Raw genomic sequence first — 57671 nt, 5'->3', positions numbered from 1 at the left:
CCCTTCACTTTTCCTGTCTACTGCAAAAATGCTAATTCCCTTATTTCCTAATTCTGGATTTGTTTTTGCCGCTACAATCATATAATCGGCATACACACCATTTGTAATAAAAGTTTTGGAGCCATTTAAAATGTAATGGTCTCCCTGTTTTATCGCCGTAGTTCTCATAGCCGCCACATCACTACCCCCAAATGGCTCAGAAATACACAGACAACCAATTTTATCACCATCAACACTTGGTCTTAAGTATTTCTCTTTTACAAAAGAACCTGCTTCCTTATTTAAGTGCGTCATAGCTAAATATGCATGCGCCCATATAGCAGCTGCAAATCCACCTGAATTTATCTTTTGTAATTCTTCCAATAATATAATGGTATAAAAAAGATCAAGACCAAGACCACCATCTGCTTCGGGTGTTGCCAGACCAAAATAGCCCATATCACCAAACTTTTTCCAAATAAACCTTTCAATGGTTCCTGTTTCTTCCCATTTATCTATATGTGGAACAACTTCTTTTTGTAAAAAATCTTTTAGGCTGTTCCTAAATAGTTGATGTTCTTCTGTGAAGTACATACTTTGCATAGCGTTATTTTTATAATGACAAATATAAAGCAATTCTATTAATACGCTCTTCCGGAAATTCTTCTATTTTTAATAATTCGTTCAAAGAATTGATACTTCCGTTGAGATTACGATAATTTACTATGCTCTCAGCGACATCTTTTTGAAGATATATCAATTTAGACAATTCTTTTGCAGTAGCGATATTTACATTTATTTTCACAATTTCAGGCTTATTTATAACTTTAAACCTAGTTAACGTTCTTTCTACAACATCTGGATCAAGACCATAAACATCAAGCAATTGATCTTCTATTAAGAACCCTCCCAAACGATCTCTAAATTTTATTATTCTTGCTGACAGCTTCTCCCCTATTCCGCTAATCATTTTTAAATCTTCTGCTGTTGCCGTGTTCAAATCTTTCCACGCCACTTTGTCCACTTTATTATCTAACGTAAATGTATTTGATTTATATGCAGATTTCCTTTTTCTGTTTTGAGTCCACTCAGGAAATTTAAAATATGGAGAAATATTATCTAGTAAAGAATCTGAAACTTTTGTTACGTTTTGAAATTCTTTCACAGAATTTACAAATTTAGCCTTCTTTCTAAAGTTGTGTAACCTATCTATTTCAGCAACCGACATACCAAGCGTGTACCCTTTAAAGTCTGTAATAAAATTTGGGTTGAACGGATATATACGAACCGTATCCTTTTGTGACGCTATAATCTTCAAAGAATCAATATTAGCCTGAACAATACTATTTAACTGTAACGGAGCAGACTTATTTAAGCCATTTGATCGATATACATAATAACCCAATTGCACACTAATTAGAAAAAGCAGTAAAAAGAAAATCCCACTTCGTTCTTGCTTATTGAACTTGAAATGGGATTTAAACGAACTCATAGTAAATACTTAATCTTCTATAGCGTCATACTTTAATTTGATCGCATCTAAATATCTATTCAATTGCTTTTTTACCACAGGAAATAAAAAGTATAAACCTACCATATTAGGGAAGACCATTGCAAATATCATTGCATCAGAAAAATCCCAAATAGATTTCATACTAGCAGCAGCACCTATGACAATAAAGGTACAGAACAATAATTTGTATACCATATCTGCCGTCTTACCTCTACCAAATAAAAACTTCCAAGACTGTAGGCCATAATAAGACCATGAAATCATTGTTGATACCGCAAACAATACTACAGCAATAGTTAAAAACACATTGGAATAAGGGATATACTCAGCAAAAGCCACAGCTGTAATACCTGCACCTTCATAAGGAATGCCATCAATCAACACCGCTCCGGTACCATCGCCACCATAGGTGAAAGCACCTCCAAAATTAAAGATAATTATAACGATTGCGGTCATTGAGCAAATAACGACCGTATCAATAAATGGTTCTAATAATGCTACCAGACCTTCAGATGCAGAATATTTTGTTCTTACTGCCGAATGGGCTATGGACGCAGAACCTGCACCAGCTTCATTTGAAAATGCCGCTCTTTTAAAACCTACAAGCAAAACACCTATTAAACTACCTACCCCTACAGCGGTTGGCTCAAAAGCCTCTGTTACAATTAACGAAATAGCATCATCTACCAGCGTATAATTACTAAAAATAATATACAAACAAGCAATAACATACATAACCGCCATAAACGGAACTACTTTCTCTGTTACTTGTGCTATACGCTTAATACCTCCAATAATTATAACACCGACCAAAATAGCGAGTACAAGACCCACAATAGCACCTGCAGCCGTACTTTGCCAGTTAAATAATTCCTTAATAACAATTGTTGCCTGATTGGACTGAGCGGCGTTACCACCACCAAAAGATCCTCCTATGCAGAAAATTGCAAAAATTACCGCTGCAACTTTACCTACCGTTTTAAAACCTCTTTCTTTAAGTCCTTTACTTATATAGAACATAGGACCTCCATAAACAGTTCCATCAGCACCAACATCTCTATACTGTACACCTAAAGTACATTCCACAAATTTTGTTGACATCCCCAGTAACCCGCAAATTATCATCCAAAAAGTTGCTCCAGGCCCACCAAGGGCTATAGCCAATGCCACACCTGCAATATTACCATTACCTACGGTACCGGATACCGCGGTTGCCAATGCTTGAAAGTGACTTACCTCTCCATCTGAGCTTTCATCTCTAATAGTATCTATAATATCACCATCAATAGCTAAATCATTTTCAATATTAACCAGATGGTCCTCTATATCTATATTTGTTAAATCTTGTCCTTGCGCAATACCATCTTCGCCATATAATTCTTTTGCACCATGCTTTTCTATATCTTCATACTTACCCCGAACGGTATTAATGGCTTTTCCAAAATACTTAATATTAGGAAAACCAAAATACAATGTAAAAAACAAAGCACTACCTACTAGTAACACCAGTACAAACGGTATGTCTGGATCATGCCACACATTGAAGAAAATTACTGCTGAAAAAAAATCTGAAATCGGCTTAAAGGCTTGATCAATTTGCTGATCCAATCCTTGTTCTTGAGAAAAAATTAAAACGGGAAATAAAAAGGTAAACAGGTTTAGAAGTTTATACTTCATAGGTTTAAAGTTTATTTTGAGTTAGTTTATCTAGCAATATCATAAAAATAATGGATGCAATCAAATATATATGATATAAAGATGATTATTCTATATGGAACATTTTGTTCAATTTCTTAATTTGCTCAGGTCTACCTAATACTATTACCTTACTTTTTGGCTGCAGTTTCATATCTGCCTCTGGGTTAATAATGTATTCTCCATTTGGCGAGATATATCCTATTATCGTACATCCAGTTTTTCTTCGCAAATCTAAATCTCTCAACGAATTACAATCTATCTGATTAGAAAAATCTTCAATTGCCACTTCTTCCAGGTTAGTTGTATTCTCCCCTTCCAAAGATAGCTTATCCATGAAAGTAATAAGATCCGGCATGACTACTAACGATGCCATGTGATCGCCACCAATCTTATCTGGCATGATCACTTTATTAGCGCCTGCTAAAAACAATTTTTTTTGAGAATTGACCAAAGACGCCCTACTGATGATAAAAAGATTTTTTTTCATTTGCCTAGCGGACAGCACCACAAAAAGATTGGCAGCATCATCTGGCAGCGTAGCTATTAAATACTGAGCGCGCTCAATACCGGCTTCTAACAATACATCATCGTCGTTTGCATCCCCTTCTATAAACAATACATCTTCTTCAAACCGCTCTATGACCTCTTTATCCCTTTCTATAACCACAAATGGTCTTTTATATGCTTTTAGTCTTTCAGCAGCCTGCATACCATTTCTACCATAACCACAGACAATTATATGATGTTTTAAATTCGCGATAGCATTCTTCATTTTTTTCTTTTTAAGCAGTTCTAATGAATTTCTGGAGAGCAAATACTCCGTAACTATTGATATGGCAAAACCTACAATAAAAACACTTGTAACAATAAGTATAATAGTAAATATCTTACCTTCAGGTCCCATTGGCCTGACCTCTGAAAAACCAACAGTGGTCACTGTAATAATGGTCATGTATAGTGCGTCTACCCAAGAGTAATCTGCCACAAAACGATATCCCAAAACACCAAAAGCCAAAACCAATAGCATCAAGGTCAAAGCCAAGTATATTTTAGACCTAAATAATTGCATCATATCCTAAAGATCAAAAACTGAATTTCGTTTCGTATAAATCAAGTCTTTTATTCTAAGCCAAAAAGCTAAGAACAAATAGAGCGCAAATCCAAAACCAACCGTTACAAATGTGAGGTAAATAAACGATGTTCTAACCACCCTTGCCCTTATGCCTAACCGCTCAGCTATTCGACCACAAACCTCAAATCCCCTTTGTTGAAAATAGTGCAGTAATTTATAAAATACGTTCATGGCTTATAAAATTAGACTTTTATATTCATTAGCGAAGCACCCACGGCACAATCTAAACATTTGTCATTTACACAATAATTATTATACAACTGCAAATATGCTTGAGAGTCTTTTGCATTATCCATAGTTATGCCCAGCTTACCAAAGTTAACTATAATACTGTTTTCCTCCCTTTTAATTTTTGACATCATTCTTAAAAAAACATCATTTTCTAAACCGCCTTTATAGCGGTTATACGCAAACTTTAAAGGAATTATAGTATTTATCAATACTAAATTTATAAATGAAGTCGATAATCTCTTTTTACTTTTTTTTGCAACCTTACCGAAAGTAAAATGATTTTCCCAATACTCACTTGTACCTAATTTTAATGACTTTAAAAAATCAAGTTCCTCATGCTCTATTAACAAATGAAATAAATTATTATTTTCTGAATAAATTGTACTCAACTGAGCAAGTCTAATAGTTGGAAAATTCAAGGGTCTCAACCTAAAAAACTCTGGAGACTTAGAAATGGGACTTAAATTAAACTTATGTTTTAAGAATTGGTATTCTTTTTTTAAATCATTGAAATAAACATCACCTTCAATTGTACTTTCTAATAAATTTGCTTGCCCCAAAAACAGACTTTCTAGTTGAAGTGGTTTTTTATGCAATTTTCTAATCATTGAAAAATCTATTGATTTACCAATTTCCACAAATGAATCTCTATTTATTTTAGAACCAAAAGTTTTCAAAAGCATTAAAAACAATACTTGCTCCCAATCGTTATTTGTTTCTTTTAATAATTGATTAATATAAATTGATTTTTGCTCCAATCGCTCCACGAACAAACGTTCTAACCAATTATTCTTTAAAAATTCATCTATTTCATTAAACTCATTTTCACAATTAATGAACCTGTAATTCCTACTATCAAAGAGGTTTTGATAGGTTTGTAAAACTTTTAAGGGAATATATTCCTTTAAAGATAAAGTAGGTATTTCACTTCCGTCTTTTCTAAAAACAGCTACATCATCTTCCCATACTACATGTAGAATTACGTTATTGTAGTTATCATCTTCTTGATGATTGTGCGCGTACCAATCTGATGATTTAACATGAATCTCTACATTCCCTGCCCATAGTTGACCATTTAGTTCTACTTGAGCATTAAAGAAATCCGGACCGCTTAAATGATTGTGCATACCGGTTGAAACCACATGTATTGCCTCATTAGATGTAGATACGAGTCCGTTAACGGGATACTTTTTATACTTCCAAATAAAATGAAGTAAGTCTTCCTTCATTCTATAAAAATAAAAAACCCGCCGTTAAGCGGGTCTATTTTCTAAAAATAAATTAAATTAGGAAGTTTCCCCTTCCCAATTCATAAAACCTCCTTGAAGGTTAAATGCCTTATCAAAACCAAGGTTATTCATTATTGCACAAGCTTGCCCACTTCTATTACCAGACCTGCAATACACATAATAATTTTTTGTTTTATCAAATTTCTCCAGCTCTGCTACAAACTCTTGTCCTTTATAAATGTCAATATTTATAGCATTAGGTATAATACCTTCTTCTATTTCTTCTTCTGTACGTACATCGAGAATTACCGCATTAGAATCTTTCTCTAATTGTTCCTCCCAATCTTGTTGTGATAAATCTGCCATAGTATTTATTATATACAACAAAAATAATCGATTTTTCTTTATTGGGATACCTCTCACGAATTTAACAAATATTTAATCCATAATTAAATTCAAATACTCAAAAATAATTATACATTTGTATATACAATTATTGTATCAACATGAATGTAGAAGAAATTATTAAAACCAACCAGCAGATGCCGTTAGCAAAACGGACGCTAATTCACATAGCATTGGTTGCCAATAAAATTGATGAAGAAATAGCAGCAGTACTAAAACCCTTTGATGTCTCTATTCAACAATTTAATGTTTTAAGGATTCTAAGGGGACAGAATAACAAACCTGCTAATCTTTCTACCATAAATGAAAGAATGGTAACCAAAATGAGCAACACTACTCGTTTGGTCGATAAATTAATTTTAAAAGGTTATGTAAATAGAAATGTTTGCTTAAAAAATAGACGCAAGGTTGAAATTGTAATTACGGAAGACGGCTTAAATGTTTTAAAAAAAATTGACGGAATACTTTTTGAAGCAGAGAAAAGAATACTTAAAAATTTTATGGAGAAAGAACTACATGAATTTAATAAACTATTGAATAAATTTTAAGGAAGATAATGAAGGCGTTATTAAATAAACTCAACTGGCGTTATGCCACTAAAAAATTCGATCACTCTAAAAAAGTGAGCAGCGAGAATTTAAAAATATTGTTAGAAGCAGCTAGGTTAACAGCTTCTTCATACGGTCTTCAACCATACCATTTTTATGTTATTGAAGAGGCAAACATTAGAACTAAATTAAAAAAAGCTTCTTTTGATCAACCACAAATAACAGATGCATCTCACCTTCTAGTTTTAGCAAATAAACCTACGTTTGATGCTACCATGATAGACGATTATATTGCAAATATTATGGCAGTTAGAGGATTATCTAAAGATGACCTTTTAGGATTTTCACAAACAATGAAATCAACTTTATTAGACCAGGCAGATACTTTCAAAGGCTCCTGGACTTCTAATCAAGCTTATATCGTTTTAGGAAATTTAATGACGGTTGCAGCTGAAATGAAAATAGACACTTGCCCCATGGAAGGTTTTGACAAAGCGCAATACAATGAAATTCTTGGTCTTACGGATAAAGGATTGAATACTGCCGTGGTTTTAGCAGTTGGCTATAGATCAGCAGATGACGCTACCCAAAATTATCCTAAGGTCAGGTATTCCAAAGAACAAATTATTACACATATTTAAATTAAACACAATCATTTTAAAATTAGAAACATGAAAAAATCATTATTAAGTTTAGTATTCGTTGCCGTATTCGGTCTTACAGCAACCGCATCTACCCCTATTGACGGAGAGAAAAAAGAAGTAAAGGTCAGCGAAAGCACCGTTACATGGAAAGGGTATAAAGTAACTGGATCCCATTATGGCAGTATTAACCTAAAGTCTGGTCATTTAGAAATGAACGGCAAAAATTTAACTGGCGGTGAATTTGTTGTTGATATGACTTCAATAACTGTTAACGACCTAGAAGCTGGTAAAGGAAAAGAAAAATTAGAAGGACACTTACAGTCTGCAGATTTCTTTGGGGTAGAAAACAACCCTACCTCTAAATTGGTATTTACCTCTGTAAAATCAATGAACAATAACTCATATACCGTAACCGGAAACTTAACTATTAAAGGTATTACAAAACCTGTAACACTTGTTGTTTCTATGTTTGAAAATAAAGCAACTGCCACTATCAAGATTGATAGAACTAAATTTGATATTAAATATGGTTCTGGAAGCTTCTTTGACGACCTAGGCGATAAAGCTATCTATGATGATTTTGATTTAGTGGTAGATCTAGCATTATAAAATTTCACTGTTGTTTATAGTACCACAATTTAAAATCCCTTTGAGATATATTCAAAGGGATTTTTATTTTTGACAAAGTAAAGTTTGATAGTTTAAATTTCCTTTTTATATTTGATGCTCAATGAAAAATTTAATCGCAAATTCTTGGTGGTGGAACAACTTACGAAAAACATCGTGAGCAAAGCATCATTGTAGTAAAACTATATAAAGGCTTGTCATCACGACAAGCCTTCTTTATTTTATAAAAGTATCTATGACCTATCAATTTAAGACATTTCATAAAAAAATTCTTGCCGACACAATGACGCCGGTTAGCGTTTATTTAAAAATAAGAGACCGTTTTCCTAATAGCATTTTATTAGAAAGTAGTGACTATCACGCTAATAATAATAGTTTTTCATACATATGTTGCAATCCTATTGCTTCTATTAAAGTGGAAAATGAAATTATTGTTAAACAATTTCCTGATGGGGTTATTGAAGAAACTCCAATTACACCAGAGATAAACGTTGTAGATATTATAGACACCTTTAGTAAAACCTTTAAGGCAGATAATAATGACTATAAATTTATTATTAATGGTATGTTTGGCTATATGGCCTATGATGCCATTCGTTATTTTGAAGATATAGATATAACTGTTAAAGATGACTCTGTTCGCATACCGGATATTTACTATGCCGTTTATCAAAACATCATAGCCATTGATCATTATAAGAATGAAGCCTACCTTTTTGCTCATTGTTACAATACCGAAAACAACATACCTGAATTAGAGCAACTTTTAAGTATTAGAAACTTCGCTACCTATAATTTCAAAATAGAAGGGGATAGAGAATCTAATTTAGAAGATTCAGAATATAGAGCGCATGTAGAATTAGCTAAAAAACACTGTCAACGTGGCGATGTATTTCAGTTGGTCTTAAGCCGTCGCTTTTCACAAGGTTTTAAAGGTGATGAGTTTAATGTGTATAGAGCTTTGCGTTCTGTAAATCCTTCTCCATACTTATTCTATTTTGATTATGGGGATTTTAAAATATTTGGTAGTTCTCCAGAAGCGCAACTGATCGTCAGCGAAGGTAAAGCTGAAATTCACCCTATTGCCGGTACATTTAAAAGAACCGGAAACGATGAACAAGATGCACAACTTGCCAAAGAACTGAAGACGGACAATAAAGAAAACAGTGAACATGTAATGTTAGTGGATCTTGCCCGTAACGACCTTAGTAGAAATGGTAGCGTTGTACAAGTAGAAAACTATAGAGAAGTTCAGTTTTTCTCTCATGTTATACACTTAGTTTCTAAGGTAACCGGAATGAAGAAAAGTGATATTCCAACCATGAAAGTGGTAGCAGACACTTTCCCTGCAGGTACGTTAAGTGGTGCACCAAAGCACATGGCTATGCAACTCATTGAAAAATATGAAAAAACCAGCCGTGGTTATTACGGTGGTGCTATAGGTTTTATGGATTTTTCCGGGAACTTCAATCATGCTATAATGATCAGAACTTTTTTAAGTAAAAATCACAAATTACACTATCAGGCTGGCGCCGGATTGGTCGCCGCATCAAACCCTGAAAGTGAATTACAAGAAACATACAATAAACTAGGCGCTTTGACCAAGGCATTAGAAATAGCTGAAGACATTTAAGATGAAGAAAATATTAGTTATAGATAATTACGATAGTTTCACTTATAATCTAGTGCATTACTTAGAGGAATTAGGTTGCAAGGTTATTGTAAAACGTAACGATCAACTTACGTTAGAAGAGGTTGATCATTTTAATAAAATTGTCCTCTCTCCAGGTCCTGGTATACCTGATGAGGCAGGACTGTTAAAACAAATCATAGAAAAATATGCTCCCACCAAAAGCATTTTTGGTGTTTGTTTAGGGCAACAGGCCATTGCAGAAGTTTTTGGTGGTTCTTTAATAAACTTGGATAAAGTATATCACGGAATTGCCACTTCTATAAAAATCACCAAAGAGGATGTTATTTTTGAAGGACTACCAAAAGAAATTGAAGTAGGAAGGTACCATTCTTGGGTAGTGAATGCTGATTTACCAGAAGTTTTAGAGGCTACTTCTATAGATGAAAACGGACAAGTTATGTCTCTTCGTCATAAGACATTTGATGTACGTGCTGTACAATTTCACCCAGAATCCGTTCTTACTCCACAAGGAAAACAAATGCTAGAGAATTGGTTAAATGCTGAAGCATAGTAAAAGGTATAAAGTACAAAGTAGTAAGAAAAAAAAGACTTCTATGTACTCTATACTAACTACTTAATACTATTAAAAAAATGAAAGAGACACTTAATAAACTTATAAATCACGAAATACTTTCCAAAGAAGATGCGAAACGTATTTTGGTAAATATTGCAAAAGGTGATTACAATACCAGTCAGATTGCAGCATTTTTAACCGTTTATATGATGCGTAGCATAACTATTGAAGAACTTGAAGGCTTTAGAGATGCTTTGTTAGATTTATGTTTAGCGGTAGATTTATCCGCTTATAACCCTATTGACCTTTGTGGTACAGGTGGTGATGGTAAAGACACTTTTAATATTTCCACATTAGCATCTTTTGTAACCGCTGGTGCGGGTGTAAAAGTCACCAAACATGGTAATTACGGTGTATCTTCTAAATGTGGAAGTAGTAACGTAATGGAATTTCTAGGGATAAAATTCAGTAATGAATCAGACTTTTTAGAAAAATGTATTGATAAAGCGGGTATTTGTGTATTGCACGCTCCCCTATTTCACCCTGCTATGAAAAATGTGGCTCCCATCCGTAAAGATTTAGCCGTGAAAACATTCTTTAATATGCTAGGTCCTATGGTGAATCCTGCTTTTCCAAAAAACCAAATGGTAGGTGTTTTCAATTTGGAACTGGCTCGTATGTATGGCTATCTTTATCAGAAAACCGATAAGAATTTCACCGTGCTACATGCTTTAGATGGTTATGATGAAATTTCTTTGACAGGAAATACCAAAACAATTTCTAACCATACGGAAAGCATGCTAAAACCATCTGATTTTGGTGTAAAACAAATAAAGCAAAGTGATATTGTAGGCGGGGATGCTATTGAAACTTCTGCGCAAATTTTCCTTAATGTTTTACAAGGTAAAGGTACAGAACCACAGAATAATGTGGTATGTGCCAATGCCGGTATTGCAATTGCAACGGTAAACAACCTAACACCTCTAGAAGGTTTTGAAAAAGCCAAAGAGTCTTTATTAGGTGGACACGGACTAGCGGCTTTGAAAAAAATACAAGAGTTGAGTAAAAATTAAAAAAAAAGCTTTGTCCACGAATTAACGATGTTATAAAAAAGATAGATTTCATGAACATTCTAGATAAAATAGTAGCCGATAAACGTAAAGAGGTCGAGTTGAAAAAATCGATTATTCCGGTTTCTCATCATGAGGCTTCTGTGCTTTATGAAAGGAAAACGAACTCTTTGGCTCAAGCACTTAAAAATAGCGATACGGGAATTATATCTGAATTTAAACGCAGATCTCCATCAAAAAAAAGCATTAACCAAAATGCAAATGTTGGGCAAGTTGCCAAAGGTTATGAAAAAGCTGGAGTTTGCGGCATGAGTGTTCTTACAGACATTAAATACTTTGGCGGCTCTATTGAAGACCTAATCTTAGCACGTGCATCGGTTAAACTTCCGTTGTTACGTAAAGAGTTTATCATAAGTGAATATCAAATAATTGAAGCCAAAGCGCACGGTGCAGATGTAATCTTACTCATTGCAGCTATTCTAACAAAACAGGAAATTAAAACCTACTCTGAACTAGCTAAAAACTTGGGTTTAGATGTACTATTAGAAGTACATAATGAAGAAGAACTACATAAATCTATTATGCCAAGTTTAGATATGTTAGGTGTAAACAATAGAAACCTTAAGACTTTTGAGGTCAGTTTAGAAACTAGCAAATCCTTATCAACACTGATTCCAGATGATTTTGTAAAGGTATCTGAAAGCGGTATTAGTTCTATTGAAGCTATTAAAGAATTAAAACCATACGGTTATGAAGGCTTTTTAATTGGAGAGAATTTTATGAAGACCGATAACCCTGGTAAAATTGCTATTGAATTCATTAAAAACCTTAAGAAGTAATGAAGCTTAAAATTTGTGGAATGAAACTGAATATGACTGAAGTTGCACAATTGCGACCAGACTATTTGGGCTTTATTTTCTGGGAGCCTTCTTCTCGGTTTTTTGAAGGTAAAATCCCTGAACTACCTAATTCCATAAGTAAAGTAGGCGTTTTTGTTGATGCCAATATTGATTATGTTATTAGCATGGTTAACGAACATCAATTACAAGGCTTACAATTACACGGCCATGAAACTCCAGAATATTGCATAAAAATTGCAGCAGAACTAAAAAAACTAAATCATAAAGTCGACATTATAAAAGTATTCTCTATTAAAGAGGAATTCGACTTTGATGTTTTAACGCCCTATGAAAATGTGTGCAACTATTTCCTTTTTGATACTAAGGGAAAGTTACCTGGAGGAAATGGATATACATTTAATTGGTCTGTTCTTAAAAAGTATTCTTCTACCAAACCATTCTTTCTAAGCGGTGGTATTGGGCTAAATAATCTGGAAAAGATTAATGAGTTTGCAAAAACACCTGAATCTAAATATTGCTATGCCATTGATGTCAATAGCTCTTTTGAAATAGAACCAGGTTTAAAAAATATTAAAGAATTACAAAAGTTTAAAGAAGCGCTATGAATTATAATGCTGACGAAAAAGGATACTACGGGGAATTTGGCGGTGCCTATATACCTGAAATGTTGTACCCAAATGTAGAGGAGCTACGCCAAAATTATATAAAACTGATGTATGAAGATTCTTTTCAGAAAGAATTCAATCAGCTTTTAAAAGACTACGTTGGTAGACCTTCTCCGCTATATTTTGCTAAACGTCTTTCTGAAAAGCACGGGTGCAAAATATATTTAAAAAGAGAGGATCTAAACCACACAGGTGCTCACAAAGTAAATAACACCATTGGTCAAATTCTAATGGCTCAAAAATTGGGCAAAACCAGAATTATTGCCGAGACCGGCGCAGGCCAGCATGGTGTTGCTACGGCTACCGTTTGTGCTTTAATGGGTATGGAATGTATCGTATACATGGGTGAAATTGACATTGCCCGTCAAGCACCCAATGTAGCGCGGATGAAAATGTTAGGTGCAGAAGTAAGACCTGCAAAATCCGGTAGTAGAACATTAAAAGATGCTACAAATGAAGCTATAAGAGATTGGATCAATAATCCTGTAGATACGCATTACATTATTGGATCTGCTATTGGCCCACATCCTTATCCAGATATGGTAACTCGTTTTCAGTCTGTGATATCCGAAGAGATAAAATGGCAATTGAAAGAAAAAGAAGGACGCGAAAATCCTGATTATGTGGTAGCTTGTATTGGTGGCGGTAGTAATGCCGCAGGCACGTACTATCACTTCTTACATGAACCTGAGGTTGGTATTATTGCCGTTGAAGCCGCTGGTAAAGGAGTAAATTCTGGAGAGAGTGCCGCAACATCGGCACTTGGTAAAGTAGGTATTATTCACGGTTGTAAAACCATGTTAATGCAAACAACAGACGGTCAAATTACAGAGCCCTACTCTATTTCCGCTGGATTAGACTACCCAGGCGTTGGCCCCATGCATTCACATCTTTACAAATCTGGTCGTGCAGAATTTTATTCTGCTACAGATGATGAAGCCATGGCGGCAGGTTTAGAATTATCGCAACTAGAAGGTATTATTCCTGCTATTGAAACGGGACACGCATTTGCGATTTTTGAACATAAAAAATTCAAGAAAGATGATGTTGTCGTCATTAGCCTTTCTGGCCGCGGAGATAAAGATTTGAACACTTATATTGATTATTTTAAGCTAGCATAAACCACTATGAGCAATAGAATTACCTCGAAATTACAAGAAGACAAAAAACTTCTATCTATATATTTTACAGCAGGGTATCCAACACTGAACGAAACAGTTAAAATCATTGAAGATCTAGAAAAGAACGGTGTAGATATGATTGAAATAGGATTACCCTTCAGTGATCCTTTAGCAGACGGACCAACAATTCAAGAAAGTTCTACCGCTGCATTGAAAAACGGAATGACTACCGAAGTACTTTTTAATCAATTAAAAGATATTCGTAAAACGGTTTCTATCCCTTTAATCATCATGGGATATTTTAACCCGATGTTGCAATATGGTGTTGAGGCATTCTGTAAAAAATGTCAAGAAATTGGTATTGACGGACTCATTTTACCTGATCTTCCATTAGATATATACCAAGAAGATTATGAAGCTATTTTCAGGAAATACGGACTCCTAAATGTATTTCTAATAACCCCACAAACTAGCGAAGCTCGTATACGTAAAATTGATGATGCATCTAACGGATTTATTTATATGGTAAGTTCTGCAAGTGTTACTGGTTCTAAATCTGGTTTTGGCCAGGAGCAAGAAAGTTATTTTGAACGCATAGCCGCAATGAATCTAAACACACCACAAATTGTAGGTTTCGGTATTAAGGACAAGGAAACGTTTAAGCAAGCAACCAAAACTGCTAAAGGTGCTATTATTGGTTCTGCTTTTATTAAGCACCTAACAGCTAATGGAACTGGTAAAACTGCTGATTTCGTGAATTTAATACGTTAATTTGAAAGAGTTTTTAAGTAATTGGAAATTGATTATTTTACTTTGCCTAACCCTAGGATTGGCACCATTCTTTCCTGAACCCCATATTTGGGGTAAACTAAAATGGATCCTAGGTGGAGCCAAGGGAATGGTCTTCATGGATTGGTTTGATGTTGTATTCCATGGCTTTCCGTTTATACTTTTAATACGTTTTATATTCATGAAAATTTTCAATTACAAATCCAGCAGTTAAACTGACGGTATGAATTACAAGACATTTACATGAAGTAAATAAAAATTGATTCTTTGTATTGATATTATACCCTAAAGAGGTTGTCATATTCGATAACCTCTTTTTTAATATTAATATAATTTCAATACACCTAGCTAACTGCCATTATCTTAACAGAACAATAAAACCAAGCTCTAAATTCAACTCTAAAAAGACTTACTATTTTATATAGAAAATCTTAACATTTGCCATTTTCTATTTCATGTTCAATTCCCTACATATTGCTTACATTTAGAGAATATATCTACGAGAACTAACATGAGAAAATTACTTTCCTTTCTATTAATTATATCCCTTTATTCTGGCTACGCTCAAGACTCTATTCTAATAAAATCTAAAGTTGCAAATGCCATTGTAGAGTTAAGAGAATTTGTAGCAATACCTAATGATGCCTTAAACGCAGATGATATTGATTCCAATCTTTTTTGGCTTAGAAAGAAATTCACGGAACGCGGCTTTAACAGCACCATTTTAGAAACGAATGGTCTACCTCTATTTTTTGCAGCCCTACCAATGGATGACAATAAACCCACCATTTTATTCTATATGCATTTAGACGGACAATCTGTTGATGCTAAAAAATGGGACCAAAATGACCCATACAAAGTAGTTCTTAAGTCAAAAACTGATGACGGGTGGAAAAAGGAAGCATTTTCAGATTTAGAAGATGATATCAATTATGATTGGCGACTATTTGGCAGATCTACATCTGATGACAAAGGACCTATCATAATGTTCTTAAATGCTATTGATGCACTTAAAAAAGATAATATTGACATCCCCTATAATGTAAAAGTCATTTTAGATAGTGAAGAAGAAAAAAGTAGCGCTCCTTTACCACAAGCGGTTCGTACTTACAAAGATTTGTTAAAAGCTGACTTCTTAGTTATCAATGATGGTCCGGTTCATGTTTCCGGAAAGCCAACGATAGTTTATGGTTGCAGAGGAATTACAACATTGTCAATAACAACTCACGGACCAATTAAACCTCAGCATAGTGGTCATTATGGTAATTACGCACCAAACCCTGGATTTCAATTAGCGCAACTTCTAGCCACCATGAAAGATGTTGATGGAAAGGTTTTAATAAAAGGATATTATGACGGAATTACCTTGGACGAAGCAACACTAGAAGTGCTAAAAAGTGTGCCAGATAGCATTGAAGAGATCAATAAAAACCTAGCCATATCCAAAGCTGAAAAAGTAGGTAGTTTTTACCAAGAAGCGCTACAATATCCTTCATTGAATATTCGCGGGTTAAGTTCTGGATGGATCGGTGAGCAAGCTAGAACTATAGTACCAGCGACCGCAACTGCAGAGTTAGATTTAAGATTAGTCCCAGAATCTGATGGTACCAGACTTAAAAAACTAGTAAAAGATCACATTAAAAATCAAGGCTTTCATGTTATGGATACAGCACCAACTATGGAAGACCGTTTAAAGTACGATAAAATCGTTACTATTAAAGAAGGTACAGTTACAGATGCGTTCCGTACCAATTTAAATAATCCGTTTGGGAATAGTATTGTAAAGACAATGGAAACTACATTAAGGGAAAAACCTGTTCAAATAAGAATAATGGGCGGTACCGTACCTATTTCTCCTTTTATAAATGAATTGAAGATTCCGGCATTTATTATCCCTTTGGTAAATGCAGACAATAATCAACATAGTCCCAATGAAAATTTAAAAATTGGGCAGATTGCTTATGGTATTAAAGTATTCTATACGCTACTAAGTAATGATATAAATGAGTAGAGCGGTTTAACATTCCATAACAAAGCTTTATCAGCCTATTAACGGAGTTCTTGGCTTCTATTTGGTATCTTTTTGTTGAACCTTAAAAAAATAGATACTATGGGAATTATAAAAGATAATAAAAAGTTTAAAAGAAAAGTAGAACAGAACAACCCTACAAACCCAACTGGGAATACTAATGTAGAGACGAACAAATTTGATATTGATAAAGAGACTATTAAAAATCAACAAAACAAAAAGTAGCATGCTATTTTAGCTACAAAACAAAAAGCCCGATTCTAAATGGAATCGGGCTTTTTGTTTTGATAATTTTAGAGTTGTTCTATGCCGAGTTTCTACTGGCATTAATATTCCCATAAAGAGATCTTGTAACAATTTTCTCATACAGTTCCCTATACGTTGTACCTTCGCCAATTCTCTGTAATGCGTATTGTTGTATCACTAATAACGGTAATACAATATTCTCACGTATTTTAATGGATTCTCTTGAGATTGCTTCTTTAGACATTAAAATTTCCATACCAGAAAGTTTTAACAACATAGCCTTAGATAACTTATACTCAGCATGAAGAATTTCCCAAAATGCACCATATTCCTCATCCTCTTTCATATAGCTAGTCAACTCAAAATAACATTTGGTAAGACTCATCATACTATTCATCATTAAAGCTTGAAAGAAAGGTACTTCTTGATATATTCTTTTAGCCTCTTCAAATCTACCATCATCTTCTAGCTTCTTTAAAGCTGTACCAATACCGTAATAACCTGGTACATTTTGCTTTAATTGACTCCAAGATCCTACGAATGAAATAGCCCTTAAATCTGATAATTCTAATTTAGCTTTGTTACCTCTTTTACCTGGTCTACTTCCAATATTTGCCTTGGTATAATATTTAAGAGTACTCATATTCTCTAAATAAGGCATGAACTTATCATGATGTTTTAAATCATCATATTTCTTGAAACTAAGCTCGGATAATTCTTCGATCAATTCTCTATCTGCATCAGAAATAACAATTTCCTTTTCTAGAATAGTGTTAGACAAACCTGCTGTCAACAACTGCTCGCTATTATAAATAAATTGTTCTTTTGTTCCGTATGTACTGGTAATTGTCTGCCCTTGTATAGTAAGTTGTATTTCGTTATTAGCAACCTTATTCGTCTGTGCCGCATAAAAACGATGTGTTTTACCACCACCTCTTGCTGGCGGACCTCCTCTACCATCAAAGAATACAGCCGCTATTCCATGCTCATCACACACCTCTGAAAGTTCCTCTTTAGTTTTCAAGATAGACCAGTTCGCTTTTAGGTAACCTCCATCTTTAGTTCCGTCAGAGAAGCCAAGCATTATAGTCTGCTTCATATTCCTATTTTCTAAATGCGCTTTGTATTCAGGTAAATTGAATAAGAACTGCATAGTATCTTGAGCAGTGTCCATACCGTTCATGGTTTCAAACAACGGCACAATATCAAAGGTAATTTTCTTATCTGCCCAACCACACCATCTAAACAATGCATAAACAAAAAGAATAGAGTACTTATCCTCAGAATTACTAATGATATATCTATTACATCCTTCTTCACCGTTCTTCTCTTGTATGGTCTGTAATTGAAGTATATTTTTGATGGTATCTTTTACAATATCTTCTTTATAATCATTAGCCACTAATTGTAAATTCTCATGTAAAAGAATATCAATTAATTTCTCTTCAGACAATTCGTTAAGCTCTTCTTTAATTAATCCATTCTTTTTCAAAACCTCAACCATAACCTTGGTATGCATACTGTGGTCTTGACGTATATCTATAGTTGCAAAGTGTACTTTAAAAATTTTCACTTTATCTATAAAATTCTCTAAATCTTTTAGGTAAAGACTTTGATACTTTTCAATAAGAATCAACCTAATTTCTTCTAAAGGAACAATGAGATCCTCATACCCAATATCTTTAGAACTATCAAACATAGCAGTGTACAGGTTTGATCTCAATTTCTGCAAAGGCTCTTGCACATCTTTAAAGGTAAGTTTATGAACCAAACCTTTTAAATCATTATAATAACACTTCATTAGGGTTAAACGAAGCTCGTTCATTACATCTTTAGTAATAGCCGAGGTTACGAACGGGTTACCATCACGGTCACCACCAGGCCAAAAGCCTAATTTTACAATATCATGATTTTCAAATTGCCTAGAACCTGTACTTTCTTTAATATATGCGTACATATCACCTATAGCATCATAGTACACATGTCTTAGCGTATATATAATATTTTTTGCCTCATCTAAAGGGGTAGGTTTTTTGGCATTGATTAAAGAGGTTAGCCCTAATTGTTGTAAGCCAACATCAATCTCATCAATTTTATCTTCTAAAATTAAAGTTCTAAGGTTAGTTATAATATCTAAAACCGCAGGAGTATAAAATTGAGTTGGGTGTGCAGTTAACACTATTCTAGCACTGAATGTACTTAACTTGTCCCAAATAGTATCCCAAGATTTATTCTTTTCTACCAATTGAAAATAATCTTTTAAAGACAATGAACTTGAATGCTTATGCAATTTTGGGAATGCAGCGTCTTCAACACTATCATAAAGTACTACTTGGCGCTCCACATATTGTATGATGCGAAACATAAAGTCTATCTGGTCCTTTTCTGATTTGGTTTCTACGTAATTTTCAAAAAAGTTTTCAAGAATCTCTTTTGGATTAAGTCCGTTACTCAATCCTTTTTCAGACTGGTTCAGTAATAACGGAATTAACATACCCACATTCTCAATATTCTTATAGGGTAGATTTAGAAAAAGACTGTTATAGACGTTAAACTTATTTTGGACAGATTTCTTGAATTCTGCCAACCTTTCTTTCTGTTGCATATATCTAAAAACTTTAAACCGAATTGTTACGGCAAACTTGCTAAAATTCGAAAGTAAATATCGCTATTCCTAGAGGATTTAAAGAATGATTATTGCAAAATGTCATATTCATAGAAGTATACCACAAAATTGTGTCTATTGACAACAAATATTCCATAAAACAACACCACTTTTCTACTTTTATCACGTAAATAAAAATAAAAAATTCATTTTCATATAGTGTTCTCGTAAAGGAGTCTTGTTTTAATGGCAGGGCTCTTTTTAGTTTAAAATAACTTTAAAACCAAAATTTGGTCAAAAATATTTTTTATACTGAAGTACCCTAAAATCTATTGTATTAAACCTAGGGTTTTCCCGTTTCAATCGCTTATAACTTTCAAGACTACCCACCGCCCTATTTGCAGCACCAGAAGGAGCGATCAGAGAAACCGTTTTAATTGATGCTTTTGTGACAGGATGTATAAATTCATGTATTCGTGGTACATCATTAGAAATTACATGCAACACTACATTGTGCTCCTTTAAATGTTTTCTAAAAAAATACTCTGGACCATTTTTACTGTTGCCTCCTGTAAATAATAAGGTATTTACATTAGGATATCTTTCTAGATACCCTAATACATTTCGTAATTGAATATGCTGCATTCCAATATCAGAAGCATCTATCTTTTCTCTTTCTGCGGAAGCCACAATATCACAAACTCCTATCTTCCTTTCTTTTAAAAATATTTTGCGTTGATTTACGGCCTCTTCTGTAGTTTCAAACTTTAAATTTAAAAGAAAAATCCTATCTAAAATAGTCCACAGTTGTCCATCACGACTTCCATAACAAAAATTGACATCGCCTTCTTTTAAATTCCCCGTGGTAAAACGCGGCGGCGGTAATGTACCTACTATCAATTTTTCAGTAAATTCGTTTATAAAAGGTTCATATGGATGTATATGTTGAAATTTCTTTTGCATTAGTGTTTTATTCTCATGAGCCTATTTTACAGACAAATCATTTCTAAATTACTAACTTTAATAGAAAGCAAATAAAAAGAGTTATGGGAAAGGGAGATAAGAAATCTAAAAAAGGTAAAATATCTAATAATTCTTACGGGGCCAGAAGACCACGTAAAATAAAAAAAAGGCCTACTGTAGAGGAAAAAATTAAGATCAATAAAAAGAAGTAGACTTAATTGTCTATTCTAAAGGTCATGTCAACCTTATTCTCCTCATCTAACGAAATTTCATACGTATAAAAACCTATTGGCAACGTATCGGTTGACATCTCTACAGGTACATAATTTAAACTCGTAGAATCTGTAAGAATGGATAATTTTGTATATGCATATGCCCTTTCAAACTCCCTATATTCTGAAAATTCACCTGCTTCAACATGCTCATAAACAGTATCATTTTCTACTATACGTACTTCACTAAAAAAAAGAGACGTGCTATTTTGAATGCGAATATTAACTAGATTAACTTCATCATCCCTATCTGTACAAGAAAACAATATAACAACACAAATAACAGCAAGCAAAACAATCTTTCTCATAGACGTATTTTATATATACTTAAGAACGAAAAAGAGTAGATTATATTTTATCTAATAAAGACGGGATTATTTTCTTTTAAAGTATGTTCTTGACTAAACTGATAATCGTCTAAATTAAACCCTTTAATGTCTTCAAGAGTTTTCGCATCAGTATCTATTATATATCTTGCCATTGCTCCTCTAGCTTTTTTAGCGAAGAAACTAATAATCTTTAATTTATCATTCTTCCAGTCTTTAAATACGGGAGTAATTATTTCTGCCTTAATCTTTTTTGGTTTTAGCGCACTGTAGTATTCATTACTAGCTAGATTTACCAAAAGCTCGCCATCTACCATCTCATTGTTTAAATGATCGGTAAGCCTTTCTCCCCAATACTCATACAAGTTTTTCTTTCTTTCCACCTTTAACGAAGTACCCATTTCTAGCCGATAAGGTTGCATTAAATCTAATGGTTTTAATATACCATACTGCCCAGATAAAATTCTAAGCGTTCGTTGTAGCTTTTCAATTTTTTCTTCAGATAAAGTATATGCATCCAAGCCCTGATATACATCTCCGCTAAAAGCATATACCGCAGGTCTAGCATTATCTGGTGTAAACGGTACCGTAAAATCTTGATTACGCTGCCAGTTTAATTGCGCCAATTTATTTGAAATAGACATTAGCTCAGAAAGTGCAGTTGGTTTCTTTTTCTTTAAGACCTTATTCAACTTTTCTGCATCTTCTATAAATTCTGGAGACGTATATGTTGTTGTTGGCAATTCACTTTCGTAATTCAATGACTTGGCCGGAGAAATAACAATTTTCATAATGCAATTTTAATACTCCAAAAATAAACAGGATAAATAGGAAGACCTACAAAAGATAAAAAAGAGTTTAAATAGTGGTATTGATGAAACTTATTCTGTACTATTCTTACTGTACCCTCTCCATTTTTCAATGGCATTGGTCATATCTTCAGGCACTTCAGAATCAAAGCTCATATGCTCTCCCGTGACGGGATGAACAAAGCCCAAGGTCTTGGCATGTAACGCTTGTCTTGGTAATAATTTAAACGTATTCTCTACAAACTGCTTGTACTTTGTAAAGGTCGTCCCCTTTAATATCTTTTCACCACCATAACGTTCATCATTAAACAATGTGTGCCCAATATATTTCATATGCACACGAATTTGATGCGTTCTACCTGTTTCTAATTTACAAGACACCAAGGTTACGTAACCTAATCTCTCTAACACCTTAAAATGGGTTACTGCTTCTTTGCCTTCTTCGCCTTCTGGAAAAACATGCATCTGCAGGCGATTTTTAGGATTTCTACCTACATTACCTATTACCGTACCTTCATCTTCTTCAATATTACCCCAAACCAAAGCCACATACTCACGCTCAGAGGTTTTATCAAAAAATTGTTTTGCTAAATGGGTCATAGCAGCTTCGGTCTTTGCTACTACCAACAAACCAGAAGTATCTTTATCTATACGGTGTACCAAGCCTGGTCTTTCATTACTATTTGAGGGTAAATTATCTGTATGAAAAATTAGTGCATTAATCAATGTACCTGAATAATTTCCATGCCCCGGATGTACTACCATCCCCGCAGGTTTATTCACTACCATTAAAACGTTGTCTTCATAAACAATGTCTAAAGGGATGTCTTCCGGTACTAACAAAAATTCATGTGGCGGATGCTCAAACAATACTTTGACCTCATCACCCGCTTTTACCTTGTAATTGGATTTTACGATTTGATCATTGACCCAAACGTGACCATCTTTAGCTGATTGCTGTATTTTATTACGTGTAGCATTTTCAATGAAATTCATTAAAAATTTATCTACCCTTAAAGGAACTTGACCTTTAGAGGCTATAACTTTATGATGCTCAAAAAGTTCTCCATCTTCATTTTCTGGCCGTTCTATATTCTCCCCCATCTAATCTTCAGATTCCGCTTTAATTATTGCTCTTTCGGTAATACTACCATTACCACAAACCAATTCTATCTTTGAGGTTTTGGGTAGCTTATCTCCTGGCTTAATATCTTTTCCTTTATACTTTATACGGTAAACCATATCCTTACCCAATTCATCTACATAGGTAACGCGTTGTACATCTAAACCTACAGCTTTCAACATTGAAGAAGCATTACGTTTGGTCACCTGAATTATCTTAGGGACGCTTACTTTTTTATAACCTGAAGGGTTTACCGTAAAATAAATCTTTCTATTCTCTTTCACTTTTGATCCCGCAGAAGGGTTTTGCTCTATAATAGAGAATCTTGGATAATCTGGATTGTAGTTTGCAGAATCTAACACTTCATATCGCAAACCCACTTCTTCAATTGATTTTCTCATTTCCATCACAGATTTTTTTGAAAAGTCTGGTACTTCTACAAACTCACCATGATTGGTAGTACTGTTTAGATAACTTAATACGGTAAAAATTAAAATAACTAATACCAATAATGCAAGACCTAGTTGAATAAAAAAGGTTTTGCTTTTTAAAAAATTGAAAAAATTCCTCATACATATTATTTGACCCAACAAATATAGTAAATGCCCTCATACCATTTTGCAGCATAGGTTTATAGTTATTGGTATCATAAAAAATACTTCTTATTTGATGAATGCCATATATTTCCTTTTATATTTTATTTCAATGCTTCATCTTTGCTTTAACAATCTTAATAGACCATACACATGAAAAAAAATATTGCAATTATAATGGGCGGTTATTCTAGCGAATATAAAATATCCCTTAAAAGTGGTAATGTGGTGTATGATTACCTGAACAAAGATAAATTCAATCTTTATAGAATACACATTTTTAAAGACAAATGGGTATATGTTGATGAACAGAACAATGAAACACCCGTAGACCGTAATGATTTCTCCATACCTTTAAATGGTACATCAATATTTTTTGATTGTGTTTTTAATGCCATACATGGATCACCCGGAGAAGACGGTCTCATGCAAGCTTATTTTGAATTATTAGGAATTAAGCACACTTCTTGCGGGTTCTACCAAGCTGCACTTACTTTTAACAAACGTGATCTGTTGAGTGTTCTAAGACCTTACGGTATTAAAGCAGCTCCCTCTTATTACTTAAACCTAGGCGACGAAATAAACGAAACGGAAATTATAGATAAAGTTAAATTACCTTGCTTTGTAAAAGCAAATAAGTCTGGCAGTAGTTTTGGCATAACTAAAGTTTATAAAGAAGAAGCGTTAAAAAACGCGATAGAAATAGCGTATAAAGAAGATGATGAAATCATTATTGAAAGCTTTCTTAATGGTACAGAAGTTTCTGTAGGCGTATTAAAATTGAATGGAGAAACAACCGTACTCCCCATCACAGAAATAGTTTCTGAAAATGATTTCTTTGACTACCAAGCAAAATACGAAGGTAGATCACAAGAAATCACCCCTGCTAGAATTAACCCTGAGCAATTAGAAAAAGTAACTAATGCAGCAAAAAGAATATATGATGTTCTTAAAATGACCGGTTTTTCTAGAAGTGAATTTATATTTATAGGCAACGAACCCTTCTTACTAGAAATGAATACTACCCCAGGTTTAACAACAGAAAGCATTTTACCACAACAAGCTAAAGAATTTGGTATAGAGCTAGGGATGTTATTTGAGTACGCCATAGTAGAGACATTATCTTAAAATACCTATATTTAAAAACAAAATTTCAACTATGAAACGCGCAATTTTTCCCGGTTCTTTTGATCCTTTAACTTTAGGACATTATGATATCATTATTCGAGGTATAACTTTATTCGACGAAATTATTATTGCCATTGGAAAAAATGCGGATAAAAAATACATGTTCAGCTTAGAACAACGCATACAATTTATAAAAGAAGCATTTAAAGATGCACCCACAATTTCGGTAAAGTCATACCAGGGATTAACAGTAGATTTTTGTAAGAAAGAGAATGCCAATTTTATTTTAAGAGGACTCCGAAACCCTGCCGATTTTGAATTTGAGAAAGCAATTGCCCATACAAACAGAAAATTATCTGAGATAGAAACGGTGTTTTTATTGACTTCATCGGGCAAATCATACATTAGCTCATCTATTGTAAGGGACGTTATTCGTAACGGTGGCGATTATACAGAATTAGTACCAAGTTCTGTAAGAAAATAGACGTATTTTATCGGCCAGACAACAAAAAACGCCTTTTCAACCACATTTATACCTAAAAACACAACAAATTGTAATCATAAACTGTAATAATCCTATAAATTCGTAGGAAAATTCTTTCTGATTATGCTGAAGTCCAAAAATAGTTCATCTTTTTCTTTAGATTGGATCAATCAAATTCCATCATCTATCGTCATTATCGATACAGATTTTAAATTGATCAGTGCCTCCCCTATTTGGCTGACCAATTTTCAGTTAGATCTAAATACTATAAAAGGAAATTACTTTATCGATTTGTTTCCTCAATTATCTCAAGAATTAAAAGCTAGGCTAAAATATAGCTTAGACGGACTTAGAGACATTAAGTTTAAATACAATGCCAAAGACTGCCATTATTCTTCAAAAGATTCTATCTGGCATTTTAATCCTTGGAAAGATGGCTATGGTAACATCATAGGTGTCATTATAAAAGTTGAGCCAATTACAAAAACACAAGAACTTGAAATTGAACTAAATAAAACAAAATATATTTTAAACGAAAAGAGTTCTATTGCCAAAATAGGAAGTTGGGATTATAATATTAAAAATGAAACTTTAAATTGGTCCCCAGTAGTACATAAAATATTTGGCGTAGCTGCAGATTACAAACCAACCTTAGAAAAAGCTTTTAATTTTTATTTAGAAGGCAACTGTAGAAAAACTATTAAACGTTCCGTTAACGAAGCAATTGAATCTGGTAAACCTTGGAACGAAAAATTACAATTACAACAAGCAAACGGAACTATCATTTGGGTAAATTCTATTGGAAGACCTAAATATAGTAATGGCAAATGTACTCGGGTAATTGGTACATTACAAAATATCACGGATACTATAGCACAACCAACAGTTAAGCCCGTAACACAACCTAATAAATATCCTTTATTTGAAAAAGTACCGTTTGGTCTTGCTATTATAAATTTTGCAACGGGTAATATATTAGACGTAAATGATGAGTTCACAAAACTCACCGCTTATGATAAAGAACATTTCTTAGGACTTAACTTTAGAACTTTCATTAACGCACATATTAAAAATAAGAGTGTTGAACTTAAAAATCAACTTAAAGAAAATGGTTCTTTCAAATCTGTAAAGTTTGTATATACCAATCAAAAAAGGCATAACATAAACATTAAAATGACCGGCACCTTAATAGAAGGGCTTTCTGGAAGTAAAAATATTTTATGCACTTTTGAAAATATAACTTCACAAATAAAACTAGAGAGAAATCTAAAAAATACCATTGCATCTGCAAGAGAGAAAAATGAACAGCTTCTTAACTTTGCCCATATGGTATCTCACAACCTTAAAACACATGCTACCAACTTTTCATTATTGCTTAATTTTTTAAATGATGAAACCGGCAAAATTCAACGTAGCAAATACATGAACATGTTATTTAGTGCTTCAGACAACTTGTCTGAAACCATTAAAGGATTAAGAGAAATCGTTGCCGTAAAATCTAGTATCAATGAAGAAAAAAAATCTCTTTCTTTAAACGAAAGCCTGTTTGTCGTTGAACAAAATGTGGCTGGCCTACTAAAAGAAACTAATGGTAAAATTATTAATGAAATACCAGAAACAACCACTGTAAAAGCTTTGCCGGCATATCTTAACAGCATTTTAACCAATTGCATAACAAATTCAATAAAATACAGGAGTGAAGATAAAAAGCCAATTATTATACTTAGTATAGAAGAAGAAAAAAACTATACTGTTTTAAGCGTGGAAGATAATGGCTTGGGAATAGACTTAGAAAAATATGGTGATCAAGTTTTTGGTCTCTATAAAACCTTTCACAGAAACAAAGAATCCAGAGGAATTGGCCTATATATTACCAAAAACCAAATGGAAGCAATGAATGGTAAAATTACCGTTGAAAGTATGCCAAACCAGGGGGCTACTTTTAAGTTTTATTTCAACAAAAAATAATGAACAATCCTACATGTAGATTATTGGTTGTTATACAACGTAAATGATAACATTCACAACAATAATATAACAGAATATAGCAATCCCACTACATTCGTAAGAAATTTCACCGGTATGATAAAAGTTCCCCTGATATCAAATACTTCGTACCTAATTAGACAATTGCCCTCACCAACGGCATTTATTGACACTAATTACAACATTGTTCAGACCTCTGACAAATGGACGAGTATTTTTAATAAGAAAAATGAGTCTAGTAACTCTAAAAGTTTATTCGATGTTTTCCCTAATTTAAGCCATAAATGGAAAATGGTTTTAAATAATTGCTTTAATGGTAACCCACAACCCATGGGCATTCACCAAGCTTTCGACGTTAATGACAAAGAGCTTTGGTTCGAGTGGACCAATGCACCTTGGTATGACAACGAGGAGAATATTATAGGGGCAATAATTCAATTAAGCAATATCACCGAAGCGGTCAAAAATGAATTAGAACTTAACAAAAAAGACCTGCTCTTACAACAACAAGCCGAAATTACTAAAATTGGAAGGTGGGAATACAACATAGCTGACAACAAATTATTTTGGTGTGCTACAACAAAGTCCATTCATGATGTTTCACCAGATTTTAAACCTAATATTGAAACTGCCCTTTTCTACTATAAAGAGGGGCACAGCAGAAATGCTATATCAATGGCTATTTTTGAAGCTCAGGACAAAGGTAAATCATGGAATAACCTAAAGCTACAGATAATCACGGCTACAGGTAAAGAAAAATGGGTGATGGCCGGTGGAAAACCAATTTATAACAAAGGTGAAATGGTTGGATTAATCGGTACATTTCAAGATATTCATGAGCAAGTTGAAGCTGATATCAAAACTATTGACAATGAAAAGTTACTGAGAACACTGATTGATAATTTACCTGTTAATGTCTATATAAAAGATACCGAATCTAGAAAAGTGTTGATCAATAAGGCCGAATGCGAATATTTAGGTGTTGACGACCCAAATGACATCATAGGCAAAAGTGATTTTGAATTGTACCCATACGAAGGGGCTAAAAAATCTAGAGAAGAAGACTTAAAGGTAATGAATACCCTAAGACCCATACTTGGCAAAGAAACAATCAATACCACTCTAAGTGGTAAGCAAACATCATTTTTAAGTTCTAAAATTCCCTTGCTTAACAATAAAGGTGTTGCCTATGGTATTGTTGGTATAAGTTTAGATATCTCTCAATTAAAAGAAAAAGAAAAAGAGTTAAGAAATATTATAAATATTGCTTCGGTACAAAATAAAAAACTACTGAATTTTGCACATATTGTTTCACACAACTTACGCTCTCATTCCGCAAACTTTTCAATGCTCCTAAACTTTTTAGAAAATGAAAAAGATGAAAAAGAAAAGACTAAGATTGTAGAAATGCTTACTAGGGCTTCAAATAATTTGCTTGAAACTTTAGATAATTTAAATGACGTAGTTTCAATAAATACAAACACTAATATTGAAATGAAAGAGATTGATTTAAACAGTAAAATTCTAGACACTTGTGAAAATCTAGCCTCATTTATTTCAAATAACAGTGCTACAATAGAAAATAATATTCCGGTTAATTTTAAAGTAAAATCAGTACCGGCATATTTAGATAGTATATTGACCAACTTTTTAACTAATGCCGTTAAATATAAATCTCCAGACAGAAACCCATTAATTATCCTGAATGCAGAAAAGAAAGGTAATTACTCCGTTTTAACTATAACTGACAACGGCTTAGGTATTGACCTAGAAAAATACGGTGAAAAAATCTTTGGCATGTACAAAACTTTTCACGACCACAAAGATGCTAGAGGAATAGGGTTGTATTTGACCAAAAACCAAATTGACGCCATGAACGGGAAAATAGAAGTAAAAAGTAAAGTTGGAAAAGGAACAAAATTTAAAATTTTCTTTAATGAAAAAAATTAGTGATATCACTATTATTGATGACGACGCTATTACAGTGTTTGGCTTACGTAAATTAATATCTTCAAGTATTGAATGTAAATCTGTAGAATCTTATGGCAATGGCAAAATTGCTTTAGACGCTATGATCCATATTTTCAATAACGACCAACGAATACCGCAAATCATCTTTCTAGATATCAATATGCCCATAATGGATGGCTGGGAATTTTTAGATGCTTTTATTAAAATTCCTATAAAGGATAAAATAAGAATTAATATAGTAACCTCTTCTATTGATCCTTTTGATAAAAAACAATGGGAATATTACAAAAGCAAAAGCCATCATTTGATCACCTTCAACCAAAAGCCAATAGATAGGAATAAAATAACAGAAATTACCCAAGTAGCATAAGCCAACTAAGTAATTATTATTTTTACATTCAATTAATGGTATTTGGTACCATTTCAATGGTTTGTACATGAAAATTAAGCTACTATTTATTTTCGTCATTTTGCTAGTTTCTTGCGAGAGCACGGTTGATAATATTGAAAAAGATTTCCCTACACCGTATGAAACTTCTAATAATACTGAAACAGCTACCTATGATCAGGTTATAGATTTTTACTTAAAGCTGTCAAAAGAGTTTTCCTCCATAAACATACAAACTATTGGCACTACCGATAGCGGCAAACCTCTGCACGTAGTCACTTATAGTAACAAAGGTGATTTTGACTTCAAAAAACTAAGTAAAAGCAATACCATAATGTTAATTAACAATGGTATTCACCCTGGTGAAAGTGATGGCATTGACGCCACCATGCTATTATTTCGTGACCTGGCAAGTAATGAAATTGAAACTCCTAAAAAAACCATAATAGCCACCATTCCAATCTACAACGTTGGTGGTGCCCTAAATAGAAACAGCACTACACGCGCTAACCAAAACGGACCTTTGGAGTACGGGTTTAGAGGTAATGCTAAAAATTACGATTTAAATAGGGATTTTATTAAGAGTGACACAAAAAATGCCGAAACTTTTACAGAAATTTTCCATCTTATAAATCCTGATGTATTCATAGATAACCATGTAAGTAATGGTGCAGATTACCAATACACGCTCACCCATCTATTTACACAGCACAATAAGATGGGCGGTGACTTAGGCGAATATATCCATAGCTCGTTAATGCCCCAATTGCATGATTCTTTATCCAAATCTAAATGGGATATTACGCCGTATGTAAACGTATTCAATAGTCCGCCAGAACAAGGTTTTCAACAATTTATGGACCATCCTAGATACTCTACAGGCTATACTACACTGTTTAATACGGTAGGCATGATGGTGGAAACACATATGCTAAAACCATACCACATGCGCGTAACGGGCACTTATGAACTTATGAAAAAAATGATTGCTATAACTGAAAAAGACGGTAGCAAAATAAGATCTCTAAGAGGTGCGGCATTCTCAAAAAATAAGTCAAAAGAATATTACCCTATTGCTTGGGCAGTTGACACTACAAAAGTTTCTATGTACACTTTTAAAGGCTACCAGGCAGATACTATAAATAGTGAAGTTACCGGCTTAAAAAGATTGAAATACAACCGAAACGTGCCAATAGAAACCGAAGTAGCGTATAAAAATCATTTCACTGCTTCTGACTCTATTAAAATCCCAAAAGCGTATGTATTAGGTAGTCAATGGCAAAATATTATTAAAAAACTTCATTTAAACAAAATCACATACACCACCCTTCAAAAAGATTCTATGATATCTGTAGAGGCTTATAAAATACGTGAATACCAAACGTATAAATCACCTTATGAGGGTCATTACCCACACTACAACACTACCGTGAGTACAACAAATGAAATCAAAGAATTTCATGCAGGCGACATCATTATACCTACCCACCAACCCGGGATAAGATATCTTTTGGAAACCTTAGAACCAGCTGCAGTAGATTCATTTTTTAACTGGAATTTCTTTGACACCGTTCTACAGCAAAAAGAAGGCTTCTCTCCTTATGTCTTTGAGGATACTGCGTTAAATATGCTCAAAAACGACTCTATTCTTAATGCCAAATTTGAAAATAAAAAAATGCTTGATTTAGATTTCAAGGAAAACTGGTACAAGCAATTAGACTGGCTTTTTAAGCAAAGTGATCTTTATGAAAAAGCTCATTTACAATATCCGGTATATAGAATTAAAAAATAGCTTTTAATCTTCCCCGAATAATATTTTAATGTTCACGTATGAATTTTCAAGCGCCTTCTGAATTTTAGCAGGTCCTTTCCATCGCACTTTAAATATTCCTTCTTTTTTTTCAGGTTTTAATTTACCCTCAAAATCGGTACTCATGGCATACCAATACACCTGTTTTAGTTTATTGACACCATTACGCTTAAAAACATGATAGGTGGTACGTATATAATTATCAATAACAAGCCCTCTAACACCAGTTTCTTCTTCAACTTCCCTTATGGCACATTCTTCAATTGATTCGCCTTTATCCAATTTACCCTTAGGCAAATCCCACTTATCGTTTCTGTAGATAAAAAGCACTTTTCCCTCTTTATTTTTAACCACACCGCCACCGGCAATTACTAGCGGAATTTTTTGAGTAAACTTTTTTAAAATTTCATCGTGATTAGGATGATAAATAAACGCTTCTTTCAACTTCCCCTTCCTCAATGCACTTATTGCCTCATCTATAGATGCTTGATTTAATGAAAAATACTCTCCATTTGTAGTGTCAGAGAGTTTATTTGTTAAAGTCAAAGGCAATTCATTAACAAAAACTTTATACATTTGCGTTATGGTTTTAGACAAAAATACTGCAAAAAAAACGGCAGAGCTACTGCTGCAAATTAATGCAATAAAATTGAAACCCGAAAATCCTTTCACATGGGCATCGGGGTGGAAATCTCCAATTTATTGCGATAATAGAGTTTTACTATCCTATCCTATCATCAGAAACTACATTCGCGATGAAATGGCTAAGCAGGTAGAACAACTTTATGGCAAACCAGATTGCATTGTTGGTGTAGCTACAGGTGCAATAGGAATAGGTGCTTTAGTTGCCGATAAACTAAATTTACCATTCGTTTATGTTAGACCAGAACCTAAATCTCATGGTCGTCAAAATCAAATAGAGGGGCATTTAGAGGCACACCAAACCGTTGTTGTAATAGAAGATTTAATAAGTACAGGCAAAAGTAGTTTAAATGCTGTAGACGCCTTAAGAGCTATTGACGCAAACGTAAAAGGTATGTTAGCCATTTTTACCTACGGTTTTGAAACTGCCGCCAATAACTTTAAAGAAAAAAATACAGAACTACACACGCTAAGTAGTTACGAATACCTTATTGAACAAGCGTCTGATACAGGCTATGTAAAAGAAGAGCAGTTAATTACATTAATGGAATGGAGGAAAGACCCTTCTAAATGGACAAATAAATAATTATGTTTATAGAAACACCAAAGATTCAGATATCTAAGAATACAGAAGACACTTTCAATTTCTTAAATGACTTGCCTAATTTTAGATTGTTAATGCCTGAAAACATTGAAAAATTTGAAGTTTTAAATGAGAATAGATTTCTTTTTGCGTTAAAAGGAATGCCAGAAATTGTTTTGGAAAAAAAAGAACAAACACCTTTCAAACAAATTGTTTTAGGTGCGGCCAGTGAAAAATTGCCATTTACTTTAACTGCAGATATTATTGAAGTAGATACTGATAAAAGTGAGGTTGTTTTAAGTTTTAAAGGTGAATTCAATGCTATGATGGCTATGATGATTAAAAAACCTATTACCAACTTCATAAATACACTCTCAACAAATTTGGCCAAAGTTTAATACAATAACTGTATTTCTTTTAACCCATATTCATGCAAATCGCCGTTTTCATGTTTTACTAGAAGATAACCGTCAATAGACACTTCTTGTATTGTTCCTTGGAACAGTTTATCATTTTGGTCTCTAAAAGAACTCATTTGGCCTATTTTAAATAAATGAGTATGGTATTGTTTAAATAATTCCTCTTCCATTGATTGAAATGGCCTGATTAAATTTTGATGTAAGTGTTCAATAACAGAATAAAAAACTTCATCTAGATTGTAATCTACACCCGTTATATTTTCTAATGACGACGCATGAGGTGCATTTTTAAATGATTTTTGATTAACATTTAATCCAAATCCTATTATACTTTGTTTTATTTTAGATCCAGAAATTACATTTTCTATTAGAATTCCTCCTATTTTACGATTACCTGACAGAATGTCGTTTGGCCATTTAATCCTCAAATCTGGTATTTCAAAATCTTTTAAACTCTCTATTATAGCCAACGATACACAAACACTTACCAAAAAGACACGTTGTATTGGCAGTTCAATATTTTTTTTCAAAACACTGAACGCTAGATTCTTACCTGGCTCAGACTCCCATTTAGCATTCAATTGCCCTCTACCTAAAGTTTGATTTTTAGTAGTTACTACCGTAAAATCTCCCAACTCTCTGTTTAATGACAAGTCTTTTAAATAGGTGTTCGTAGATTGCGTGGCATCAAGTTTGATTATTTGCATTTACTGTTCTTATTGTGAATCTATAATGTAATGTTAAAAACTAGACCTAAAAGAACAAAAAAATAATAACTTTGTAAAAACTAAAATTTTTGAATGCAGGAAAGTAAAACTAGCAAAGATGAGTTAATTGCATTAATAATTCAGGGAATTGACGAAGTAAAAGGTCAAAACATCAACCTATTAGATTTAAGAGAAATTGAAAATACCGTATGTGACTACTTCATAATATGTAACGGTACTTCAAATACGCATGTAAATGCTATTGTAGGATCTATCCAGAAAACAGTAAGTAAAGCAATACAAGATAAACCTTGGCACGTAGAAGGCGAAGACAATGCCGAATGGGTGCTCATGGACTACGTAAATGTAGTTGTTCACGTATTCCAAAAGCAAGTACGAGAGTTTTATGATATAGAAGGTTTATGGGGAGATGCAAAATTCACAACTATAGAAAGTAGCGTAAACTAATAAAAAAATAAAATGGCAAAAGAAAGCAAAACAAATCCGAAAAAACCAAAATTTAGTTCTTGGTGGATTTATGGATTAATAGCAGTATTACTAATTGGATTTCAGTTATTCAATAGTGATGACCTCGCTAGTACACAAAAGACGACTACTTCAGAATTACAACAGTATTTACGAAATGGTGATGTAAAAAAGATATTGATCATAACCAACACCAACCAGGCTAAAGTTTTTTTAACTGGTGAAGCTATTGCAAAAGAGGTGCATAAAGATGTGAACGAAAAATCTTTTCTTCCATCATCTGGTACCGTACCGCAGTATACTTTAGATTATGGTGACCTTCAAATATTTCAAAACGAAATAACTGAAATCAAAAAAGAAAATAATTTAGATACTATTATTGAATTTGGCAAAGAATCTACGGCCATTTTAGATTTCTTGTTATCGCTACTACCATTTGTATTGATCATAGGTATTTGGATTTACTTAATGCGTAGAATGTCTGGCGGTGGCGGCGGTGGCGCAGGAGGCCAAATCTTTAACATTGGAAAATCTAAAGCAAAATTATTTGACGAAAAAACGGACACCAGAACTTCTTTTAAAGATGTTGCCGGTTTAGAAGGTGCAAAAGAAGAAGTTGAAGAAATTGTTGAGTTTTTAAGAAACCCGGACAAGTATACTTCATTAGGTGGTAAGATACCAAAAGGAGCTTTACTTGTAGGACCTCCAGGAACAGGTAAGACCCTATTAGCTAAAGCCGTTGCAGGTGAGGCCAAGGTGCCTTTCTTCTCGTTATCTGGTTCAGACTTCGTAGAAATGTTCGTAGGTGTTGGTGCATCTAGGGTTCGCGACTTGTTCAAGCAAGCTAAAGACAAATCTCCTGCCATTATATTTATTGATGAGATTGATGCTATTGGTAGAGCAAGAGGTAAAAACAATTTTACAGGTTCTAACGATGAACGTGAAAACACTTTAAACCAGTTATTGACTGAAATGGATGGTTTTGGCACAAATACAAATGTTATTGTACTTGCAGCTACCAACCGTGCAGATGTCTTGGACAAAGCGTTAATGCGTGCAGGTAGATTTGACAGACAAATTTATGTGGACCTACCGGATATTCGTGAACGTAAAGAAATTTTTGAAGTTCACCTTAGACCTATTAAAACTGCAGAAACTTTAGATTTAGATTTCTTGGCAAGACAAACACCAGGTTTCTCTGGTGCAGACATTGCAAACGTTTGTAACGAAGCAGCATTAATTGCAGCACGTAACGAGAAAAAAGCGGTGACCAAACAAGATTTCCTAGATGCCGTTGATAGAATTGTGGGCGGTCTTGAAAAGAAAAACAAAATAATAACCCCTGGTGAAAAAGAAACTATTGCTTACCATGAAGCAGGTCATGCCACCACTAGTTGGATGTTAGAACATGCTGCTCCATTGGTAAAGGTTACTATTGTACCTAGAGGGCAATCTTTGGGTGCTGCATGGTATTTACCAGAAGAACGCTTAATTGTTAGACCAGAACAAATGTTGGACGAAATGTGTGCAACTATGGGAGGTAGAGCTGCAGAAAAAGTTATTTTTAATAAAATTTCTACTGGCGCATTAAGTGATCTAGAAAAAGTAACCAAACAAGCTAGGGCAATGGTTACCATTTACGGACTTAACGATGAAATAGGAAATATCACCTATTACGATTCATCTGGTCAAGATTCTTACGGTTTCTCAAAACCTTACAGTGAAGACACGGCTCGGAAGATCGATGCAGAAATTTCTAAAATAATTGAAGAGCAGTATCAACGCGCTATCAAGGTTTTAACTGACAATAAGGATAAACTTACAACTTTAGCAGAAAGATTGTTAGAGAAAGAAGTTATCTTTAAGGAAGATTTAGAAAAAATATTTGGTAAGCGAAATTTTGAAAAAGATATTCTGGCCTTAGAGAACGAAAGAAAACTTAAAGAAGAGGAAGAGAATAACAAATCTTCGGACGAACAAGAAATTACAGAGAATAAATAAAATTACAGTACTTTAGAACTGTAATTATTTCAACAACATAAATGGGATTTTTAGATATTTTATTTGGTGGTGGCAAGAAAAAGGTTTCGAAGGAGACTGCGGAAACGCGCGGCGATCATATGCCAGATTTAAATATTCCTGTTGATGAAAAATTTACGATTCATTTTAAACAAAATGGAGGTAAATTTATTTATTGCGATACTGAGGTTGAAGTTTCAAGAGCCATTCAAAATATTGTGGTAGAAAATAATTGGGAAAGCGAGCCTTTCTTTATCCTTAATGAAAGGCTATCCCAAAAATTTTCTAAAGAACCGATCACTTTCACGGGAAACTCTCGTGAAAGTGAAGTTTTTTTTACCACATGTGAACATCTTATTGCCCAAAACGGAAGTATTCTAGTATGCTCCAATCAACTATTGGAGAAAAAGGTAAATGAACTTCCTAGTAATGTAGTAGTTTTTGCCACTACTAGCCAATTGGTAGAATCTATAGGAGAAGGGCTAAAGACCATTAAGAAAAAATATGGTCAAAAAATACCAGCCAATATAACTACCTTAAAACACTTTAAAGCTACAGCAGAAAACTCCGATGATTTTCTAACGTATGGTAGTAGCACTAAAAATCTTTATCTTTTACTACTGGAAGATTTATAGTATGAAAGAAATTTTAAGAAGGTCATTAACAGGGGCTGTCTACATTATATTATTGTTGTCTGCAGTCTTTTTGAGCTCTGATGCTTTCGATTTTTTATTCATGACCTTTGGGTTAGCTTGTTTATACGAGTATAAAAAATTAGTCCATTTAAAAGGCTATCATATATTTGCAGCTTATTTGGCGTTATGGTGGGCTTTCATTTATTTAGTAAAAGACCAAGAAATTATCAATATTTTAATGGTCATTACTATTGTAATTGATAGTTACCTTCTCATCAACCTTTTTACAAAAAAACCGATTAAATTCAACACTCCAATGAAATTTATAGTTGGACTGTTCTATATAGGCGGAGGATGCATTTTTCTAACCATGATACCTTATAAAAATGATGCCTTTGCCAAATTATTGATCATGGGTATTTTTATTTTAATTTGGGTAAACGACTCATTTGCATACCTAGTAGGAAAAAGTATCGGTAGCACTAAACTTTTTCCTTCAGTTTCTCCAAAAAAAACTATTGAAGGTACTATAGGAGGCTTTATATTTGCACTGGCAGCAGCTTATTTAATGGCTACTTTTGAGGCGCTAATAAGTCCAATACAATGGATGATACTTGCAACCGTTATTGTCATTGCAGGTAGTTTAGGCGATTTAATTGAATCTAAATTAAAAAGAACGGCAGGCGTTAAGGATAGTGGCGCTATTTTACCAGGACATGGTGGCATGCTAGATCGTTTGGATAGTTTGGTCTTTGCGGCACCATTTGCATATTTAACTTTAAATATTTTTAGTTATGTTTCATAAAGAGGGACAAAAAATAATATTGTTTTCTTTTTGTTTAGTAGGGATCAGTGTACTCCTAGCTCATTTCTTTATTGAATTGGCATGGTTGAAATTGACCATTCAACTATTGGGCTTAATACTTTTGATAATCATTCTTCAATTTTTTAGAAATCCGAAAAGATTGGCCGCTAAGGATTTTAATGAAATCCTAGCCCCAGTAGATGGTAAAGTTGTAGTGATCGAGGAAGTATTTGAAAAAGAATTTTTTAAAGAAAAAAGAAGACAAGTTTCTATTTTCATGTCTCCTGTAAATGTTCATGTTACCAGATACCCTGCCAGTGGTACCATTACATTCTCTAAGTATCACCCTGGTAAATTCTTAGTTGCTTGGCACCCAAAATCAAGTGAAGAAAACGAGCGAACAACAGTAGTCATAAAGACACCAAAATTTGGCGAAATATTATACCGTCAAATAGCAGGTGCGCTGGCTAGGCGTATTGTAAATTATGCCGAAAAAGGAGAAAGCGTACAACAAGGTGATGATGCCGGATTTATAAAATTTGGGTCTAGAGTAGATTTATTTTTACCTTTAGATTGCCAAATTAATGTACAGTTAAACCAAAAGGTAAAAGGAGCGGAGACTTGTATAGCTACTTTTGTTGATCCAAATGAGCATGAAGAAATTACGTATTGAATTTGAGGAGACCGTTACTTTAGTCAATAATTTTACTGAACCTATCCCGGCAGATATACTTTTAAAATTGTATGCCTATTACAAAATAGCCAATGCAAACTTTGACAACCCAGGCAGCAAAACCCCTCTCATTAATGCTTTTAAAGCTAATGCATTGTTTCAGGCTAAAAACATGTCTAAGAAGGAGGCAATGCGTTCTTACATTAAACTAGCAAACAAAGAGTTAAAATAACAACTATTAATTGCTCCATATTAACAAAGACTGTTTAATTTTTTTATAAAGACCACCACTAGGCGTAGTTTCTTAAAAATCTAACTATGTAATTCTATATTAGCCATACAGATCTTCTAGATCAGCATTACATAAAGAACAAAAAAGTTCATCTAACTTCTCACAAACATCATTGAAAAAGCGTTCTCCTTTTTCCGAAGAGGCAAATTCAGGATTTCCTATACCGGTATCACTGCTTACCTTAGACCAGCGACGTTCTGCCCAAGCCCAACCTTCGTTATACGCATTTATTTTAAATTTTTTAGCTCTACCACTACCCCATTTGTCTTTTGACAATACCAAATCTGGTCTTAGATAAAGCATAAGACTCGTTTCCATCTCATCGGCATGATCACCTTCTTCTTTAAAATATTTAGACTTATCCAACATAGGAGGAAAAAAGCAAAAACTAATAAACATATCAGGAAAAAGCAAGCCCAATTCTCTTACTATAGGCTTAAAATTATTGCCTCCATGGCCATTAAACAATAGTAATTTATAAATACCTTGCCTATTAAGTACCGTCACCAAATCTTTTAAAATAGCCAACTGCGTAGACGGGTTTAGATTCATATCTAAATAGATATCACTTTGTCCAGTATTTACACCGTAAGGTATGGTTGGTAAAACAATGACTTTTTTACCTCTCTCCCATGAAATACCAGCAGCGGACTCTACCATACTTTGTGCTTGATAGTTATCTGTGCCATATGGCAAATGATAGTTATGTGCCTCTGTAGCACCCCAAGGCAATATGGCTAAATCAATTTGTTCATCTTTTAGATGGTTCCAATTGGTTTCTGCTAATATATACGGTCTTATCATAGAATTAAAGATAACATTAAAGCATAAAAAACCCTTGTTATTTACAAGGGTTCGTATTTTTATTTTAAAAAATGGCCTGTAAATATGTGCTTTACAGTACCTTTTTACCTGAAATGATGTTATAAAGAATTACAATAACTGCTATCACCAATAAAATATGAACTAAGCTACCGGTTGCAAGACCAGGAACAATTCCTAACATTCCCAATAACCATATAACTATACAAATAACTGCTACTAACCATAATAGACTTCTCATAATGTGTGTTTTTTAGATTGTTTATACCGTAAAATTAAAGGGATTACCCTTGTCCCCTTAACTCAAATCAATTGATTACTAGCTCAAAATCAGAACTCTACTAAACATACACATAACTACAAGCCTTATTTATTTTAATTTTTCTCTGAAAAATGTAATAGTTCTTGACCAAGCCAGTTCTGCTGCCGGCTCATCATACCTAGGTGTAGACGTATTGTGAAAACCATGATGTACTTCTGGATAGAAATAAGCTACATTCTCTTTATCTAATTCATTTAGCGCCTTTTCATAGGCTGCCCATCCTGCATTTACACGTTCGTCCAAACCTGCATATTGTAACATTAAAGGTGCATTTATATTTTCTAAACCTTCTGTTGGCTGACCTCCATAAAAAGGTACTGCAGCTTTCAAATCAGGTACTTTTACAGCCATCATATTAGAAATCCATCCACCGAAACAAAAACCTACTACTCCAATTTTGCCATTACAGTCCTCATGATTCTTTAAATATTCAAATGCTGCTATAAAATCTTCTAACATTTCGTTTCTATCTCGCGTTTTCTGCATTGCACGACCTTCATCATCATTACCAGGATACCCACCTAACGGACTCAATGCATCTGGAGCAATGGTTATAAACCCAGCCAAAGCTGCTCTTCTCGCTGTATCCTCTATATATGGATTCAACCCCCTATTTTCATGTACCACCACTATACCCGGTAATTTTTCTTCTGCAGATTTTGGTTTAGATAGCAATGCTTTTATTTTACCTCCCCCTTTGGCTGAATTATAAGTAATAAAACTTGAATCTAAATCGGGATTGTTCTTATCAACCAAATAAGTATTCTCATAATCTGGCATTAAAAAACTCATTAGTGATGGCACTGTAAGACCGCCTACGGCATACAAAGAAAGCTTCTGTACAAAGTCTCGGCGTTCTAATTTATTATGCGCATATGCATCATAGAGGTCAAATACCTCTTGTTTGATATCTTCTTTTTTCAATGGTTTCATGTTCTTGGCTATTATATTCTATTTAAAAATACGAAAACAACATGGTCGCCTAAATGCTTTTAACAATATAAAAAGCCTCATTCCCAACTAAATAGGAATAAGGCTTCATTTATCTAAGCGATTAAAGTATTATCCTAAACTCGCCAAACTTTTTTCTAAAGTTTCAATTTTAGCTTCGGCATCTGCCAACTTTTGGCGCTCTATAGCAATTACCTTTTCAGGTGCATTGTTTACAAAGCGCTCATTAGAAAGTTTTTTCTGAACTGACATCAAAAAGCCTTTGGTATATTTTAGCTCTTCGTTGATCTTAACGATTTCTGCTTCTATATCAATGGCACCTTCCATTGGCACAAAGTATTCGTTACTTTTTACGCGGAAGGTCAAAGCCCCTTCTAATTGCTCTGTTACATAGCTGACTTCTGAGATATTAGTCAGTTTAGATATAACAACATCCCAACGGCTACTTGCCGCTTCAGAATTTAGAACCGATAATTCCAACGATTCTTTCATCGGAATGTTCTTATTTTTTCTAATGGTTCTTACCCCTGCAATTACCTCAGCAGCAAAATCGAACTGCGCTATTAATTCTTCATCAATATTACCTACAGTAGGCCATTTTGCTATGACCAATGCCTCACTTTCGTCTCTCGTTGCAATATGTTGCCAAACTTCTTCTGTCAAAAATGGCATAAATGGATGCAATAATTTCAGGTTCTGCTCAAACAACTGGATTACCTTATCAAAAGTAGTTCTATCAATAGGTTGCTGGTAGGCAGGTTTTATAATCTCTAATAAAGAAGAACTATAATCGTCCCAAACCAATTTGTATATGGACATTAAAGCATCTGAAATACGGAACTTGCTAAAATGATCTTCAATCTCCAACAAGGTCTTATTCAACTTAGACTCATACCACTCCAAACCAAGCTTTGATGCTTCTGGTTGTGGAATATCTGCAATTTCCCAACCTTTTACCAATCTAAAGCCGTTCCAGATTTTATTGGCAAAGTTTTTTCCTTGCTGGCAAAGATCTTCATCGAACATTAGATCGTTACCTGCTGCCGAACTTAATAACAAACCAACTCGTACCCCGTCAGCGCCATAATCCTCTATCAGTTTCAAGGCATCAGGTGAGTTACCCAGTGACTTCGACATTTTTCTACGTTGCTTATCCCTAACCAATCCGGTGAAGTAAACATTTTCAAAAGGCTTTTCTCCTCTAAACTCATACCCGGCAACAATCATTCTAGCTACCCAGAAAAATAAAATATCTGGACCTGTTACTAAATCATTTGTTGGGTAGTAATAATTTATCTCTTCATTATCAGGCTCCATAATACCACCAAATACACTCATTGGCCATAACCACGATGAAAACCAAGTATCTAAAACATCCGCATCTTGTCTTAAGTCACTTTCTTGCAAATCTGATTTTCCAGATTTTTCTTTTGCCAGTTTTAATGCATCTTCCAAATTAGCCGCTACAACAAAATCTTCTTGTCCATCACCAAAATAAAAAGCTGGTATTTGTTGTCCCCACCATAATTGTCGTGAAATATTCCAATCGCGAACATTCTCCATCCAATGACGGTAGGTGTTTTCAAATTTCTTTGGATGTAACTTTACATCTCCACTTTCCATTACCGCCTCTAAAGCAGGTTTTGCCAAATCTTCCATTTTCAGGAACCATTGGTCAGATAGTTTTGGCTCAATAACAGCCTTGGTTCTTTCTGAAGTACCTACTTTATTAATGTGAGTCTCCGTTTTTACCAAAACCCCAAGTTCTTCCAGTTCTTTAGAAATCTCTTTTCTTACCACAAAACGATCTTTACCCTCATAATGCAATCCGAAACTATTTAAGGTTGCATTATCATTAAAAATATCGATAGTTTCTAGGTTATGTTTTTCTCCTAATGCTTTATCATTGATATCATGAGCTGGTGTAACTTTCAAACACCCGGTACCAAATTCCACATCTACATATTCATCTTCAATTATTGGTATTACCCTATTGCAAATTGGTACAATAACCTTTTTCCCTTTTAAATGCGTAAAGCGCTCGTCATTTGGATTAATACATATAGCAGTATCCCCTAATATCGTCTCTGGTCTTGTAGTAGCAATGGTTACTTTTTCATCTGAACCTTCAATAGCGTATTGCAAATAATACAACAAGCCTTGTTTTTCTTCATAGATAACTTCTTCATCTGACAAAGTTGTCTGAGCTTCAGGATCCCAATTCACCATTCTATACCCCCGGTATATTAAACCTTTGTTGTAAAGATCAATAAATACCTTGATTACACTATCATAGCGCTCTTGATCCATTGTGAATGCAGTACGGTCCCAATCGCAAGAACAGCCCAGTTTCTTCAACTGTTCAAGAATAATCCCGCCATACTCATTTGTCCAGTCCCACGCATGTTTTAAAAACTCATCTCTGGTAAGATCGTTTTTATTGATGCCTTTCTCTTTTAATTTTGCAACAACTTTTGCTTCCGTAGCAATAGAAGCATGGTCTGTGCCTGGTACCCAACATGCATTTTTACCTAAAAGACGTGCACGCCTGATCAATACATCTTGTATGGTATTGTTCAGCATGTGACCCATATGTAATATACCGGTGACGTTTGGCGGTGGTATTACAATACTATATGGCTCTCTCTCATCTGGTACAGAATGAAAGTAGCCGTTTTTCATCCAGTAATCATACCATTGAGATTCTGTGGATTGCGGATTATATTTTGAAGGAATTTCCATTTTTTGGAACAGTTTTTGAATAAAAATATTATTGGGTTATTAAAAATAAAGCCGAATTGACAATCTAACGGTCATTTCAGCTGAATTTTACCTGTAATTAAATACGAAACAAAAATAAGTAACGTTAGAGTATAACAAAAGGATTTTGAGGTTGATCTGAAAAGATTTAATTTTGATTTCCACCCAAAATTAAAAATGATGAAAAAAATAGTACTTGTATTATTTGTAGGCTTACTAGGATTTAGCTTGACCGCACAAGATGCTGCTGCCAAAATAGAATTTAAATCTGAAACCGTTGATTATGGTGAAGTCGCTAAAGGATCCAACGGAGTAAGAGTTTTTGAATTCACGAACACAGGAACAGCGCCGCTTATTGTAAGCAAGGTAAGCTCTAGTTGTGGTTGTACCATTCCAAAAAAGCCAGAAGATCCAATTTTACCTGGTAAGAAAGGTGAAATTCAAGTAAAATATGATACCAATAGAGTTGGTCCTATCCGCAAAGCAATTACGGTTATTTCTAACGCTGACACTCCTACAAAGGTTTTAAAAATCAAAGGAGAAGTTAAAGCATCTACCGGCACCAAATAAGAGATTTCTTTAGAATAAAAAAAGCCCAACTGAAAAGTTGGGCTTTTTTTATTCCTGTTATTGTTCATCAAATAATGGTTTTAATACAAAGCTAAAGAGCAGATCGCTATCATACCTCTCTACCAAAACCTTGATTTTTTTATCTTTTTTTAAATTAAGCATTTGCATGATTTCCTGTAGTTTATAGCGATGAATGCGTTTACCGTTCACTGCCAAAATGACATCACCCTCCCTGAGCCCTGCCGAATGCGCCGGACTCCCCTGCCGTATTCCGGAAACAATAATCTCTGGCACCAAACTTAACCTTGTAGCCCCTTGTAGAATCATCTGCACATTACCGTAAGTTTTAGCATTGCTATGTACTACCCCGTTAGAATTGGTTATTCGTTCAGAAACATAACGCATACCTGCATGCTGTAAGTCAATACCGCTAATATTATACTGAAACATTTTACTGAAATTGGCATTCTTGCTCATTATTAATTTCTCATTTTTATAATCAAACACCACATTAAAACGTTTTATCACCTCACCACCCAAGCTACCGTTTCTGGCACCAAAATCTGATATCGTATTAAAAGTCTCCATATCAGGGAAAGCAACCTTTGCATCACTCAATACAAAATCTGAAATCTTCAGATGACTAATTTTAGCCCGCTTCCCAAAAATATCACCTGCCAAGCCCTTTCCTAAAAAATCTTGATAGTGCTTTTCCGGTAATTGAATTCTTTCATCTTCAAATAACCAAACAGCATCGCTACTACCGGTATCCATTAATAATTTCACAGGTATCTCTTCGGTTTTATTAAGCATCACAAAAGCATCTAAATAAGCCTTCTTTTTAATAACCGATATATCTACCACCCTAGTCTTCTTAGATTTTTTGTATTTATAACGTTCTGGATCATGAAATTTTATAGATTGCTTTATATAGTTAATATCAACAACAAAATCTCTAAATAAGTCATAACCTATAATACCATGAACAGGTACACCAAGGCTTGGTGAGAAGTTAATACCCGCATCCATCACTACATAAATGTTCTGAGAAGTATTCTTGACACTACCTAACCGAACAAAATTTCCGGTAGATTTTAATGCATTAATAGGGTCCCCTTCCCCTAACCCATTAATTGTAATTTCCGTAACATTATTTAATTGAATAGAATCTTGATCCGCTAAATTGAATAATATTGGTGTACCAACACCAGAATCTAACACAAAAGATAACTCCGTTCCATTAACATCAATGGGTATTATCATAAGATTGTTTATTAACTGAAACTTGATTTTGTCAAATTTTTTTCCGGCAGGTAATTGGTACGTTTGGGCAATTCCTGAAAAAGAAAAATAACAGAATAGAAGTATTGATAGCACAGTGTATTTCTGTAACATAATCTTTATGAATTAGTTAACCCTTTTTAAGGTACACAATAATTTGTTACAACACTCAATTTTAACATTACAGGTAAAAAACAAATAAAACCCCAATTACTTTGTAAGTACCATAATCATTTATCACTTTTGTGAAAAATTCAATTTATATGCCATCTGTTTCAAACAAGGGGCTTACTATGCCTCAATCACCTATAAGAAAGTTAGTTCCGTTCTCTGAAAATGCAAAAAAGAGAGGTGTTAACGTCATTCATTTAAACATTGGCCAACCAGATATTAAGACTCCTCAACAAGCTTTAGATGCTGTAAAAAATAACAATCTTAATGTATTGGAATACAGCCGCACCGAAGGTTCAGAGACCTTTAGAACTAAAATTGCGAAGTATTACATTAAAAACGATATACAAGTAAGTGCTACAGATATCATTGTAACCACTGGTGGCTCTGAAGCATTGTCTTTTACAATGAATACTATTGCAGATACAAATGATGAAATCATTATACCAGAACCGTTTTATGCCAATTACAATGGTTTTGCGACGGCTTGTGGCGTAACTGTTGTTCCTGTAGTTGCTAAGCTCGAAGATAACTTTGCCCTACCTCCGATCGAGGAATTCGAAAAATTAATTACGTCTAGAACTAAAGCTATTTTAATATGCAACCCTGGTAACCCAACTGGATATCTATATAGTAAAGAAGAAATTCAAAAATTAGCGGTTTTAGTAAAAAAGCACAACATTTTTTTAGTTGCCGATGAAGTATATAGAGAGTTTACTTATGACGATAAGACCCATACCTCTATCTTAAAGGAAGAGGGATTAGAAGAACATGCCATTGTCATTGATTCGGTTTCTAAAAGATATAGCATGTGTGGTGCACGCATAGGCTATTTGGTCTCTAAGAACAAGGAGTTTATGGCCACAGCAATGAAATTTGCTCAAGCAAGATTATCACCACCTACCTATGCACAGATTGCAACCGAAGCGGCTTTAGATACGCCTGATAGTTATTTTGCAAAAGTAAAGGAGGAATACGTTGCAAGAAGGAATATACTAATTGCGGAGTTAGAACAAATTGAAGGTATTAAAATTGCTAAACCTCAAGGCGCATTTTATTGTATAGCGGAACTACCTATTAAAGATGCCGATCATTTTGCGCAATGGCTGTTAGAAGATTTTAATTTAGACAATGAAACTGTCATGGTAGCCCCTGCCGCAGGATTTTATGCTACTGAAGGATTAGGGAAAAACCAAATAAGGATTGCTTATGTTCTTGATCAAGAAAGTTTAAAAAGAGCTGTACTCATACTAAAAGAAGCGCTTAAAAGTTACAAGGGCTAATGATCGTACATGAACATTTTTCCCTAAAAAATTACAATACTTTTGGTATTGATGCTACAGCAAGATTCTTTGTTGAAGTTAGGTCTATTGAAGAATTACAAGATATTCTGGCCAACCAAGACTATGACCGAAAGATAATTATTGGTGGAGGAAGCAATATGTTGCTTTCAGATAATATTGAAGCCCTGTTTATTCACGTTGATTTAAAGGGAAAGAAAATTGTATCAGAATCTGCCGATAGCGTACAAGTAAAGGTGATGGCTGGCGAAAATTGGCATGATATGGTCATGTGGGCTCTTGACCATAATTTTGGAGGATTAGAGAACATGTCTTTAATTCCTGGCAATACAGGTACTGCGCCCATACAAAATATTGGTGCATACGGTGTAGAACTGAAAGATTGCTTTGTTAGCTGTGAAGCTGTTAGAGTAGCAGATCAAGAATTAGTTACTTTAACTAAAGAAGAGTGCAAATTCGGTTACCGAGATTCATTTTTTAAAAATGAAGGTAAAGATCAATTTGTAATTACTTCCGTTACCTTTTCGCTTACCAAAAAAGAACATAAAATTAATTCTGGTTATGGCGCCATTGAACAACAATTAGAGAAAGAAGCAATTTCAAACCCCACTATTAAGGATATTTCTAATGCAGTTATTGCCATACGACAAAGCAAATTGCCTGATCCAAAAGTTCTTGGCAATAGCGGTAGCTTCTTTAAAAACCCAATAGTTGAAAAAGAAATATTTGAAAAATTTGTAATAAAAAATCCAAATGCTCCCTTTTACAAAGTATCAGATGACTATTATAAAATACCTGCTGGCTGGCTAATTGAGCAATGCGGATTTAAAGGAAAACGTTTTGGTGATGCCGGGGTTCATAAAAATCAAGCCTTAGTACTTGTAAATTATGATACAGCAACTGGAAAAGATATACTAGACTTAGCAGCAAACATTATAGATGCAGTGAAAACAAAGTTCAATATTGAGATAAGTCCAGAGGTTAATTTAATAAAATAGCCCCTGTAAAAATTACAGGGGCTATTACCAAACCAAACCAACCAAAACAAAGTGGGCAGTTACCAGCCGACCACTTATTCAATATATATTTTTAGAAAACGCATCCTTAACAATCAATTTTATAATTTAGCGTTTAAACATATACGGTTCAATGTTAGCATTTGGATGTCCATTTTAAAAAAAATATGTACATCTTTTAAATTATGAGCACTCTATTAGAAAATCATATTGTTGAATTACTACAAGAAAGAAACGAAAAAGCAATTTCTCTCTTGTACGATAATTATGCCGACACCTTATTAGGTGTAGCAAATAAGGTGGTGCGTGATCCAGATCTAGCTCAAGATGTGGTTCAAGAATCTTTTGTTAAAATTTGGAAAAAAGCAGATTCATACGATCCTAAAAAAGCAAAGCTATTTACTTGGTTGTTTAGAATTACACGTAATACCGCTATTGACAAATTAAGAAGTGTCAACACAAAATCTGATAAAGAAATCCAAATAGACGTTTCTGACGTATATACTTTAGGTGTTGAAAGTACAAGGCCAGAGTTAATGGATGTGAGAGAACATCTAGACAAAATTGAAGAGAAATACCAAATTGTCTTAGAAGCTCTTTTCTTTCAAGGTATGACCCAACAAGAAGCTAGTGATGAGTTGGACATCCCTTTAGGAACCATTAAGTCTAGATTAAAGATAGGTTTACGCGAATTAGGCAAAATCTATGGCCCTGCCTTAATTACCATAATATTAAATATTGTATTATGAAAGACAAAATAAAAATTTTCCTCGATTCCGATCTATTAGAAAAGTATCTTTTGGGAACAACTACCGAGCTAGAAAGCCTTCAGGTAGAGCGTTATATTGCTATGTACCCAGAGGTTAGGGAAACGTATAGTGAATTACAGGATAATCTTGAAATCTTCGCTAAACTTCACGCTATTGAAGCACCACAAGGATTAAAAGATAAAATCAATTCTAGAATAAAAGCTGAACGAAAGGGTAGAAAAAGGTTTTATAGCTATGCTATTGCTGCTAGTATTACCGCTATTATGTTCATTGGTATCTCTACTTTTTTCTGGAACCAAAATCAAAGTTTACAAGAAGAAAACAGTGTTGTTAGCAATAAAATAAAATTGCTTGAAGAAAACATGAAAGAGCAGTTAGAAGATGTACGCAATCAGTTCATCGTTCTAAATAATCCTCAAACAAAAAAATATAATGTTAAGGGAAATAAAAAAGCAAAGGACTTGAAAGCTGTTGCTTATATAAACCCGGTTAAGAAGTTATCATATATTAACGTAAGTAAATTACCTCATATCCCAGAAAGCCAGTGTTTTCAAATGTGGGCAGAGGTTAACGGTAAAATGATCAATCTAGGCATTATAGAAGAAGCCGGTGATCAACAAAAGCTGTTGGCCTTACCTTATGCCGAAAATGCCGTTGGTTATATTACCATAGAACAAAAAGGTGGTAACCACGCCCCTAATGTAGAAAATATAGTTGCGAACATAGCGTACTAAGCTTTCACACATAAAGTATTCTTAAAGCCCCATTTTTGGGGCTTTATTTTTTATCTTTGTTTAAAATTTAGCATATGAAACTAGTATTACTGACCATTGGGTTGTTAGCATTGGCTTTTGCAGGTATTGCAATTAAAATATGGTCTAAAAAAGATGGAGAGTTTGCAGGAACCTGTGCAAGCCAAAGTCCTTTTTTAAACCAAGACGGACAAGCATGTGGTATGTGTGGTAAAATGCCCAGTGAACAAGATTGTAAGAAAGATTTAATCTCAGAATAAGCTTACTTCATTTTTAGTAACATACGCTTACCAAAATCAATATTTGAACAACATAGATACTTTAGAAGAAACCATTATCAAAGCAAAGCAAGGCAAACAAATTGCCTTTAGCCGTTTGCTAGATATGTTTTGGAACGATGTTTACGGATTTCAATTAAAGCGTACCGAAAATGAGAATGATTCTGAAGACATCACCATTCAAGCATTTTCAAAAGCCTTTGATAAAATAAATACCTATAACGATTCATACGTATTTAAAACTTGGTTAATAGCCATTTCTAAAAATATACATATAGATTTAGTTCGAAAGCGAAAAAGGAGCTTATTAGACACCAGAAGTAATTCTGATGCCATAACAAGTGCATTAGACGCTACACCTTCTATGGAAGATCAGTTAATTCAAGAACAGAATTTAGCAGATTTACTTAGAGATATTAAAAAACTAAAGCCTCATTACCAAGCCGTTATCAACCTTAGGTATTTTAACGAGTTAAGCTATGCCGATATTGCCGCGCAATTAAACGAACCTATAAACAGCGTCAAAGTAAAACTTCTAAGAGCTAAAAAACTACTCTCAGAAATTATTAAAGAGAGAAAGTAAACCACAGCTAAAAATAAATTTCTCATTATCTAGAACTCATTTGTGTAGCGGGAAATTCTGCTTTATCCCCACTTTATAAGTTCGTATATTTGCCTTAAAATTTAAAGCATGTCTACAGTTTTAAAAGAAAATGTTGCTCCACCAAAAGGAAAACCGAAATGGCTTAGGGTAAAACTACCTACGGGTAAAAAGTACACCCAGTTAAGAAGTTTGGTAGATAAGTATGACCTACATACTATTTGTACCAGTGGTAGCTGCCCAAATATGGGTGAATGTTGGGGAGAAGGTACCGCAACTTTTATGATCCTAGGTAATGTTTGTACCAGGTCATGCGGTTTCTGCGGAGTTAAAACTGGTAGACCAGAGAATGTTGATTGGGCAGAACCTGAAAAAGTAGCTAGATCTATAAAAATAATGGGCATTAAGCATGCGGTTATTACTTCTGTAGATCGAGATGACCTTAAAGATATGGGCTCAATAATTTGGGCAGAAACCGTTAAGGCTATCCGTAGAATGAACCCGACCACAACTTTAGAAACTTTAATTCCTGATTTTCAAGGTATAGAAAAGCATTTAGATAGAATTGTAGCTGTTTCTCCAGAAGTGGTTTCCCACAACATGGAAACCGTTAAAAGACTTACTAGAGAGGTACGTATACAAGCTAAATACGAACGTAGCCTTGAAGCGCTCAACTACTTGAAAAAACAAGGAATCAACAGAACCAAATCAGGCATTATGCTAGGTCTTGGCGAACATGAAGATGAAGTAATTACTACATTGGCAGATTTACGTAACGCAGATGTTGATGTGGTTACTATAGGTCAGTACTTACAGCCGTCTAAAAAACATCTTCCTGTTAAGGAGTTTATTACTCCTGAACAATTTAAGAAGTATGAAGACATAGGTCTTGAAATGGGCTTTAGACATGTTGAAAGCGGGGCTTTGGTGAGATCTTCCTATAAAGCACACAAGCATATTCTATAAAGCTCAAAGTCTATACTTTTAGTTTTTTAGCAACTTTTCTAAAGCATATATATAGTTCTCATTTTATTGAGACTATGAGTATTAACAAAACACATCCAGCAATAACCAATGCATAAACTGAACATAGGCATTAATGGTTTTGGAAGAATAGGCAGAACCCTATTTCGCCTTATGCAAACACATGAAAATCTAAATGTGGTTGCAATTAATGATTTAGCAGATACCCGCACACTATCCCATTTATTAAAATATGATAGTATTCATGGTACTTCGCCACTCAACATTACACATGACCAAAAACATATCATCGTTAATGATAATGCTATTGTTCTATATAATGAAACTCATCCTTCTAAAATAAACTGGTCCAATTCTGCTGTTGATGTAGTTGTAGAATGCACCGGTAAATTCAAGGATAGGGAAACCTTATCTTTTCATATTAAAAATGGCGCCAAGAAAGTTATTTTGTCCGTACCTCCAACTGAAGATGACATTAAAATGATTGTCTTTGGGATCAACGAAAATACGTTGACAAAGTCTGATGACATCATATCAAATGCATCTTGTACTACAAACAATGCCGCACCAATGATAAAGATAATCAATGATTTGTGCGGTATTGAACAGGCCTATATCACAACCATTCACTCTTACACAACCGATCAAAGTTTACATGACCAACCCCATAGAGATTTAAGAAGAGCTCGTGCGGCATCACAATCTATTGTACCTACAACCACAGGTGCAGCTAAGGCCTTGACCAAAATATTTCCCGAACTAGCAGATACCATAGGAGGGTGTGGCATTAGAGTACCTGTCCCAAATGGGTCATTAACAGATATTACTCTTAATGTAAAAAGAGCTACAAGTATTGAAGAAATAAATTCTACTTTTGAAAAAGCGTCTAAAAACCAATTTAAAAATATAGTACATTACACAAGTGACCCTATAGTTTCTATAGATATAAACAATAGTTGTTACTCTTGTACGTTTGATTCTTTAATGACCTCTGTCATCGGCAAAATGGTTAAGATTATTGGCTGGTACGATAACGAAACCGGCTATAGCAATAGGATCATAGATTTGATTAACTTTATTAGTATTAAAAATTATATTTGAAGATTTTATTTTTAAATAAAGCCCTAAAAATCTTAGCAGTCCCCTTAATTATTTTGGCGACTACGACTGCTTTATACTCACAAAATCTAGTTCCAAAAAACGATATACAACCTTATTTTGATCAAGCAAGAATTTTTAAGAATCAAGATAAAATTGACCTTGCCCTTGAAACACTAAATACAGCCGCAAATGAAGCTGAGAAAAATGAAGATATCAAAGGTCTAATAGATAGTCTACATGAACTTGCGCTAGTATATTTAAAAATTGATAAAGAAGGTGATACTGAATTTTATTGGGATCGTGCAAGTGTGCTATTAAAAGATATTGCTTACCCTTATGGAGATGGCATGCACAAATATATAGAGGCCATCCTGTTACATAGAAGTAACAGAAATTTCCAAGCATTGTTCATGCTCAACGAAGCCAAACAGCTTAATAACGATCGTAACTTTTATAACAATTTGTTATTGATAGAAGCTAAAGTATATTTGAGTTTAGAGAAATATGACAGTGCTACGAAAAATTTAAACTCCCTTATTGTAAATACTGATCTTTACGAAAAAGAATACCTTACCACGCAAGCATACCTAACACTTGCTGCTTTAAATTTAAAAATCGATAATTTATCCGAAGCCGCAAAAAATGGCGAAAACGCTCTAAACCTGGCTCTTGATAACGGATTTTTAGAAGACATTAAAAATGCCAATACGCTATTATCATCAGTATATGAGAGACTAGGCCTTTACCAGAAATCGCTCGTAAACACACAAAATTTAGTACAACTAAAAGATTCAATTTTTAATATTGACAAAAATATAATTGAAGCTAAGACTGCAGATAAAATCAGAGATGATTATAAGACTGAAGAAATTGCACGCCAAGAAAAGAAAATAGAAGAACTTACGGAATCTCAAAACAGGTCTGAACTTACCGCTATATTAACCTCTGCGTTTTTAATCATTATCTCATTATTAGCCGTTACCTTATATAGAAATAACCAGATAAAATTAAAAACAAACGATCTTTTACAGACTAAAAATAAAGAGCTACAAATTGCTAGAGACGGTGCCGTACAAGCCATGGAAGCAAAAACAAACTTTCTTTCTACTGTAAGCCATGAACTTAGAACTCCCTTATATGCGGTTACGGGACTTACTCATCTATTACTAGAGGAAAACCCAGAAGAGCACCAAAAGGAACATTTAAAGGCATTAAAGTTCTCAGGTGATTACCTTTTGAATTTTATTAATGACATTTTGCACATCAACAAAATTGATGCGAACAAGTTAGAACCTCTAAACATGGAGTTCAACCTTAACAAGGTCATTAATGAAGTTATCAATTCTTTGGGACAAAGTGCCAAGTCCAATAAAACCAACCTAACTTTAGAATACGATTCAGAAATACCTAACAATCTTTTGAGCGACCCTTTAAAACTCTCTCAAATTTTCATGAACCTTATTGGTAATTCTATCAAATTCACCAAAGGTGGCGATGTAAAGGTTATCGTTAAATTATTAAATAAGGTTCAAGACGAGGTTACAATTTATTTTGAGGTAAAGGATAATGGTATAGGTATTTCTAAAGAAAAGCAAAAAAGTATTTTTGAAGGCTTTGAACAAGGCTCCATTCAAATCAACAGAGAATATGGTGGTACTGGCTTAGGTCTTACCATTGTAAAAAGTCTCTTAAGTTTATTTAATAGTAAAATTGAACTTGAGAGTTCTTTAGATGAAGGTAGTGCTTTCTTCTTTGAGATTAAGATGAAGAGTATTGACAATACCTCAGAAGATATAGCATTTGAAATTACCCCTAAAGACTATGACTTTACGGGTCTACATTTACTAATTGTTGAGGATAACAAAATAAACCAGGTTATTACCAAAAAAAATGCTTTCTAAGCGAAATATGACCAGTGATATTGCCAATAACGGTCATGAGGCAGTTACGGCTGCTCAAGAAAATGTATATGATGCTATACTTATGGACATTCATATGCCAGGTATTAGTGGAGAAGAAGCCACTGTTCAAATCAGAAAATTCAATCAAGACACACCTATAATTGCCTTAACAGCTATTTCTTTAGATGATAGTTTAGAGAGTTTCTATGCCGCAGGTTGTAATGATGTGGTAACCAAACCATTTAAACCAGATGTGTTTTATCAAAAAATAGGCGAGAACATTTTTGACAAGAAAGCTAAGAAGTCGTTATCATAAATTCCGCTAATTCGTTTTTTAAACGTTCGTCATTGTTATCAAAAAATTCATGTTTCACTTCTATATAGTGTAAGCCTATTATCTTTGATTTTAAGCGTACGTAATCCTTTTCTGTAGTAAGAATACAATCTTTACTTTTTAAAAATTCAATTTCTTGGTCCGTAAAAAAATGGTGATCCTTATATTTTAAATGTTCAAAACTGATTCCTTCCAATCTCAAAAATTTTTCCAAGGGAACAGGATTTGCAATACCTGTCACCAATGTCACCTTTTTTCCTTTCAGGGCATCTAAAGACAACGCTGTTCCTTTGAGCTCTTTATTATAAGACAAATAGCTGAACAATACTTTTTGATGGGACTTAGGGTTCATACTAGCCCTAATTTTGTCCTTTTCCGATGATGTTAAATTAACCGGACACTTTGTTACTATTATCACATTTGCCCTACTCGCCTCTCTTTTAGAATCTCTTAAATTACCCGTTGGTAAATACCAATCATTCACATATAAATTGTCATATGAGGTCAATAGAATAGATAAGCCTGGCTTTACTTTTCTATGCTGAAAAGCATCATCTAATAAAATAACATCTGGTTTGATCTTTTGCCTAAGTTGAGTGACCCCATTTCTTCTATCGGCATCAACAGCAACGGTTATATCAGGAAATTTAGACTTTAATTGAAAGGGTTCATCACCCAAGTCTTCAACACTGGTTTGTTCATTTGAAAGCAAAAATCCATTTGATTTCCTTTTGTACCCCCTACTTAAAATAGCCACCTTATATTTCCCAGAAAGTTCACGCACCAACAGCTCGATCATTGGTGTCTTTCCTGTACCACCCACACTTAAATTACCTACGCAAATAGTTTTTGTTGCGAATGATTTAGAAGAAAATATACCCAAATCATACAAGCGATTTCTAAGAAATACGATAAAACCGTAGCTTAATGAAATGGGAAAAAGAAGTTTTCGTAATACCTGCATCGGAACGAAATTATAATAATTTATCTTTGAATATCTTATTTTCTTATAAAATGACTGTAAAAGACATTACCCAAATCCTAGAAGAATTTGCCCCACTGACCTATGCAGAGGATTTTGACAACGTAGGTTTACTAGTTGGCAATGCTTCTAATGAAGTAAGCGGAGTACTAGTTACCTTAGACACTTTAGAGAATGTGGTAGAAGAAGCCATTGCTAAAAAGTGTAATATGATCGTAAGTTTTCACCCTATTATTTTTGGAGGATTAAAAAAAATTACGGGCAAAAATTATGTAGAACGTGTAGTAATCAAAGCCATTAAAAACAATATTGCCATCTACGCTAACCATACCGCATTAGATAATGCAAAAGAAGGTGTAAACGCAAAAATATGTGAAGTACTAGGGCTTTCTAACACCAAAATACTTCTACCTCAAAAAGGCACCATCAAGAAATTGACTACCTATATACCTAAAGCTAATTTGGAAGAGGTGAAAAATGCAGTGTTCAAAGCTGGCGCCGGTAACATAGGAAATTATTCTGACTGTAGTTTCACCGTTGACGGTAATGGCACTTACAGGGCTAATGAAGATGCTAACCCAACAATAGGAAGCATTGGCACTTTACACACAGAAAATGAAACGATGCTAACATTTGTTTTTGGCAAGAATGAAGAATCTGCCATTATTAAAGCCCTACTGTCTTCTCACCCCTATGAAGAGGTTGCTTTTGATATACAAACTATAGAAAATACCAACCAACATATTGGTATGGGCATGGTAGGTGAATTGAACGAAGAAGTTAATGAAACCGATTTTTTGGACTATTTAAAGCTTAAAATGAATGCCAAATTGGTACGTCATTCCAACTTTTTAAATAAACCGATTAAAAAAGTAGCTGTACTGGGAGGTAGCGGATCTTTTGCTATTGGAGCGGCAAAAGCTGCCGGAGCAGACGTTTTTGTTACTGCAGACCTTAAATACCATCAATTTTACGAGGCTGAAAACCAAATAGTTTTGGCAGATATAGGACACTTTGAAACTGAGCAGTTTACAAAAAACCTTTTAGTTGATTATCTTACAAAAAAAATTCCTAATTTTGCAATCCATTTATCGGAAAGTATAACAAATCCCATCAATTATTTTTAATATGGCAAAAAAAGAAGATTCGTCTGTAGAAGCAAAGTTAAGAGCATTATATGATTTGCAATTAATTGATTCTAGGGTTGATGAAATAAGGAATGTTCGTGGTGAACTTCCTTTAGAAGTAGAAGACTTGGAAGATGAAGTCCTTGGCCTAAAAACGAGAATGGATAAACTTAAATCTGATTTAGAGAATATCAATTTCGAAATCGGTGCTAAGAAGAACCTTATTGAAGAAGCAAAGGCTTTAATTAAAAAATACGGCGAACAACAAAAGAATGTTCGTAACAGTAGAGAATTTAATTCTATCAGTAAAGAATTAGAGTTCCAGGAGTTGGAAATTCAATTAGCTGAAAAGAACATCAAAGAATTCAAAGCTCAGATCGATCAGAAGAAATCTGTTATTTCTGAAACTAAAGAGCGTTTATCTGAGCGTGAAGCACACCTTAAGCATAAGAAAAGCGAATTGAACGCTATTCTTGCTGAAACTGAGAAAGAAGAAAAAGCATTGCTAGAAGAGTCTATCAAATTTCAAGATAAAATTGAAGAGCGTTTGGTAAAGGCCTATGCACGTATTCGTAACAATGTTAAGAACGGTCTAGCTGTTGTACCTATTGAAAGAGGTGCTTCTGGAGGTTCTTTCTTTACCATTCCACCTCAAGTTCAAGTTGAAATTGCTTCAAGAAAGAAGATTATAACTGATGAACATAGTGGTCGTATATTAGTTGACCCTACTCTTGCTGAAGAGGAAAGTGAAAAAATGCAAAAAATGTTCGCTAAATTATAATAGCAAATATTCAACATATTAAAAAAGCCATCTATAAAAGATGGCTTTTTTTGTATTTCTGTCCCGTCCTGAAATAAGTTGACACAAAATCGACTTATTTATGAAACATCCAATTATTACGGTAAACAAGCGTACCCAACGCGATTATAATCTA

Annotated in this window: 62 protein-coding genes (1 of these 62 running past the window's edge); 41 read left to right on the top strand and 21 right to left on the bottom strand. The window is 34.0% G+C overall.

The window, feature by feature from the left end; genetic code table 11:
• The 7 genes from BW936_RS18365 to BW936_RS18335 form a co-directional block, all read right to left on the bottom strand.
• Window positions 1-582, bottom strand: the start of a protein-coding gene (locus tag BW936_RS18365) for an acyl-CoA dehydrogenase family protein (protein ID WP_076551145.1). 588 nt of this gene lie to the left of the window's left edge; only the first 582 of its 1170 coding nucleotides appear in the window; the start codon lies at window positions 580-582; its stop codon lies off the left edge, out of view.
• 10 nt (window positions 583-592) lie between these two features.
• Window positions 593-1471, bottom strand: coding sequence for a ComEA family DNA-binding protein (locus BW936_RS18360; RefSeq protein ID WP_076551142.1), 879 nt, complete (start codon window positions 1469-1471; stop codon window positions 593-595).
• 9 nt (window positions 1472-1480) lie between these two features.
• Entirely contained in the window at window positions 1481-3169 is a 1689-nt protein-coding gene (locus BW936_RS18355) for an alanine/glycine:cation symporter family protein (protein WP_076551139.1), read from the bottom strand.
• A gap of 85 nt (window positions 3170-3254) precedes the next feature.
• A complete protein-coding gene (locus BW936_RS18350) occupies window positions 3255-4262 on the bottom strand; it encodes a potassium channel family protein (RefSeq protein ID WP_076551137.1) in 1008 nt (335 codons plus the stop codon).
• A gap of 3 nt (window positions 4263-4265) precedes the next feature.
• Window positions 4266-4493: a PspC domain-containing protein gene (locus BW936_RS20015; RefSeq protein ID WP_076551134.1), complete on the bottom strand. Its 228-nt coding sequence runs from the start codon at window positions 4491-4493 to the stop codon at window positions 4266-4268.
• A gap of 11 nt (window positions 4494-4504) precedes the next feature.
• Window positions 4505-5782 carry a DUF2851 family protein gene (locus tag BW936_RS18340; RefSeq protein WP_076551131.1) on the bottom strand — a complete coding sequence of 426 codons (1278 nt, stop codon included), beginning with the start codon at window positions 5780-5782 and terminating at the stop codon, window positions 4505-4507.
• A 57-nt stretch (window positions 5783-5839) separates the two neighbouring features.
• Window positions 5840-6148, bottom strand: a complete 309-nt coding sequence (locus tag BW936_RS18335) for a rhodanese-like domain-containing protein (protein ID WP_076551129.1) — start codon at window positions 6146-6148, stop codon at window positions 5840-5842.
• Window positions 6149-6288: 140 nt separating this feature from the next.
• On the opposite strand from BW936_RS18335, the gene BW936_RS18330 reads away from it, so the two are divergent.
• The 13 genes from BW936_RS18330 (at window position 6289) to BW936_RS19765 (ending at window position 16972) form a co-directional block, all read left to right on the top strand.
• The gene (locus BW936_RS18330; RefSeq protein ID WP_076551127.1) at window positions 6289-6735 is read left to right on the top strand and encodes a MarR family winged helix-turn-helix transcriptional regulator; all 447 of its coding nucleotides are present in this window, start codon (window positions 6289-6291) and stop codon (window positions 6733-6735) included.
• Window positions 6736-6743: 8 nt separating this feature from the next.
• A complete protein-coding gene (locus tag BW936_RS18325) occupies window positions 6744-7376 on the top strand; it encodes an NAD(P)H-dependent oxidoreductase (protein WP_076551125.1) in 633 nt (210 codons plus the stop codon).
• 30 nt (window positions 7377-7406) lie between these two features.
• Window positions 7407-7988 (top strand): YceI family protein, encoded by a 582-nt coding sequence (locus tag BW936_RS18320; protein WP_208611143.1) that lies wholly within the window; start codon window positions 7407-7409, stop codon window positions 7986-7988.
• 253 nt (window positions 7989-8241) lie between these two features.
• Window positions 8242-9639: an anthranilate synthase component I family protein gene (locus BW936_RS18315; protein WP_076551121.1), complete on the top strand. Its 1398-nt coding sequence runs from the start codon at window positions 8242-8244 to the stop codon at window positions 9637-9639.
• Between the two features lies 1 nt (window position 9640).
• Window positions 9641-10210: an anthranilate synthase component II gene (locus tag BW936_RS18310; RefSeq protein ID WP_076551118.1), complete on the top strand. Its 570-nt coding sequence runs from the start codon at window positions 9641-9643 to the stop codon at window positions 10208-10210.
• An 80-nt stretch (window positions 10211-10290) separates the two neighbouring features.
• Window positions 10291-11286: an anthranilate phosphoribosyltransferase gene (gene trpD / locus BW936_RS18305; RefSeq protein WP_076551115.1), complete on the top strand. Its 996-nt coding sequence runs from the start codon at window positions 10291-10293 to the stop codon at window positions 11284-11286.
• A gap of 50 nt (window positions 11287-11336) precedes the next feature.
• Window positions 11337-12122, top strand: a complete 786-nt coding sequence (gene trpC / locus BW936_RS18300) for an indole-3-glycerol phosphate synthase TrpC (protein WP_076551112.1) — start codon at window positions 11337-11339, stop codon at window positions 12120-12122.
• A 20-nt stretch (window positions 12123-12142) separates the two neighbouring features.
• A complete protein-coding gene (locus BW936_RS18295) occupies window positions 12143-12748 on the top strand; it encodes a phosphoribosylanthranilate isomerase (protein ID WP_244156273.1) in 606 nt (201 codons plus the stop codon).
• Window positions 12745-13929: a tryptophan synthase subunit beta gene (gene trpB / locus BW936_RS18290; protein ID WP_076551106.1), complete on the top strand. Its 1185-nt coding sequence runs from the start codon at window positions 12745-12747 to the stop codon at window positions 13927-13929. The genes BW936_RS18295 and trpB overlap by 4 nt, the downstream gene beginning before the upstream one ends.
• 6 nt (window positions 13930-13935) lie before the next feature.
• Entirely contained in the window at window positions 13936-14700 is a 765-nt protein-coding gene (gene trpA / locus BW936_RS18285) for a tryptophan synthase subunit alpha (protein WP_076551103.1), read from the top strand.
• 1 nt (window position 14701) lies between these two features.
• Complete coding sequence (locus BW936_RS18280) at window positions 14702-14932, top strand: hypothetical protein (RefSeq protein ID WP_076551100.1); 231 nt, start codon at window positions 14702-14704, stop codon at window positions 14930-14932.
• Between the two features lie 297 nt (window positions 14933-15229).
• Window positions 15230-16729 (top strand): M20/M25/M40 family metallo-hydrolase, encoded by a 1500-nt coding sequence (locus BW936_RS18275; RefSeq protein ID WP_076551097.1) that lies wholly within the window; start codon window positions 15230-15232, stop codon window positions 16727-16729.
• Window positions 16730-16828: 99 nt separating this feature from the next.
• Window positions 16829-16972, top strand: a complete 144-nt coding sequence (locus BW936_RS19765; protein ID WP_167368360.1) for a hypothetical protein — start codon at window positions 16829-16831, stop codon at window positions 16970-16972.
• 79 nt (window positions 16973-17051) lie between these two features.
• Here BW936_RS19765 and BW936_RS18270 read toward each other — a convergent pair whose 3' ends face one another.
• The gene (locus tag BW936_RS18270) at window positions 17052-19598 is read right to left on the bottom strand and encodes a phosphoenolpyruvate carboxylase (RefSeq protein WP_076551095.1); all 2547 of its coding nucleotides are present in this window, start codon (window positions 19596-19598) and stop codon (window positions 17052-17054) included.
• Between the two features lie 294 nt (window positions 19599-19892).
• Window positions 19893-20561, bottom strand: a complete 669-nt coding sequence (locus tag BW936_RS18265) for a uracil-DNA glycosylase family protein (protein ID WP_076551093.1) — start codon at window positions 20559-20561, stop codon at window positions 19893-19895.
• Between the two features lie 83 nt (window positions 20562-20644).
• On the opposite strand from BW936_RS18265, the gene BW936_RS18260 reads away from it, so the two are divergent.
• Window positions 20645-20773, top strand: coding sequence for a 30S ribosomal protein THX (locus tag BW936_RS18260; RefSeq protein ID WP_076551090.1), 129 nt, complete (start codon window positions 20645-20647; stop codon window positions 20771-20773).
• A gap of 2 nt (window positions 20774-20775) precedes the next feature.
• Here the strand turns inward: BW936_RS18260 and BW936_RS18255 are convergent, their stop codons facing one another.
• The 4 genes from BW936_RS18255 to BW936_RS18240 form a co-directional block, all read right to left on the bottom strand.
• Entirely contained in the window at window positions 20776-21141 is a 366-nt protein-coding gene (locus tag BW936_RS18255; RefSeq protein ID WP_076551088.1) for a hypothetical protein, read from the bottom strand.
• A 47-nt stretch (window positions 21142-21188) separates the two neighbouring features.
• A complete protein-coding gene (gene yaaA, locus BW936_RS18250) occupies window positions 21189-21950 on the bottom strand; it encodes a peroxide stress protein YaaA (RefSeq protein WP_076551086.1) in 762 nt (253 codons plus the stop codon).
• A gap of 90 nt (window positions 21951-22040) precedes the next feature.
• A complete protein-coding gene (locus BW936_RS18245) occupies window positions 22041-23072 on the bottom strand; it encodes an RluA family pseudouridine synthase (RefSeq protein ID WP_076551084.1) in 1032 nt (343 codons plus the stop codon).
• On the bottom strand, window positions 23073-23663 hold the full coding sequence (locus BW936_RS18240) for a PASTA domain-containing protein (RefSeq protein WP_076551082.1): 591 nt from the start codon (window positions 23661-23663) through the stop codon (window positions 23073-23075).
• Window positions 23664-23837: 174 nt separating this feature from the next.
• Here BW936_RS18240 and BW936_RS18235 point away from each other — a divergent pair, with 174 nt between their 5' ends.
• The 6 genes from BW936_RS18235 (at window position 23838) to BW936_RS18210 (ending at window position 31433) form a co-directional block, all read left to right on the top strand.
• Window positions 23838-24812: a D-alanine--D-alanine ligase gene (locus BW936_RS18235; RefSeq protein WP_076551079.1), complete on the top strand. Its 975-nt coding sequence runs from the start codon at window positions 23838-23840 to the stop codon at window positions 24810-24812.
• Between the two features lie 31 nt (window positions 24813-24843).
• Window positions 24844-25296, top strand: a complete 453-nt coding sequence (gene coaD, locus BW936_RS18230) for a pantetheine-phosphate adenylyltransferase (protein WP_076551077.1) — start codon at window positions 24844-24846, stop codon at window positions 25294-25296.
• A gap of 123 nt (window positions 25297-25419) precedes the next feature.
• Window positions 25420-27264 carry a PAS domain S-box protein gene (locus tag BW936_RS18225; RefSeq protein ID WP_076551075.1) on the top strand — a complete coding sequence of 615 codons (1845 nt, stop codon included), beginning with the start codon at window positions 25420-25422 and terminating at the stop codon, window positions 27262-27264.
• A 114-nt stretch (window positions 27265-27378) separates the two neighbouring features.
• Window positions 27379-29232: a PAS domain-containing sensor histidine kinase gene (locus BW936_RS18220; protein ID WP_076551073.1), complete on the top strand. Its 1854-nt coding sequence runs from the start codon at window positions 27379-27381 to the stop codon at window positions 29230-29232.
• On the top strand, window positions 29219-29623 hold the full coding sequence (locus BW936_RS18215; protein ID WP_076551071.1) for a response regulator: 405 nt from the start codon (window positions 29219-29221) through the stop codon (window positions 29621-29623). The genes BW936_RS18220 and BW936_RS18215 overlap by 14 nt, the downstream gene beginning before the upstream one ends.
• Before the next feature lie 67 nt (window positions 29624-29690).
• A complete protein-coding gene (locus BW936_RS18210; RefSeq protein ID WP_076551069.1) occupies window positions 29691-31433 on the top strand; it encodes a M14 family metallopeptidase in 1743 nt (580 codons plus the stop codon).
• 3 nt (window positions 31434-31436) lie between these two features.
• On the opposite strand, the gene BW936_RS18205 is transcribed toward BW936_RS18210, so the two are convergent.
• Entirely contained in the window at window positions 31437-32027 is a 591-nt protein-coding gene (locus BW936_RS18205) for an NUDIX hydrolase (RefSeq protein ID WP_076551193.1), read from the bottom strand.
• A gap of 7 nt (window positions 32028-32034) precedes the next feature.
• Between BW936_RS18205 and pyrE the strand changes: the two genes are divergently transcribed.
• Together pyrE and BW936_RS18195 are read left to right on the top strand one after the other, a co-directional pair.
• Window positions 32035-32679, top strand: coding sequence for an orotate phosphoribosyltransferase (gene pyrE / locus BW936_RS18200; RefSeq protein ID WP_076551066.1), 645 nt, complete (start codon window positions 32035-32037; stop codon window positions 32677-32679).
• Window positions 32680-32681: 2 nt separating this feature from the next.
• A complete protein-coding gene (locus tag BW936_RS18195; RefSeq protein WP_076551064.1) occupies window positions 32682-33074 on the top strand; it encodes an orotate phosphoribosyltransferase in 393 nt (130 codons plus the stop codon).
• Here BW936_RS18195 and BW936_RS18190 read toward each other — a convergent pair.
• Window positions 33071-33802, bottom strand: a complete 732-nt coding sequence (locus BW936_RS18190; RefSeq protein WP_076551062.1) for a biotin--[acetyl-CoA-carboxylase] ligase — start codon at window positions 33800-33802, stop codon at window positions 33071-33073. The genes BW936_RS18195 and BW936_RS18190 overlap by 4 nt on opposite strands.
• Window positions 33803-33895: 93 nt before the next feature.
• Here BW936_RS18190 and rsfS point away from each other — a divergent pair, with 93 nt between their 5' ends.
• Genes rsfS through BW936_RS18160 form a run of 6 tightly spaced genes read left to right on the top strand, consistent with a single transcriptional unit; the run spans window position 33896 to window position 38652 of the window.
• Window positions 33896-34270 carry a ribosome silencing factor gene (gene rsfS, locus BW936_RS18185; protein ID WP_076551061.1) on the top strand — a complete coding sequence of 125 codons (375 nt, stop codon included), beginning with the start codon at window positions 33896-33898 and terminating at the stop codon, window positions 34268-34270.
• 12 nt (window positions 34271-34282) lie between these two features.
• Window positions 34283-36289 (top strand): ATP-dependent zinc metalloprotease FtsH, encoded by a 2007-nt coding sequence (gene ftsH, locus BW936_RS18180; RefSeq protein ID WP_076551060.1) that lies wholly within the window; start codon window positions 34283-34285, stop codon window positions 36287-36289.
• A gap of 41 nt (window positions 36290-36330) precedes the next feature.
• Window positions 36331-36942: an LUD domain-containing protein gene (locus BW936_RS18175; protein WP_076551059.1), complete on the top strand. Its 612-nt coding sequence runs from the start codon at window positions 36331-36333 to the stop codon at window positions 36940-36942.
• 1 nt (window position 36943) lies between these two features.
• Entirely contained in the window at window positions 36944-37747 is an 804-nt protein-coding gene (locus BW936_RS18170) for a phosphatidate cytidylyltransferase (RefSeq protein ID WP_076551058.1), read from the top strand.
• A complete protein-coding gene (locus BW936_RS18165; RefSeq protein WP_076551057.1) occupies window positions 37737-38420 on the top strand; it encodes a phosphatidylserine decarboxylase family protein in 684 nt (227 codons plus the stop codon). The genes BW936_RS18170 and BW936_RS18165 overlap by 11 nt, the downstream gene beginning before the upstream one ends.
• Complete coding sequence (locus BW936_RS18160; protein WP_076551056.1) at window positions 38395-38652, top strand: acyl-CoA-binding protein; 258 nt, start codon at window positions 38395-38397, stop codon at window positions 38650-38652. The genes BW936_RS18165 and BW936_RS18160 overlap by 26 nt, the downstream gene beginning before the upstream one ends.
• Window positions 38653-38751: 99 nt before the next feature.
• Here the strand turns inward: BW936_RS18160 and BW936_RS18155 are convergent, their stop codons facing one another.
• From BW936_RS18155 to BW936_RS18145, 4 genes are all read right to left on the bottom strand, one after another.
• A complete protein-coding gene (locus BW936_RS18155; protein ID WP_208611142.1) occupies window positions 38752-39516 on the bottom strand; it encodes a creatininase family protein in 765 nt (254 codons plus the stop codon).
• 91 nt (window positions 39517-39607) lie between these two features.
• Window positions 39608-39775, bottom strand: coding sequence for a lmo0937 family membrane protein (locus BW936_RS19545; protein ID WP_143744221.1), 168 nt, complete (start codon window positions 39773-39775; stop codon window positions 39608-39610).
• A 129-nt stretch (window positions 39776-39904) separates the two neighbouring features.
• Window positions 39905-40789, bottom strand: coding sequence for a dienelactone hydrolase family protein (locus tag BW936_RS18150; protein ID WP_076551054.1), 885 nt, complete (start codon window positions 40787-40789; stop codon window positions 39905-39907).
• A 129-nt stretch (window positions 40790-40918) separates the two neighbouring features.
• Window positions 40919-43549 (bottom strand): valine--tRNA ligase, encoded by a 2631-nt coding sequence (locus BW936_RS18145; protein WP_076551052.1) that lies wholly within the window; start codon window positions 43547-43549, stop codon window positions 40919-40921.
• A gap of 195 nt (window positions 43550-43744) precedes the next feature.
• Here BW936_RS18145 and BW936_RS18140 point away from each other — a divergent pair, with 195 nt between their 5' ends.
• On the top strand, window positions 43745-44137 hold the full coding sequence (locus tag BW936_RS18140; RefSeq protein WP_084182140.1) for a DUF1573 domain-containing protein: 393 nt from the start codon (window positions 43745-43747) through the stop codon (window positions 44135-44137).
• 57 nt (window positions 44138-44194) lie between these two features.
• On the opposite strand, the gene BW936_RS18135 is transcribed toward BW936_RS18140, so the two are convergent.
• Window positions 44195-45400, bottom strand: coding sequence for an aspartyl protease family protein (locus tag BW936_RS18135; RefSeq protein ID WP_244156272.1), 1206 nt, complete (start codon window positions 45398-45400; stop codon window positions 44195-44197).
• A gap of 281 nt (window positions 45401-45681) precedes the next feature.
• Between BW936_RS18135 and BW936_RS18130 the strand changes: the two genes are divergently transcribed.
• The 10 genes from BW936_RS18130 to BW936_RS20010 all read left to right on the top strand — a co-directional run bounded on the left by BW936_RS18130 (window position 45682) and on the right by BW936_RS20010 (window position 54609).
• Window positions 45682-46872: a pyridoxal phosphate-dependent aminotransferase gene (locus tag BW936_RS18130; protein WP_076551047.1), complete on the top strand. Its 1191-nt coding sequence runs from the start codon at window positions 45682-45684 to the stop codon at window positions 46870-46872.
• Window positions 46872-47888, top strand: coding sequence for a UDP-N-acetylmuramate dehydrogenase (gene murB, locus BW936_RS18125; RefSeq protein ID WP_076551045.1), 1017 nt, complete (start codon window positions 46872-46874; stop codon window positions 47886-47888). Before BW936_RS18130 ends, murB begins: the two co-directional genes overlap by 1 nt.
• 203 nt (window positions 47889-48091) lie before the next feature.
• Window positions 48092-48655, top strand: coding sequence for an RNA polymerase sigma factor (locus BW936_RS18120; RefSeq protein ID WP_076551043.1), 564 nt, complete (start codon window positions 48092-48094; stop codon window positions 48653-48655).
• On the top strand, window positions 48652-49410 hold the full coding sequence (locus BW936_RS18115; protein WP_076551041.1) for an anti-sigma factor domain-containing protein: 759 nt from the start codon (window positions 48652-48654) through the stop codon (window positions 49408-49410). Before BW936_RS18120 ends, BW936_RS18115 begins: the two co-directional genes overlap by 4 nt.
• A 74-nt stretch (window positions 49411-49484) precedes the next feature.
• Window positions 49485-49688 carry a membrane or secreted protein gene (locus BW936_RS18110; protein ID WP_076551039.1) on the top strand — a complete coding sequence of 68 codons (204 nt, stop codon included), beginning with the start codon at window positions 49485-49487 and terminating at the stop codon, window positions 49686-49688.
• Between the two features lie 43 nt (window positions 49689-49731).
• On the top strand, window positions 49732-50289 hold the full coding sequence (locus BW936_RS18105; protein ID WP_076551036.1) for an RNA polymerase sigma factor: 558 nt from the start codon (window positions 49732-49734) through the stop codon (window positions 50287-50289).
• Window positions 50290-50397: 108 nt separating this feature from the next.
• Window positions 50398-51273: a lipoyl synthase gene (gene lipA, locus BW936_RS18100; protein ID WP_076551034.1), complete on the top strand. Its 876-nt coding sequence runs from the start codon at window positions 50398-50400 to the stop codon at window positions 51271-51273.
• 108 nt (window positions 51274-51381) lie between these two features.
• The gene (gap, locus tag BW936_RS18095; RefSeq protein WP_076551031.1) at window positions 51382-52392 is read left to right on the top strand and encodes a type I glyceraldehyde-3-phosphate dehydrogenase; all 1011 of its coding nucleotides are present in this window, start codon (window positions 51382-51384) and stop codon (window positions 52390-52392) included.
• Window positions 52389-54293: a tetratricopeptide repeat-containing sensor histidine kinase gene (locus BW936_RS18090; protein ID WP_244156271.1), complete on the top strand. Its 1905-nt coding sequence runs from the start codon at window positions 52389-52391 to the stop codon at window positions 54291-54293. The genes gap and BW936_RS18090 overlap by 4 nt, the downstream gene beginning before the upstream one ends.
• Entirely contained in the window at window positions 54283-54609 is a 327-nt protein-coding gene (locus BW936_RS20010; RefSeq protein WP_244156270.1) for a response regulator, read from the top strand. Before BW936_RS18090 ends, BW936_RS20010 begins: the two co-directional genes overlap by 11 nt.
• Here BW936_RS20010 and lpxK read toward each other — a convergent pair.
• The gene (lpxK, locus tag BW936_RS18085) at window positions 54590-55591 is read right to left on the bottom strand and encodes a tetraacyldisaccharide 4'-kinase (RefSeq protein ID WP_076551028.1); all 1002 of its coding nucleotides are present in this window, start codon (window positions 55589-55591) and stop codon (window positions 54590-54592) included. The genes BW936_RS20010 and lpxK overlap by 20 nt on opposite strands.
• Window positions 55592-55641: 50 nt before the next feature.
• On the opposite strand from lpxK, the gene BW936_RS18080 reads away from it, so the two are divergent.
• Window positions 55642-56736 carry a Nif3-like dinuclear metal center hexameric protein gene (locus BW936_RS18080; protein WP_076551184.1) on the top strand — a complete coding sequence of 365 codons (1095 nt, stop codon included), beginning with the start codon at window positions 55642-55644 and terminating at the stop codon, window positions 56734-56736.
• Between the two features lies 1 nt (window position 56737).
• Window positions 56738-57517, top strand: a complete 780-nt coding sequence (locus BW936_RS18075; RefSeq protein WP_076551025.1) for a zinc ribbon domain-containing protein — start codon at window positions 56738-56740, stop codon at window positions 57515-57517.
• The last annotated feature ends 154 nt before the right edge of the window (window positions 57518-57671 follow it).

It is taken from the genome of Maribacter ulvicola, assembly GCF_900155985.1.
GTDB classification, from domain to species: Bacteria; Bacteroidota; Bacteroidia; order Flavobacteriales; family Flavobacteriaceae; genus Maribacter; species Maribacter ulvicola.
Note: the sequence above shows the minus strand (reverse complement) of the source record. Positions and strands in the feature narration are given on the sequence as shown.

Coding starts and splice junctions, on each gene's coding strand:
- BW936_RS18170 (WP_076551058.1), top strand. CDS start 36,944: ATGAAAGAAATTTTAAGAAGGTCATTAACAGGGGCTGTCTACATTATA.
- trpB (WP_076551106.1), top strand. CDS start 12,745: ATGAATTATAATGCTGACGAAAAAGGATACTACGGGGAATTTGGCGGT.
- BW936_RS18240 (WP_076551082.1), bottom strand. CDS start 23,663: ATGAGGAATTTTTTCAATTTTTTAAAAAGCAAAACCTTTTTTATTCAA.
- BW936_RS18320 (WP_208611143.1), top strand. CDS start 7,407: ATGAAAAAATCATTATTAAGTTTAGTATTCGTTGCCGTATTCGGTCTT.
- BW936_RS18245 (WP_076551084.1), bottom strand. CDS start 23,072: ATGGGGGAGAATATAGAACGGCCAGAAAATGAAGATGGAGAACTTTTT.
- BW936_RS18115 (WP_076551041.1), top strand. CDS start 48,652: ATGAAAGACAAAATAAAAATTTTCCTCGATTCCGATCTATTAGAAAAG.
- trpA (WP_076551103.1), top strand. CDS start 13,936: ATGAGCAATAGAATTACCTCGAAATTACAAGAAGACAAAAAACTTCTA.
- BW936_RS18190 (WP_076551062.1), bottom strand. CDS start 33,802: ATGCAAATAATCAAACTTGATGCCACGCAATCTACGAACACCTATTTA.
- BW936_RS18350 (WP_076551137.1), bottom strand. CDS start 4,262: ATGATGCAATTATTTAGGTCTAAAATATACTTGGCTTTGACCTTGATG.
- lipA (WP_076551034.1), top strand. CDS start 50,398: ATGTCTACAGTTTTAAAAGAAAATGTTGCTCCACCAAAAGGAAAACCG.
- BW936_RS18260 (WP_076551090.1), top strand. CDS start 20,645: ATGGGAAAGGGAGATAAGAAATCTAAAAAAGGTAAAATATCTAATAAT.
- pyrE (WP_076551066.1), top strand. CDS start 32,035: ATGGTTTTAGACAAAAATACTGCAAAAAAAACGGCAGAGCTACTGCTG.
- trpD (WP_076551115.1), top strand. CDS start 10,291: ATGAAAGAGACACTTAATAAACTTATAAATCACGAAATACTTTCCAAA.
- BW936_RS18175 (WP_076551059.1), top strand. CDS start 36,331: ATGGGATTTTTAGATATTTTATTTGGTGGTGGCAAGAAAAAGGTTTCG.
- BW936_RS18225 (WP_076551075.1), top strand. CDS start 25,420: ATGCTGAAGTCCAAAAATAGTTCATCTTTTTCTTTAGATTGGATCAAT.
- BW936_RS18205 (WP_076551193.1), bottom strand. CDS start 32,027: ATGTATAAAGTTTTTGTTAATGAATTGCCTTTGACTTTAACAAATAAA.
- BW936_RS20010 (WP_244156270.1), top strand. CDS start 54,283: ATGCTTTCTAAGCGAAATATGACCAGTGATATTGCCAATAACGGTCAT.
- BW936_RS18210 (WP_076551069.1), top strand. CDS start 29,691: ATGAAAATTAAGCTACTATTTATTTTCGTCATTTTGCTAGTTTCTTGC.
- BW936_RS18195 (WP_076551064.1), top strand. CDS start 32,682: ATGTTTATAGAAACACCAAAGATTCAGATATCTAAGAATACAGAAGAC.
- BW936_RS18145 (WP_076551052.1), bottom strand. CDS start 43,549: ATGGAAATTCCTTCAAAATATAATCCGCAATCCACAGAATCTCAATGG.
- BW936_RS19765 (WP_167368360.1), top strand. CDS start 16,829: ATGGGAATTATAAAAGATAATAAAAAGTTTAAAAGAAAAGTAGAACAG.
- gap (WP_076551031.1), top strand. CDS start 51,382: ATGCATAAACTGAACATAGGCATTAATGGTTTTGGAAGAATAGGCAGA.
- BW936_RS18135 (WP_244156272.1), bottom strand. CDS start 45,400: ATGATAATACCCATTGATGTTAATGGAACGGAGTTATCTTTTGTGTTA.
- murB (WP_076551045.1), top strand. CDS start 46,872: ATGATCGTACATGAACATTTTTCCCTAAAAAATTACAATACTTTTGGT.
- rsfS (WP_076551061.1), top strand. CDS start 33,896: ATGCAGGAAAGTAAAACTAGCAAAGATGAGTTAATTGCATTAATAATT.
- BW936_RS18110 (WP_076551039.1), top strand. CDS start 49,485: ATGAAACTAGTATTACTGACCATTGGGTTGTTAGCATTGGCTTTTGCA.
- BW936_RS18255 (WP_076551088.1), bottom strand. CDS start 21,141: ATGAGAAAGATTGTTTTGCTTGCTGTTATTTGTGTTGTTATATTGTTT.
- BW936_RS18080 (WP_076551184.1), top strand. CDS start 55,642: ATGACTGTAAAAGACATTACCCAAATCCTAGAAGAATTTGCCCCACTG.
- BW936_RS18220 (WP_076551073.1), top strand. CDS start 27,379: ATGATAAAAGTTCCCCTGATATCAAATACTTCGTACCTAATTAGACAA.
- BW936_RS18360 (WP_076551142.1), bottom strand. CDS start 1,471: ATGAGTTCGTTTAAATCCCATTTCAAGTTCAATAAGCAAGAACGAAGT.
- BW936_RS18265 (WP_076551093.1), bottom strand. CDS start 20,561: ATGCAAAAGAAATTTCAACATATACATCCATATGAACCTTTTATAAAC.
- BW936_RS18330 (WP_076551127.1), top strand. CDS start 6,289: ATGAATGTAGAAGAAATTATTAAAACCAACCAGCAGATGCCGTTAGCA.
- BW936_RS18120 (WP_076551043.1), top strand. CDS start 48,092: ATGAGCACTCTATTAGAAAATCATATTGTTGAATTACTACAAGAAAGA.
- BW936_RS18235 (WP_076551079.1), top strand. CDS start 23,838: ATGAAAAAAAATATTGCAATTATAATGGGCGGTTATTCTAGCGAATAT.
- lpxK (WP_076551028.1), bottom strand. CDS start 55,591: ATGCAGGTATTACGAAAACTTCTTTTTCCCATTTCATTAAGCTACGGT.
- BW936_RS18140 (WP_084182140.1), top strand. CDS start 43,745: ATGATGAAAAAAATAGTACTTGTATTATTTGTAGGCTTACTAGGATTT.
- BW936_RS18165 (WP_076551057.1), top strand. CDS start 37,737: ATGTTTCATAAAGAGGGACAAAAAATAATATTGTTTTCTTTTTGTTTA.
- coaD (WP_076551077.1), top strand. CDS start 24,844: ATGAAACGCGCAATTTTTCCCGGTTCTTTTGATCCTTTAACTTTAGGA.
- BW936_RS18150 (WP_076551054.1), bottom strand. CDS start 40,789: ATGAAACCATTGAAAAAAGAAGATATCAAACAAGAGGTATTTGACCTC.
- BW936_RS19545 (WP_143744221.1), bottom strand. CDS start 39,775: ATGAGAAGTCTATTATGGTTAGTAGCAGTTATTTGTATAGTTATATGG.
- ftsH (WP_076551060.1), top strand. CDS start 34,283: ATGGCAAAAGAAAGCAAAACAAATCCGAAAAAACCAAAATTTAGTTCT.
- trpC (WP_076551112.1), top strand. CDS start 11,337: ATGAACATTCTAGATAAAATAGTAGCCGATAAACGTAAAGAGGTCGAG.
- BW936_RS18275 (WP_076551097.1), top strand. CDS start 15,230: ATGAGAAAATTACTTTCCTTTCTATTAATTATATCCCTTTATTCTGGC.
- BW936_RS18130 (WP_076551047.1), top strand. CDS start 45,682: ATGCCATCTGTTTCAAACAAGGGGCTTACTATGCCTCAATCACCTATA.
- BW936_RS18325 (WP_076551125.1), top strand. CDS start 6,744: ATGAAGGCGTTATTAAATAAACTCAACTGGCGTTATGCCACTAAAAAA.
- BW936_RS18310 (WP_076551118.1), top strand. CDS start 9,641: ATGAAGAAAATATTAGTTATAGATAATTACGATAGTTTCACTTATAAT.
- BW936_RS18295 (WP_244156273.1), top strand. CDS start 12,143: ATGAAACTGAATATGACTGAAGTTGCACAATTGCGACCAGACTATTTG.
- BW936_RS18355 (WP_076551139.1), bottom strand. CDS start 3,169: ATGAAGTATAAACTTCTAAACCTGTTTACCTTTTTATTTCCCGTTTTA.
- BW936_RS18155 (WP_208611142.1), bottom strand. CDS start 39,516: ATGATAAGACCGTATATATTAGCAGAAACCAATTGGAACCATCTAAAA.
- BW936_RS18340 (WP_076551131.1), bottom strand. CDS start 5,782: ATGAAGGAAGACTTACTTCATTTTATTTGGAAGTATAAAAAGTATCCC.
- BW936_RS18335 (WP_076551129.1), bottom strand. CDS start 6,148: ATGGCAGATTTATCACAACAAGATTGGGAGGAACAATTAGAGAAAGAT.
- BW936_RS18075 (WP_076551025.1), top strand. CDS start 56,738: ATGGCAAAAAAAGAAGATTCGTCTGTAGAAGCAAAGTTAAGAGCATTA.
- BW936_RS20015 (WP_076551134.1), bottom strand. CDS start 4,493: ATGAACGTATTTTATAAATTACTGCACTATTTTCAACAAAGGGGATTT.
- BW936_RS18160 (WP_076551056.1), top strand. CDS start 38,395: ATGAGCATGAAGAAATTACGTATTGAATTTGAGGAGACCGTTACTTTA.
- BW936_RS18215 (WP_076551071.1), top strand. CDS start 29,219: ATGAAAAAAATTAGTGATATCACTATTATTGATGACGACGCTATTACA.
- BW936_RS18315 (WP_076551121.1), top strand. CDS start 8,242: ATGACCTATCAATTTAAGACATTTCATAAAAAAATTCTTGCCGACACA.
- BW936_RS18270 (WP_076551095.1), bottom strand. CDS start 19,598: ATGCAACAGAAAGAAAGGTTGGCAGAATTCAAGAAATCTGTCCAAAAT.
- yaaA (WP_076551086.1), bottom strand. CDS start 21,950: ATGAAAATTGTTATTTCTCCGGCCAAGTCATTGAATTACGAAAGTGAA.